Here is a 55358-nt window from a genome sequence, read left to right as displayed (position 1 = left end):
TCGGTCTTGCGCGCGCCCCAGCGCATGCGCTTGGGAATCGGCAGCTCGTTCAGCGAGGCTTCGACGATGCCGGCCAGCAGGCTGACGGCGGGTTGGCCGACAATCGACTGGCTGAATTTCAGTTTCGGTCCGCTGGTGTCGATCTGGCTCAGCTCGACGCCGCACTTCTTGGCGAAGCCCAGCGCGGCCTGGGTCGGGTTGCCGTCCTTGTCGAAGGCGGCCTGCACGGGCGGGCCGTCGAGGTTGACGGTGCGATCCGGCTGCTGCGCGGCGAGTTGCTCGACCAGCACAGCCAGGCGACGCGGGGCGGCATAGACACGCGCCTTGGCGTAGCCCAGGCCGGCGGCCTTGAGGCCTTTCTCGACACCGGCGAGGAAGGCGTCGCCGAGGCTCTTCAGGGCCTTCGGTGGCAGCTCTTCGGTGCCCAGCTCAACCAGAAAATCCTGAGCACTCATTATTCGGCCTCCTTCAGCTGAGCCAGCACTTCATCACGCAGTTCCGGGGTGGCCATCGGGAAGCCGAGCTTGGCGCGGGCCAGCAGGTAGCTCTGGGCGATGTTCCGCGCCAGGGTGCGCACGCGCAGGATGTATTGCTGGCGCGCGGTCACCGAGATGGCGCGGCGGGCGTCGAGCAGGTTGAAGCTGTGCGACGCCTTGATCACCATTTCATAGGCCGGCAGCGGCAGCTGCAGTTCCATCAGGCGGTTGGCCTCGGACTCGTAGAAGTCGAACAGGTCGAACAGCTTGTCGACGTTGGCGTGCTCGAAGTTGAAGGTGGACTGCTCCACTTCGTTCTGGTGGAACACGTCGCCGTAGGTGACCTTGCCGAACGGGCCGTCGGAGTAGACCAGGTCATACACCGAGTCGACGCCCTGCAGGTACATGGCCAGGCGCTCGAGGCCGTAGGTGATTTCGCCGGTGACCGGGTAGCACTCGACGCCGCCGACCTGCTGGAAGTAGGTGAACTGGGTGACTTCCATGCCGTTTAGCCAGACTTCCCAGCCCAGGCCCCAGGCGCCGAGGGTCGGCGATTCCCAGTTGTCTTCGACGAAGCGGATGTCGTGCACCAGGGTGTCGACGCCGATGCGGCGCAGCGATTCCAGGTACAGGTCCTGGATGTTCTCCGGGTTCGGCTTGAGCACCACCTGGAACTGGTAGTAGTGCTGTAGGCGGTTGGGGTTCTCGCCGTAGCGGCCGTCGGCCGGGCGGCGCGAGGGTTGCACGTAGGCGGCGTTCCAGGTCTCCGGACCGATGGCGCGCAGGAAGGTGGCGGTGTGGAAGGTACCGGCACCCATCTCCATGTCGTAGGGTTGCAGGATCACGCAGCCTTGCTCGGCCCAATAGCTTTGCAGGGCGAGGATCAGGCCTTGGAAGGTGCTCACGTCGGGCGTTGTCTGGCTCACGAATTCCACCGGTGTCGAGGCGTTTGCATAAAGCCGCGCAGTATACCCGATCAGGCGCGCCCTTGAGGGCAGCGGCCCACAGCGCAGGCATGGGGCGTGCTAACTGTTTTTTCATACAGTATTTTGGCTATAGTCAGGCTTCCTCCATTTCCTGGTTCGACTGCCATGCCGCGCTGCTTCTGGTGCAACGACGATCCGCTGTACATCGCCTATCACGACCAAGAATGGGGCGTGCCCCAGCGCGACCCGCAGTGGCTGTTCGAGATGCTGCTGCTGGAAGGCTTCCAGGCCGGCCTGTCGTGGATCACCGTGCTGAAGAAGCGCGAGCGCTACCGGCAGGTGCTGTTCGGCTTCGATGCCGCGCGGCTGGCGGTGATGAGCGACGCGGAGATCGAGGAGCGTATGCAGGACCCCGGCATCATCCGCAACCGCGCCAAACTCAGGGCGGCGCGGCAGAACGCCCAGGCCTGGCTCAAGCTGGAGGATCCGGTGACGCTGCTCTGGTCCTTCGTCGGTGGCGCGCCGAAGATCAATCACTTCAGCGGTCGTGGCGAGGTGCCGGCGGTGACGCCTGAGGCCGAGGCGATGAGCAAGGCGCTGAAGAAGCTCGGCTTCACCTTTGTCGGCCCGACCATCTGCTACGCCTACATGCAGGCGGCGGGCATGGTGATGGACCATACGACCGACTGCGATCGCTATCACGCACTGCGAGGCTGAACCCGGCGGTCACAGCCGTTACAATGCTGGCCTTTTGCGTATTCGGAGTTGCTCGTGGAGAAATTCAAAGGCGCCCTGGTGGTCGGTTTCCTGCGCCTGTTCGCCCTGCTGCCCTGGGGCGCCGTGCAGGCGGTCGGCGCGGCCATCGGCTGGTTGATGTGGAAGCTGCCGAACAGCTCGCGCGAAGTGGTGCGCATCAACCTGGCCAAGTGCTTCCCCGAGCTGGGTGAGGCCGAACGCGAGCAACTGGTCGGCGCTACCCTGCGCGATATCGGCAAGATCTTCACCGAGAGTGCCTGTGCCTGGATCTGGCCGGTCGAGCGTACGCTCAAGCTGGTGCGCGAGGTGGAGGGCCTGGACGTGCTGCATGCGGCCCTGGCCTCCGGCAAGGGCGTGGTCGGCGTGGCCAGCCATCTGGGCAACTGGGAGGTGCTCAACCACTACTTCTGCTCCCAGTGCAAACCCGTGATCTTCTATCGCCCGCCCAAGCTCAAGGCGGTCGACGAGTTGCTGCAGAAGCAGCGCGCGCAGATGGGCAACCGGGTGGCGGCCTCGACCAAGGAAGGCATCCTCAGCGTGATCAAGGAAGTACGCCGTGGCGGCGTGGTGGGCATTCCCGCCGACCCGGAGCCGAGCCGCTCCAGTGGCCTGTTCGTGCCCTTCTGCGCGATCCAGGCGCTGACCAGCAAGTTCGTCCCCGGCATGCTCGCCGGCGGCAAGGCACTGGGCGTATTCCTCACCGCCGTGCGCCTGCCGGACAACAGCGGTTTCAAGGTGATCTTCGAGGCGGTGCCCGAAGACATGTACAGCGAGGACCCACAGGTATCGGCCGCGGCCATGAGCCGCGAGCTGGAGCGCTACGTGCGCGCCTACCCGAGCCAGTACCTGTGGAGCATGAAGCGCTTCAAGAAGCGCCCCGAGGGCGAGAAGAAGTGGTATTGATACGGCCGGCGTAAGCCAGTACCGTCACAGCAGTTTCCCGCCCATAACAACAGGACAGGCATGGACAACAAGCGCGATCACAAGCGTACCCCGCTGAAGGTCCAGCTGCGCATCGATCATCCGCTGCACGGTCAGATGCTGGTGACCACCCGCGATATCTCCGAGAGTGGTGTGTTCGTGGTGATCGACGATGCGCAGAAGCTGCTGCAGATCGGCGAAGTGGTCAGCGGCCAGGTCCAGGGCCTGCCGATTCCCGCGCCGGTGGTGCAGATGCAGGTGGTGCGCTTCGAGCCCAGCGGCGTGGCGCTGATCTTCCAGCGCGAAGACTAGGCGCCCTCTCCCGTCACCTTCTCCAGGCGGCGCAGAAACACCATCATTTCCTTCTCGGTCTGCTTGTCGCCACGCTTGCGCGCCACTTCCAGGCCGTTGTGCCAGGCCTGGCGCGCCTCTTCCAGCATGCCGCGCTTCTGGCAGGCCTGGCCCAGCAGCTTCCATGCCGCCGAGTAATTCGGGTCGAAACCCAGGCACTTCTGCAGGTGCTCGGCAGCCGCCTCGGGCTGGTTGTCGTCCAGGTAGGCCTTGCCCAGGCCGAAGCGCAGCAGGGCGTTGTCCACCCCGCGGGCCAGCAGTTTTTCCAGGGATTCCGGCGTGGTCATGCCAAGGGCGCCTCGTGGCTCAGAAGAAGGTCAGACCGACCTGGAACAGGCGCTCCACGTCGCGGATGTACTTCTTGTCGACGAGGAACAGTATCACGTGGTCGCCGGATGCGATCACCGTGTCGTCGTGGGCGATCAGCACTTCCTCGTCGCGGATCACCGCGCCGATGGTGGTGCCCGGCGGCAGGGCGATCTCCTCGATCATCTTGCCGACCACCTTGCTCGAGCGGGCGTCACCGTGGGCGATGGCTTCGATGGCTTCGGCCGCGCCACGGCGCAGACTGTGCACGCTCTCGATGTCGCCGCGACGCACGTGGGTCAGCAGGGTGCCGATGGTGGCCAGCTGCGGGCTGATGGCGATATCGATGTCGCCGCCCTGGACCAGGTCGACATAGGCTGGGTTGTTGATGATGGTCATCACCTTGCGCGCGCCCAGGCGCTTGGCCAGCAGCGAGGACATGATGTTGGCCTCGTCGTCGTTGGTCAGGGCGAGGAAGATGTCGGCCTCGTTGATGTTCTCCTCCACCAGCAGGTCGCGGTCGGAGGCGCTGCCCTGCAGCACGATGGTGCTTTCCAGGTGGTCGGAGAGGTAGCGGCAGCGCGCCGGGCTCATCTCGATGATCTTCACCTGGTAGCGGCTCTCGATGGCCTCGGCCAGGCGCTCGCCGATATGCCCGCCGCCGGCGATGACGATGCGCTTGTAGCTGTCTTCCAGGCGGCGCAGTTCGCTCATCACTGCGCGGATGTGCGCCTTGGCGGCGATGAAGAACACCTCGTCGTCGGCTTCGATCACCGTGTCGCCCTGCGGCATGATCGGCCGGTTGCGCCGGAAGATGGCAGCGACGCGGGTGTCGACGTTGGGCATGTGCTCGCGCAGCTGGCGCAGCTGCTGGCCGACCAGCGGGCCGCCGTAGTAGGCCTTGACCGCCACCAGTTGGGCCTTGCCTTCGGCGAAGTCGATCACCTGCAACGCGCCGGGATACTCGATCAGGCGCTTGATGTAGTTGGTCACCACCTGCTCGGGGCTGATTAGCACGTCGACCGGAATGGCCTCGTTGTCGAACAGCGCCTCGCGGGTCAGGTAGGCCGACTCGCGCACCCGGGCGATCTTGGTCGGGGTGTGGAACAGGGTATAGGCCACCTGGCAGGCGACCATGTTGGTCTCGTCGCTGTTGGTCACCGCCACCAGCATGTCGGCGTCGTCGGCACCGGCCTGGCGCAGCACGGTGGGGAACGAGCCGCGACCGACCACCGTGCGGATGTCCAGGCGGTCGCCGAGATCGCGCAGACGGTCGGCGTCGGTGTCGACCACGGTGATGTCGTTGGCTTCGCTGGCCAGGTGCTCCGCCAGGGTGCCGCCAACCTGCCCTGCGCCGAGAATGATGATCTTCATCGAGTAGCTCCGTTGGACCCTGTCTACGATATCGCGAGCTAGAGCCAGGCAAGGCGAAAGCGGGCGAGGAAGCGCAGTTTACAGGTGGTAAATGAGCATTCCGAGCCCGCTTTCAACGCAGTCTGGCCGACGCGCAGCAGATCGTAGATGGGTCTAGCCGCGCGGTGCGGCGGCGATTTTTATCAGCTTGGCATAGTAGAAACCGTCGTGGCCGTCGACCTGCGGCAGCAGCTGGCGGCCATGGGCCTGCTTGAGGCCGAACGCGCCGGCGATATCCAGCTCGCGCGCGCCGGGCGTGCGGGCGAGGAAGGCGGCGATGTTGTCGCTGTTCTCCTCCGGCAGCACCGAGCAGGTGGCGTAGAGCAGTACGCCGCCGACCTCCAGGGTCGGCCACAGGGCGTCGAGCAGCTCGCCTTGGAGTTTGGCCAGGGCGGTGATGTCGTCAGCCTGACGCGTCAGCTTGATGTCCGGATGGCGACGAATCACGCCGGTGGCCGAGCAGGGGGCGTCGAGCAGGATGCGCTGGAACGGCTTGCCGTCCCACCAAGCGGCCACGTCGCGGCCGTCGGCGGCGATCAAGGTGGCCTTGAGCTGCAGGCGGTCGAGGTTCTCCTGCACCCGCGCCAGGCGTGCCGGCTCCAGGTCCAGGGCGATGGCTTCCTTCAACCCAGGCTCGGCTTCGAGCAGGTGGCAGGTCTTGCCGCCGGGCGCCGCACAGGCGTCCAACACGCGCTGGCCGGGCGCCAGGTCGAGCAGGTCGGCGGCCAGCTGGGCGGCCTCATCCTGCACACTGACGCGGCCCTCGGCGAAGCCCGGCAGGGTCTTCACGTCGCAGGGCTGCAGCAGACGGATGCCGTCACGGCTGAAGCTGCAGGGCTCGGCCTCGATGCCGGCGCTGCATAGTTCGGCGAGATAGGCATCGCGGCTGCCATGGCGGCGGTTGGCGCGCAGGATCAGCGGCGGATGTTTATTGTTGGCGGCGCAGATCGCCTGCCAGTGCTCCGGCCAGTCGGCCTTCAGGCGCTTCTGCAGCCAGCGCGGGTGGGCGGTGTGCAGCACCGGGTCGCGGTCCAGTTCGGCGAACAGCGCCTCATGGTCACGCTGGGCATTGCGCAGCACGCCGTTGAGCAGGCCCTTGAGCGAGGTCTTCTTCAGCTTGTCGACGCAGGCCACCGTCTCGCCGATGGCGGCGTGGGCCGGGATGCGGGTGTGCAGCAGCTGGTACAGGCCGACCAGCAGCAGCGCCTCGACGTCACGGTCGGCGGCCTTGAACGGCTTCTGCAGCAGTTTGTCGGCGAGCAGCTGCAGGCGCGGCTGCCAGCGTGCGGTGCCGAAGGCCAGATCCTGGGCCAGGCCGCGATCACGCGCATCGACCCTGTCCAGCAGCGGCGGCAGGCTGCTGCCCAGCGACGCCTTGCCGTTGAGTACGGCGGCCAGGGCACGGGCGGCGGCCAGGCGTGGATTCATTGACCGAGCACCAGGCCGACGGCGAACTGCTCGCGGCGGCTGTTGTACAGATCGGCGAAGGCCAGCGGCTTGCCGCCGGGCAGCTGCAGACGGGTCAGGCGCAGGGCGCCTTCGCCGCAGGCCACAGTCAGGCCGGCCTTGTCGGCGGCGAGGATGGTGCCGGGCGCGCCTTTGCCTTCGCCCAGCTGCGCGGCCAGCACCTTGAGCGCCTCGCCATTCAGCGTGCTGTGGCAGATCGGCCAGGGATTGAAGGCGCGCACCAGGCGCTCCAGTTCATCGGCCGGGCGGCTCCAGTCGAGGCGGGCCTCGTCCTTGTTCAGCTTGTGCGCGTAGGTGGCCAGGCTGTCGTCCTGTACTTCACCATGCAGTTCGCCAGCGGCCAGCTTGCCTACGGCCTCGACCACGGCGGCCGAGCCTAGCTGGGCCAGGCGATCATGCAGGCTGCCGCCGGTGTCGTCGGCGGTGATGGTGGTGCTGACCTTGAGCAGCATGGGGCCGGTGTCCAGGCCCGCCTCCATCTGCATCACGGTAACCCCGCTGCTGGCGTCGCCTGCCTGCACGGCGCGCTGGATCGGCGCCGCGCCGCGCCAGCGCGGTAGCAGTGAGGCATGGCTGTTGATGCAGCCCAGGCGTGGGGTGTCCAGCACCACCTGGGGCAGGATCAGGCCGTAGGCCACCACCACCATCAGGTCTGCATTCAGCGTGGCCAGCTCGGCCTGGGCCGCCGGGTCGCGCAGGGTCTGCGGCTGGTACGCGGCGATGCCGTGCTGCAGCGCGAGCTGCTTTACCGGGCTGGGCATCAGTTTTTGCCCGCGGCCGGCCGGGCGATCCGGCTGGGTGTAGACGGCGACGATCTCACGACCCGCATCGAGCAGGGCCTGCAGATGGCTGGCGGCGAATTCCGGGGTGCCGGCAAAGACGATGCGCATGATTCACTCACATGAAAAGAAAAAGGCTTGCCAGAGCAAGCCTTTGGGGTTCGGGTTCAAGCCTGCTGGCGGTGCTGTTTTTCCAGCTTCTTCTTGATCCGGTCGCGCTTGAGATTGGACAGGTAGTCGACGAACAGTTTGCCGTTGAGGTGATCGCACTCGTGCTGGATGCACACGGCGAGCAGGCCTTCGGCGATCAGCTCGTAGTGGCTGCCGTCGCGGTCCTGGGCCTTGATCTTGACCTTTTGCGGGCGGTCAACGTTCTCGTAGAAACCGGGGACCGACAGGCAGCCTTCCTGGTACTGGTCCATCTGCTCGGTCAGCGACTCGAACTCGGGGTTGATGAACACCCGCGGCTCGGACTTGTCCTCGGACAGATCCATCACCACCACACGCTTGTGCACGTTGATCTGCGTGGCCGCCAGGCCGATGCCGGGCGCGGCATACATGGTCTCGAACATATCGTCGATCAGTTGGGAAAGAGCTGCGTCGAAGACGGTCACCGGCTTGGCGATGGTGCGCAGGCGCGGATCGGGGAATTCGAGGATGTTGAGTATCGCCATGGCTGTTTGTGATGCACTTGTGGAATAAAGTAAAAAACCGCTGCTAAGATGATGAACAGCTTTGAAAAACGGCTCAAAAGCCGCGGCTTCTGCGGCTTACAGGCGCCAGCCACATAATAAAGGGATTCACCGCATGAGGAAATCACTACTCGCCCTGCTGCTGGTCGCTGCGGGCGGTCTGGTACAGAGTGGCCTGGTCCAGGCAGCCGTCCAGCTCAAGGAAGGTCATCCGGACCGCTACACCGTGGTTAAGGGTGACACCCTGTGGGATATCTCCGGCAAGTTCCTCAGCCAGCCGTGGAAGTGGCCCGAGCTGTGGCACGCCAACCCGCAGATCGAGAATCCTCATCTGATTTACCCGGGCGACACTCTTAGCCTGGTGTACATAGACGGCCAGCCTCGTCTGATGCTTAACCGAGGTGAGTCCCGCGGCACCATCAAGCTGTCGCCGAAGGTGCGCAGCACACCAATGGCGGAAGCGATTCCGACCATTCCGCTGGAGGCGATCAATAGCTTCCTGCTGACCAACCGAATTGTCGATAGCGCGGAAGAGTTTGAAGCTAAGCCTTATATCGTTGCGGGTCAGAATGAGCGTGTAGTCAGTGGTGCGAGCGATCGTATTTATGCCCGTGGCGCTTTCGAAGATGAGCAGCCCATTTATGGCATTTTCCGCCAGGGTAAGGTTTATATCGACCCGGAAACTAAAGAGTTCCTCGGCATCAATGCTGATGATATTGGCACTGGAGAAGTTGTCGCCGAGGAAGGAGAGATCGCAACTCTCAATTTGACCCGCTCCACTCAGGAAGTACGACTGGGCGACCGTCTGTTCCCGACTGAAGAGCGCGCGGTCAACTCGATCTTTACGCCCAGCGAACCTGCTACCGATATTGATGGTGTGATTCTCGATGTACCGCGTGGTGTGGTTAAAGTAGGCCAGTACGATGTGGTTACCCTCAATAAGGGCAAAGTTGATGGCCTGAGCGAAGGCAATGTTTTGGCCATCTATAAGACTGGCGAAACCGTTCGAGATCGCGTCACAGATGAATGGGTAAAAATTCCGGACGAGCGTTCCGGCCTGCTGATGGTATTCCGCTCCTACGAGAAACTCAGCTACGGCCTTGTGCTCTACGCCACCCGTGACCTGGCGGTGATGGACAAGGTGAAGAACCCGTAATCAACAGAACCCCCGCTCTCGCGGGGGTTCTGCTTTCTGCGTCACCGATCAAGGATGATCGATATGCACACTATCTCCCCTGCCGAGCTGGAAGCGCGCCTGCGGCTGCACCGTTTGCCTGAGCTCGGTCCACGCCGCTTCCGCCGCTTGCTCGAAGCCTTTGGCAGTGCCTCCGCTGCTCTCAGCGCCCCAGCTACCGCCTGGCGCTCGCTCGGCCTGCCCACCGCCTGTGCCGAACCCAGGCGCAGCGCGGAGATCCGCGAGCAGGCCACGGCGGCGTTGCGTTGGTTGGAACAACCGGGACAGTCGCTGCTGATGTGGGACGACCCTGCATACCCTGGCCTACTGGCTGAGTTGAGCGATGCTCCGCCGCTGTTGTTCGTGGCTGGCGATCCGGCACTGCTGGAGCGACCGCAGCTGGCCATGGTGGGCAGTCGCAAGGCCTCGCGCCCAGGGCTGGATACCGCCGCCGCGTTCGCCCGCAGCCTTGCCGGCGGAGGCTTTGTGATCACCAGCGGCCTTGCTCTGGGCATCGATGGTGCGGCGCATCAGGGTGCGCTGGATGTCGATGGCGCGACGGTCGCGGTGCTCGGCACCGGGCTGCAGCACATCTATCCGCAACGCCATGTGGGACTGGCCGCGCGCATCGTTGAACAGGGCGGCGCGCTGGTATCCGAGTTGCCGCTGGATTGCCCGCCCCAGGCCAGCAACTTCCCGCGGCGCAATCGCATCATCAGCGGCCTGTCGGTGGGAGTGCTGGTGGTCGAGGCCAGCCCGTCCAGCGGCTCGCTGATCACCGCGCGCCTGGCCGCCGAGCAGGGGCGCGAGGTCTATGCGATTCCCGGCTCCATCCATCATCCCGGTGCACGTGGCTGTCATCAGTTGATCCGCGAAGGAGCGACCCTGGTGGAGAGTGTCGAGGATATCCTCCAGGCCCTGCGTGGCTGGCAACGTGTTACCCCGGCGAACGAAGCCTCTGCCCAGGTCGACCATCCGCTGCTGGCGCAGCTGCGCGCCGCGCCGCAAACCAGCGAGGGGTTGGCCCTGGCCTGCGACCTGCCAATCGGCGAGGTGCTGGTGGCCCTGACCGACCTGGAACTGGAAGGTCTGGTGGCCTGCGAGGCCGGGCGCTGGGTACACCGCGTGCGCTGAGCTGGGTACACTCGCCGCCAGAGAAACCAGGGGGTGAGCATGAGTGGTTGGCAGATACAGCAGGTGGCACGCGTGGTACGCGAGGGTGGGGTGATCGCCTATCCCACCGAGGCCGTCTGGGGCCTGGGGTGCGATCCGTGGAACGAAGCCGCGGTGGACCGTCTTCTTGCCCTCAAGGACCGCCCGGTACACAAGGGCGTGATCCTGGTGGCGGACAGCATCGAGCAGTTCGACTTCCTCCTGGGCGACCTGCCCGAGCGCTGGATCGACCGCCTGGCCAGCACCTGGCCGGGGCCCAACACCTGGCTGGTGCCACACCAGGATCGCTTACCGCGCTGGATCACCGGCCAGCATGACACCGTCGCCCTGCGCGTCAGCGACCACCCGTTGGTGCGCGATCTCTGTGCCCTTACCGGCCCGCTGGTGTCCACCTCGGCCAATCCGGCCGGCCGGCCCTCGGCGCGCTCGCGCCTGCGCGTCGAGCAGTATTTCCCCCGCCAACTCGATGCGGTGCTCGGCGGCGCCTTGGGCGGGCGCAAGAACCCCAGCCTGATCCGCGATCTGCGCACGGGCGATGTGATCCGCCCGTCCTGACTCCCTACGGAATCAGAATCGTCGAGCCGGTGGTCTGCCGGCTGCTCAGTGCGTCCTGGGCTGCGGCAGCCTCGGCCAGCGCATAGCGGCGGCCGATCTCGACCCTGATCGCGCCACTGGCGATCAGGCCGAACAACTCGTCGGCCATCGCCTGCAGGTTTTCCGCGTTACTGGCGTAGTGGCCCAGGGTCGGTCGGGTCAGGTAGAGCGAGCCCTTCTGTGCCAGCACGCCGAGATTGACTCCCGTGACCGCGCCCGAGGCATTGCCGAAGCTTACCAGCAGGCCGCGCGGCGCCACGCAGTCCAGCGAGCGCTCCCAGGTGTCCTTGCCCACCGAGTCGTAGACCACCGAGCACTTGGCCCCGCCGGTCAGCTCCAGCACGCGTTGCACCACGTCTTCGTGGCTGTAGTCGATGGTCGCCCAGGCGCCGTTGACCTTGGCCAGCGCCGCCTTCTCCGGCGACGACACGGTGCCGATCAGCTGCACGCCCAGGGCGCGCGCCCACTGGCAGGCGATCAGTCCGACACCGCCAGCCGCGGCATGCCAGAGGATGGTCTGTCCGGTCTCGACCTGGTAGGTCTGGCGCAGCAGGTACTGCACGGTGAGGCCCTTGAGCATCACCGCCGCCGCCTGCTCGAAGGAGATCGAGTCCGGCAGCTTGACCAGATGCTGCGCCGGCAATACATGCAGCTCGCCATAGGCGCCGAGCGGGCCGGTGGCATAGGCCACGCGGTCGCCGACCTTCAGATGGCTGACTGCGCTCCCCACCGCTTCCACTTCGCCGGCGCCCTCGCCGCCCAGGCCGGACGGCAGGCTCGGCGGCTGGTACAGGCCGCTGCGGTAGTAGGTGTCGATGAAGTTCAGGCCGATGGCGCGGTTGCGTACCCGCACTTCGTGGTGGCCGGGCTCGGCCGCCGGCTGGTCGACCAGTTCGAGCACTTCGCTGCCGCCGTGGCGGGAGAATTGGATGCGTTTGGCCATGTCGCGCACTCCTCTGCAAAGGGCACCATCCAAGCGCCGGGGCTGACCCCCGTCAAGCCCGGCAGGATACGACGATGGTATGCTGGCGCCCTCTTCCGAACTGCCCGGACCCATAGCCGTGAGTGAACGTACCCAGGCCGTGAAGGCCTATCTGCTCGATCTGCAGGATCGCATCTGCGCCGCCCTGGCCGCCGAGGACGGTGGCACCTTCTTCGAGGACAGCTGGCAGCGTCCCGCCGGCGGTGGCGGCCGTACCCGGGTGATCGAGAACGGCGCGCTGATCGAGAAAGGCGGGGTCAACTTCTCCCATGTGTTCGGTGACAGCCTGCCGCCGTCGGCCAGTGCCCACCGCCCGGAGCTGGCCGGGCGCGGGTTCGAGGCCTTGGGCGTGTCCCTGGTGATCCACCCTGAGAACCCCCACGTGCCCACCTCCCACGCCAACGTGCGCTTCTTCAGTGCAGAGAAGGAAGGCGAGGAAGCGGTCTGGTGGTTCGGCGGTGGCTTCGACCTGACGCCCTACTACGCCAACGAGGAAGACTGTGTGCACTGGCACCAGGTCGCCCGTGACGCCTGCGCGCCGTTCGGCGCCGAGGTCTATCCGAAGTTCAAGGAGTGGTGCGACCGCTACTTCCACCTCAAGCACCGTGGCGAGCCGCGCGGCATCGGCGGGCTGTTCTTCGATGACCTCAACCAGTGGGACTTCGACACCAGCTTCGCCTTCCTGCGCGCTATTGGCGACGCCTATATCCAGGCCTACCTGCCTATCGTCCAGCGCCGCCGGAATACCCCCTTCACCGAGGCGCAGCGCGAGTTCCAGGCCTTCCGCCGTGGCCGCTATGTCGAGTTCAACCTGGTGTTCGACCGCGGCACCCTGTTCGGCCTGCAGTCCGGCGGACGTACCGAATCCATCCTCATGTCGCTGCCGCCGCATGTGCGCTGGGGCTATGACTGGAAGCCGGAACCTGGCAGCGAGGAAGCGCGCCTGACCGAGTACTTCCTGACCGATCGAGACTGGCTGGGCGAGGCCGCGAAGTGACTGACCGTTACGGCGTTTTCGGAAACCCCATCGGCCACAGCAAGTCGCCGTTGATCCACGGCATGTTTGCCGCGCAGACCGGCGAGCAGCTGTCCTACGAGGCGCTGCTGGCGCCGCTGGATGATTTTGCCGGTTTCGCCCGCGCTTTCTTCGCCGAGGGCCGGGGCGGCAACGTCACCGTGCCGTTCAAGGAGGAAGCCTATCGCTTGGCCGATGGGTTGAGCGAGCGCGCCCGCCGCGCCGGCGCGGTGAACACTCTGAAGAAACTCGATGACGGCCGCCTGCTTGGTGACAACACCGACGGCGCCGGCCTGGTTCGCGACCTGACGGTGAATGCCGGCCTCGACCTGGCCGACAAGCGCATTCTCCTGCTCGGCGCCGGCGGCGCCGTGCGCGGTGTGCTGGAGCCGCTGCTGGCCGAGCGCCCACAGAGCTTGACCATCGCCAACCGCACGGTGGAGAAGGCCGAGCAACTGGCCCGCGAGTTCGCCGACCTGGGCCCGGTGGCCGCGGCCGGCTTCGACTGGCTCAGCGAGCCGGTCGACCTGATCATCAACGGCACCTCGGCCTCGCTGGCCGGCGAGTTGCCGCCGCTCGACCCGAGCCTGATCCAGCCCGGTCACACGGTCTGCTACGACATGATGTACGCCAAGGCGCCGACCGCCTTCAATCGCTGGGCCGGTGAGCAGGGCGCGGCGCGCTGCATCGACGGCTTGGGCATGCTGGTCGAGCAGGCCGCCGAGGCCTTCTTCGTCTGGCGCGGCGTGCGTCCGCAGAGTGCGGCGGTACTGGCGGAACTGCGCAGCCAGCTGAGCTGACATGCCCTACCTGCTGATCGTCACCGCTCTCTGGGCGTTCTCCTTCAGCCTGATTGGCGAGTACCTGGCCGGCCGCGTCGACAGCGACTTCGCCGTGCTGGCGCGGGTGTTGATCGCCGCCCTGGTGTTCCTGCCCTTCACCCTCTGGCGCGGTTTGCCGTGGCGCCTGCTGGCCGGCTTCTGGCTGGCTGGGGCGCTGCAGTTTGGCGTCACCTACCTGTGCCTGTACCGCAGCTTCCAGGTGCTCACGGTACCGGAAGTGCTGCTGTTCACCGTGCTCACGCCGATCTACGTCACCCTGCTCGACGATGCCCTGGCCCGGCGCTTCAGCCCCTGGGCGCTGCTTGCCGCGCTGGTGGCGGTGGGCGGCGGAGTGATCATCCGCTTCGACAAGCTGGAGGGCGACTACCTGCTCGGCTTCATCCTGCTGCAGATCGCCAACGCCACCTTCGCCGGCGGCCAGGTGCTCTGTCGTCGCCTGCTGCTGCACTACCAGCCGACGCAGCCGCTGCACCGCTTCTTCGGCCATTTCTTCCTCGGTGCGCTGGTGCTGGTGCTGCCGTCGTTCCTGCTGTTCGGTGATCCGCAGAAGCTGCCGCAGACCACCGTGCAATGGGGCGTGCTGATCTGGATGGGCCTGTTCGCCACGGCGCTGGGGCTGTACTGGTGGGTCAAGGGCAGCACCCGAGTGGACGCCGGCACCCTGGCGATCATGAACGAGCTGCACGTGCCGGCCGGGCTGCTGGTCAACCTGCTGATCTGGAACCGCGATTTCGACCTGCCGCGCCTGGTCGCCGGTGGCGCGGTGATTCTGGTGGCCATGGCTCTGCTGCGCCTGGGCCGCCGTAGAGCGCCCGCGCTCGCCTGAGACCGCGCTCACACTTATACTCACGCCATTCGCCGGCAAGGACCGCTCAGGCACCCGTTCATCTGTGCGGACCCGAAACGTGAAAAAAGCCTTTTCCCTCGCCGGCCTGCTGCTGGCCTGCCTGACCCTCGTCGCCCCCCTCGCCCAGGCGGCGCCGCAGACCCAGGAACTCGCCTCCGGCAGCGCCCTGCTGGTCGACCTCAACAGCAACCAGATCCTCTACTCCAGCAACCCGGACCTGCAGGTACCGATCGCCTCGGTGACCAAGCTGATGACCGCCATGGTGGTGCTGGATGCCAAGCCCTCGCTCGACGAGCAGCTGAGCATCGTGATCAAGGATGTGCCCGAGATGCGCGGCGTGTATTCGCGCGTGCGCATCGGCAGCCAGCTGAGCCGTCGCGACATGCTGCTGCTAACCCTGATGAGTTCGGAGAACCGTGCCGCCGCCAGCCTCGCCCACCACTACCCGGGCGGCGTGCCGGCGTTCGTCGCGGCGATGAACGCCAAGGCCACGGCGCTGGGCATGAGCAACACCCGCTACCGCGAGCCGACCGGCCTGTCGGAGAAGAACATCTCCACCGCCAACGACTTGGTCAAGCTGGTCAAGGCCGCCGGCCAGTACCCGCTGATCGGCCAGTTCAGCAGCACCCGCGAGCACGTCCAGGTATTCGCCAAGCCGCGTTATAGCCTCGGTTTCCGCAACACCAACAGCCTGGTGCACAAGGACAACTGGAGCATCCAGCTGACCAAGACCGGCTTCACCAACGCCGCCGGCCACTGCCTGGTGATGCGCACGCAGATGGCCGGCAAGCCGGTGGCCTTTGTGGTGCTGGATGCCTTCGGCAAATACACCCACATGGCCGACGCCAACCGCCTCAAGCGCTGGCTGGAAACCGGCCAGGTGACCAAGGTGGCGCCGGCGGCGCTGGCCTACAAGAAGCACAAGCAGGCCGAGCGCGCCCGGACCATGCAGGCGGCGCAGTAAGCTCCTTCCACTCACCCCAAAGCCCAGCCTCGGTGCTGGGCTTTTTGTTATCGGCGATGCGGCGGGATGTGATTGGGAGCAGCGTACTGCCGGCTCCAGGCGTCTAGATTTGCGCCGGCGCCAGGAAGGCGCCCCTAGACACGGTCTTCAAGGAAGAACAGCACTCATGTCTAAACCTTCCCTGCTGCTGCGTAGCAGCCTCACCGGGCTTCTTGCTCTGGCCGTCAGCCTGCCAGCCAATGCCTATATTCCGGACAGAATGTTCGGCTACGACACCGACATTCCGCTGACGGCGCAAACCTCCATAGAGAGCTCGTTGCAACCAGGGGGTAGCGAGCCAATGGCAACTTTCCTGCTCCCTGTGGGCACGGCGTTGGATATCGTGCTGACCAGCTTCATCTGCGTCCATCTGAGCAGCGATCTGACCTCAAGAGCCTTCGAGGGCGCGGAGGAAAAGATCGTCGCCGCCCGGGACGATGCCGCTATGTACCTGGCCACCGATGGCGATCACCTGGCGGTGCACCTGCAGGCCGCGCTCGAGCACCTGCGCCGGTTCCGCGAGTTCGATGGCTACACCACGCGCGATCTGGCGGAGCTGATACTGGTGGTGACCACGTCGGCCGCCGGCGCTGACGGCGTCTAGACCGGTACGGCGAGTCAGCTGGCAAGCACACGCAAACAAAAAGGCCTGCATCACTGCAGGCCCTTTGATTGGTGCCGGAGACAGGAATCGAACCTGCGACCTTCGCGTTACGAGTGCGCTGCTCTACCGACTGAGCTACACCGGCGTGGACGGCAAATTAGCAGTTGGCTGCGAGCCGGGCAATTGCGCCTTGCTCGCTAGAGGAACCAGCGATACTCCCGCGCGCTGATGTCGTGCATGAACTGCAGGTGATCCTGGCGCTTGTTCTCGCAGTAGACGAAGACGAACTCGCTGCCCAGCTTGTCCTTCACCACCTCGTGGGACTCCATGGCCGCCACCGCGGTGAGCATGTCCTTGGGGAAGGTGATGCCGCTGCTGCGGTCCTCGTTGAGCGAAGGGATCGGCTCGCGGGCCTGGTCCAGGCCGTGTTCCATGCCGCTGAGGATGGCCGCCAGCACCAGGTAGGGGTTGGCGTCGGCGCCGGCCAGGCGGTGTTCGATGCGCAGGTTCTTGCCGTCCGACTCGGGGATGCGGATGCATGCATCGCGATCCTCGAAGCCCCAGCTGGCCTTGCTCGCCGAGTTGACCATGGCGCCGTAGCGGCGGAAGGCGTTGTGGTTGGCGGAGAAGATCGGCATGCAGTGCGGCAGCAGTTCCAGGCAGCCGGCCACGGCGTGGCGCAGCGGGCGTTGCTGGTCGCCGTCGAGCAGGTTGTTGCCGTCGCGGTCATACAGGCTGACGTGCACGTGCATGCCGCTGCCCGGTGCGTCCAGGTAGGGCTTGCTCATAAAGCTGGCCCTGTACCCATGTTTCATTGCCACACCGCGGGTGCTGCGGGTAAACAGTGCGGCCTGGTCGGCGGCGTGCAGGCCGTCGTCGCAGTGGGCGAAGTTGATCTCGAACTGGCCGGGGCCCAGTTCGGCGGTGATCACGTTGGCTTCCACGCCCTGCTCCTGGGCGGCCTCGACCATCTCGTGCAGCACGTTGGAGAAGCGCGACAGGCGCTCGATATGCATGTTCGGCTGGTCGTCCTCGTCGTCGGTCAGCGGGTCGCGCGGGAAGCGCGGCAGGCCGGAGTCCAGCTTGCGGTCGAACAGGTAGAACTCCAGCTCGAAGGCCACCACCGGGCGGATGCCACGGGCCTCCAGGCGCTTCAATACACGGGCCAGCACCTCGCGCGGCTCGAACTCGATGGGCGCCTCGGTGCCGTCGGAGCTGATCAGCATCTGCCCCAGCGGCTGGTTCTCCCAGCGCACCGGCTTGAGGCTGCCGGGGATCAGGCGGCGCGGGGCATCCGGATCGCCGTCGTTGAAGCAGTAGTCGCCGATCGGGTGCAGGCCGCCCTGGGCGCCGAGCAGCACGCAGTTCTGCGGCACCTTGAGCGGGCCGCCGGCGGCGACCTTCTCCAGCATGTCGAGGGGGTAACGCTTGCCGTAGAAGTGCCCGGGAATGTCCAGGCAGATCAGTTCGACGTAGCGCACGTCCGGGTGGGCGGCGCGGAAGGCGCGGACTTCGCTGAGCAGGTCGGGGAATTTCGTTGTTGTTGTCATGGTGGTATCTGCGCGGTCAGGTGAAGACCCAGAGCACTCGGGTGGGAAAGTCGGTGAGGTTGGCGTAGCGGAACTTGGCGTGGGGCGGCAGCTGGAAGCTGTCGCGCGGGCCGAGGGTGACCGGCTCGGCGTCGTCGCCGTACCAGACGGTCAGCTCGCCCTCCAGGACGAAGCCGCCCTGTTCGGAGCTGTCGTCGAGGTGGCCGTCGCCGCTGCTGGCGCCGGGCTCGAGGAAGCTTTCGAGCATGGCGAAGCCGCCGGCCATGCCGGGCGAGGCCAGTACGTCGGTGATGCCACCGGCGTAATAGAGCGTGCGGCGCTCGTCCGGGCGGGTTACCCAGCGCACCGCGCGTGGGTGGCCCGGGTTGTAGAAGTAGGTGGTCGGCACGCCCAGCGCTTCGCTGATGGCGGTGAGGTCGGCCACCGTCGGGCGCGACAGGCCGCGTTCGACCTGGGACAGGAAGCCCACCGAGCGGCCGATGCGTTCGGCCAGCTCGTTGAGGGTCAGGTTCTTGTGCTTGCGCAGGTCGCGCACCAGGATCGCCAGGCCTTCGATTTCTTCCTGCTTGTCCATGTTGAGAGCTTGCTCCGAATGGCTTCCTCTCCCTTTGGGAGAGGGTTGGGGTGAGGGTGTTTCGAGTCGCATGCTGTCCCCACCCCTAGCCCCTCTCCCAAGGGGAGAGGGGGATTAAATGACGTCACGCAGGCGGTACCAGGCCTTGCCCACGGCCTCGATCGGCGCACGCAGCAGGTCGCCGCCGGGGAAGCCGGGGTTGCTCAGGCCCTGGTACAGGCCGAGCAGCTGCTCGTCGCCGAGAATGGCGTCGCTCACCGCGCGGGCGGCGGCCAGGGTCGGCAGGATGCCGTGGCCGGAGAAACCCTGCAGCCAGAACTTGTGGCCCTGGCGGCCGACGTCCGGGGTGCGGTGCATGGTGCAGTCGATATGGCCGCCCCAGCCGTAGTCGATCTGCACGCCGCGCAGCTGCGGGAAGACCCGCTCCAGGTAAGGCCGGGTGGCCGCCGGCACGTCCGCGGGGATGCCGCCCAGGTAGGTGCAGCCGCCACCGAACAGCAGGCGGTTATCCGGGGTAACGCGGAAGTAGTCGGGGACGAACTGGTTGTCGATGGCGCAGGTGCCGCGCGGGAACAGTGAGCGGGCCACTTCCGGGTCCAGCGGCGCGGTGGCCACCTGGTAGGAGCCGACCGGCAGCAGGCGCTTGGACAGCGCCGGGTCGAGGCGGTCGATATAGGCGTTGCAGGCCAGCACCAGCACAGCGCCGCGCACTTCGCCATGTTCGGTACGGGCGACGAAGCCGGCGTCGGTCTCGCGGTAGTCGAGCACCTTGCTCTGCTCGAAGATGCGCCCGCCGGCCGCTTCGATGGCGCCGGCCAGGCCCTGGGCCAGCTTCAGCGGGTTGAGGTGGGCGGCGCCGGAATCATGCAGTGCGGCCTGGTAGCGCGGGCTGGCGATCCACTCGGGCAGCTGTTCCTTGGGGATGAAGCTGAGCTGCTGGTAGCCATACTTCTCGCTGGCTTCTTCGAGGTTCTCCTGCAGCAGGCGCACCCGGCGCGGCAGCACGGCGGTGTAGATGGCGCCGGTGCGGTAGTCGATGTCGAAGCGATGGCGCTCGGGCAGTTCGCGCATCTCCTCGGCGGCCCACACCATGCTGTCCCACAACTGTTTGGCGCGTTCGGTGCCCAGGGCCTTTTCCAGTGGCGGCATATCGCAGGACCAGCCCGGCAGCGCCTGGCCGCCATTGCGCCCGGAGGCAGCCCAGGCCAGGCGGCTGGCTTCGAGAATCACCACCTTCTTGCCGGCCAGGGCCAGGCGCAGGCCGGTGTGTAAGCCGCTAAAGCCGCCACCGATGATCAGCACGTCGCAGTCGGTGTGTTCTTCCAGGCGCGGGCGCAGCGGAATCGGGCCATAGGTACCGGCGTAGTAGGTGCCTATGTGCTGCGCGGATTGCTTGAACATGACGGCCTCGTGAAATTGTTTCTTGTTAATTTCATGAAAAAATACACAAGAAAATTCATGAGGCCAAGAGCGTTCGGTCAGTTTCTCGCCCAGGCTCGTCCCGCCAGACGCTCCCCGAGGTAGTCGAGAAAGCAGGTGATACGCGCCGCCAGCGCGGTGTTGCGGTAGTACACGGCGTTGATCGGCTGGTGGCTGTCGACATGCTGCTCGGCCAGCACCTCGACCAGCGCACCGGACTGCCGATCTTCGGCGGTCATAAAGTCCGACAGGCAGACCAGCCCCGCGCCGCCCAGGGCCAGCTGGCGCAGGGTCTCGCCGCTGGAGGCGCGCAGGCTCGGGCAGATGCTGAGGCCCTCGCCGAGGGCATGGCGCAGCGGCCAGACGTTGAGGCTTTCCGGTTGGGTGAAGCCGAGCAGGTCATGGCCTTCCAGCTCGGCGACGTTGCGCGGAGTGCCGCGACTCTTCAGATAGGCCGGGCTGGCCAGCACGCGGATGCGGCTGCAGCCCAGTGGCCGCGCATGCAGGCTGGAGTCGCGCAGGGGGCCGATGCGAATGGCCAGGTCGGTACGCTGCTCCAGCAGGTCGATGATCAGGTCGTTGCTGTTCAGCTCCAGCTCGATCTGCGGGTAGCGCTCGCGGAACCCGCTCACCAACGGCACCAGCACATGCAGCATGAATGGCGAGGCGGCATTGACCCGCAAACGCCCGGCCGGCACCTGGCGGCGCAGGGCCATCTGCTCCTCGGCCTCCTCGACGGCGGCGAGAATGCGCCGGGCCTGGGCGAGGAACGCCGCGCCCTCCTCGGTCAGCTCCAGGCGCCGGGTGGTGCGGCGTAGCAGGGTGACTTCGAGCTTCTCCTCCAGGCGACCGAGGGCGCGACTGATGCCCGAAGCGGTCTGCCCCAGCTGCTCGGCCGCAGCGGTGATGGAGCCGCCGTCCACCACCTGGGTGAACGCCTGCAGCTCGTCCAGGGTCGTCTTCATTGGTGATTCTCTGGCAAGAATGTGCGGGGTATTGGCCGAGTCTGGCCTGGCCCGCTTACCTCGGCAACCGATGCGCAGCCGACTTGCAGGGATGCGACATGACCTGCCGCTGGGCATGCATAGCCGGGCCGGCGCGGCTATCCTGCGGGCTTCTCGCAATCAGGACCCGGCCATGCAGATTCGCAGCGATTTCGACAGCGGCAACATCGAGGTGATCAACGCCGGCGACCCTAGCCAGGTGCGCCTGGCCATCCGCAAGGACTTCGCCAGCGACCACTTCCAGTGGTTCCACTTCCTCGCCGAGGGCCTGAGCGTCGGCCAGCGCCACGGCTTCAGCCTGACCAACGCCGCCCAGTCCAGCTACAAGAGCGCCTGGAGCGGCTACCAGGCGGTGGCCAGCTATGACGGCGAGGACTGGTTCCGCGTGCCGACCACGTTCGACGCGGACGGCCTGCACTTCGAGCTGCTGGCCGAGCACAGTTCCGCCCGCTTCGCCTACTTCGAGCCTTACTCCCGCGCTCGCCATGCGCGCTTGTTGGTCAAGGCGCTGGCGCTGCCCAATGTCGAGCTGCTGGCCTGCGGCAGCAGCCTGCAGGGCCGCGAGCTGCCGCTGCTGCATGTGCGCGGCACGGCCAGCGCGCCGCGCAAGATCTGGCTGATCGCCCAGCAACACCCCGGCGAGCATATGGCCGAGTGGTACATGGAGGGGCTGATCGAGCGCCTCTACCAGGATGACGCGGAGCTGCAGCAACTGCTCGGCCAGGCCGACCTGTACCTGGTGCCGCATATGAACCCGGACGGCGCCTTCCTCGGCAACCTGCGCACCAATGCCGCCGGCAAGGACCTCAACCGCGCCTGGCAGGCGCCTTCGGCCAGCGAGAGCCCGGAAGTGCTGTTCGTCCAGCAGCAGATGGCCGCCCAGGGCGTCGACTGCTTCCTGGATATCCACGGCGACGAGGAAATCCCCTTCGTGTTCACCGCCGGCTGCGAGGGCAACCCCGGCTTCACCCCACGCCTGGACGCGCTGGAGCAGGAGTTCCGCCAGCGCCTGATGGCCGTCGGCGAATTCCAAGTGGAGCACGGCTACCCGCGCGACGAACCGGGCCAGGCCAACTTGGCGCTGGCCTGCAACTGGGTCGGGCAGGTCTACGACTGCCTGGCCTATACGGTGGAGATGCCGTTCAAGGACCACAACCTGTCGCCCGACCCGCGCACCGGCTGGAACGGCGTACGCTCCAAGCGCCTGGCGCGCGATGTGCTGAGCGTGCTGGCGGCGATGGTCGGTAAGCTGCGCTAAGTGGCGTTGGCGGAAACGCAGTGCATTGAGTCGTCTTCGACGCCTGCAATGCGCCGCGGCTGATGCTGCAATCGGGGCGACTTCAATCACGAGCGTCCCGCCATGTCCGAGACCCGCACCCGTATCGCCGATATCCTCAGCCGCGAGGAGATCAGGGCCCTGACCCAACGCTCCGACTGGCGCGGCGCCTGGGCCGTGTTCTCTACCTGGGGCGTGCTGGCGCTGACTTTCGCCGGGCTGGCCCGGGCTCAGGCGCATTTGCCGACGTGGGCCTTCGTCCTCGCCCTGCTCGGCGGCCTGGCGATCATCGGCGGGCGCCAGCTGTGCCTGGCCATCCTGCAGCACGATGGCGCCCACGGCACCCTGTTCAAGAGCAAGTGGGGCAACGACGTGCTGACCGACTGGCTATGCGCGCGGCCGGTGTGGAACGAGCTGCACAAGTACCGCCCTTATCATCTGGTGCACCACGGCAAGACCTCGACCGTGGATGATCCAGATCTGTCCCTGGTGGCCGGCTTCCCCACCACCCGCGTCTCGCTGCTACGCAAGCTGTTGCGCGACGCCTGCGGCGTCACCGGGCTGAAGTTCATGCTCGGCCGCGTGCTGATGGATGCCGGGGTGCTCAAGTGGACGGTGGCCAACGACGTGCAGGTGCTGCCGCAGGAAGGGCGCCGCTGGTGGGACTATCCGTTGACGTTCCTCAGCAACGCCGCCGGCATGCTGATCACCAATGGCCTGCTACTGGCCGCGTGCTGGGCCAGCGGCCACGCCTGGCTGTATGGCGTCTGGGCGCTGGCCTATGTCACGCCCTTCCCGCTGTTCATCCGCATCCGCTCGATGGCCGAGCACGCCTGCCTGGAACCGAGCCGCGACACCCTGCGCAACACCCGTACCACCCGCGCCGGCTGGCTGGCCCGCGCCTTCGTCGCGCCGATCCGGGTCAACTACCACATCGAGCATCACCTGATGGCCTCGGTGCCCTACTTCCGCCTGCCGCAGCTGCACGCCCTGCTGCGCGAGCGCGGCTTGACCCCAGAGCCACCGAGCTACTGGCAGGTGCTGCGTATCGTCAGCAGCCGCTGAAACGAAAAAGCCGCCCTCGGGCGGCTTTTTTCATAGGGGGCGAACTCAGCGCCGAGCGCCGCGTACACCTTCGGCCAGTTGCGCGCACAGGTTCAGCACGCCCTCGACGGCCTGCTGCGGGCTGGCGGCCTTGGCGATCTGGTCGACCAGCGCCGAACCCACCACCACGCCTTCGGCACGGCGCGCCACGTCGGCGGCGTGTTCCGGGGTGCGGATGCCGAAGCCGATGCACACCGGCAGGTCGGTGTGGCGGCGCAGGCGGGCGTGGGCCTCTTCCACATGCTCCAGGGTGGCGGCACCGGCACCGGTCACGCCGGCCACGGACACGTAGTAGACGAAGCCGGAGCTGCCGTTGAGTACGGTCGGCAGGCGCTTGTCGTCAGTCGTAGGCGTCGTGAGGCGGATAAAGTCGATGCCCGCGGCCTGGGCCGGGAAGCACAGGTCGGCGTTATGTTCCGGCGGCAGGTCGACCACGATCAGGCCGTCCACGCCGGCTTCCTTGGCGTCGGCGATGAACTTGTCCACGCCGTAGTAGTGGATGGGGTTGAAGTAGCCCATCAGCACCAGCGGGGTGTTCTGCTCGCCTGCGCGGAATTCGCGAACCATCTGCAGGGTCTTGGCCAGGGTCTGCTTGGCGCCCAGGGCGCGGATGTTGGCCAGCTGGATCGACGGGCCGTCGGCCATCGGATCGGTGAAGGGCATGCCCAGCTCGATCACGTCGGCGCCGGCGGCCGGCAGGCCCTTGAGGATCTGCAAGGAAGTCTCGTAGTCCGGGTCGCCGCCGGTGACGAAGGTCACCAGGGCGGCGCGGTTCTGCTGTTTCAGCTCGGCAAATCGGCTCTGCAGACGGCTCATCAGTTGTTCTCCGATTTGGACAGGTCGAGGTGGTGCATCACGGTCTGCATGTCCTTGTCGCCACGGCCGGACAGGTTGACCACCATGATGTGGTCCTTGGGCAGGTTCGGCGCGCGCTTGAAGACTTCGGCCAGGGCGTGGGAGCTCTCCAGGGCCGGGATGATGCCTTCCAGGCGGCAGCACTGGTGGAAGGCGGCCAGGGCTTCGTCATCGGTGATCGAGCAGTACTCGACGCGGCCGATGTCGTGCAGCCAGGCGTGCTCGGGGCCGATGCCGGGATAGTCGAGGCCGGCGGAGATCGAGTGGGCGTCGATGATCTGGCCGTCGTCGTCCTGCAGCAGGAAGGTGCGGTTGCCGTGCAGCACGCCCGGTACGCCGCCGTTGAGGCTGGCGGCATGCTTGCCGGTCTCGATGCCGTGGCCGGCCGCTTCCACGCCGATGATCTGCACATCCTTGTCATCGAGGAACGGGTGGAACAGGCCCATGGCGTTGGAGCCGCCGCCGATGCAGGCGACCAGCGAATCGGGCAGGCGGCCTTCCTTCTCGGCCAGCTGCTCGCGGGTCTCCTTGCCGATCACGGCCTGGAAGTCGCGGACCATGGCCGGGTACGGGTGCGGGCCGGCGACGGTGCCGATCAGGTAGAAGGTGTTGTGCACGTTGGTCACCCAGTCGCGCAGCGCCTCGTTCATCGCATCCTTCAGGGTGCCGGTGCCGGCGGTAACCGGGATCACGGTGGCGCCCAGCAGCTTCATGCGGAAGACGTTGGCCTGCTGCCGATCGATGTCGGTGGTGCCCATGAAGATCACGCATTCCATGCCGAAACGCGCCGCGACAGTCGCCGTCGCCACGCCATGCATGCCGGCGCCGGTCTCGGCGATGATGCGTTTCTTGCCCATGCGCTTGGCCAGCAGGATCTGGCCGATGCAGTTGTTGATCTTGTGCGCGCCGGTGTGATTGAGCTCTTCGCGCTTGAGATAGATCTTGGCGCCGCCGCAGTGCTCGGTCAGGCGCTCGGCGAAGTACAGCGGGCTCGGGCGGCCGACGTAATCGCGCTGGAAGTAGGCCAGTTCCTTGGCGAATTCCGGGTCGGCCTTGGCCTTCTCGTATTCGGCGGCGAGGTCGTGGATCAGCGGCATCAGGGTCTCGGCGACATATTGCCCGCCGAAGGAGCCGAACAGGCCGGTGGCGTCAGGGCCGGTGCGAAGGGAGTTCTGTGAACCAGACATGGCTGTGATCCGTAGGTTGGTCAGACAATGGCGGCAGTTTAGGACTGGGCGAGGCGGAAAAAAACCGAAAAATCTGCCTGTATATGTGAGAATTTCTGACGTATAAGCACTATGGATGGTGACGATGAACGACCGATGGCTCCTGGTATTTCCTGCTCTTGGCGGCTTTCTGCTGATCGCAGCGCTGATGCTTCAGATTCACAGATGGAATGAAGAGGAGCCTATGCTGCGGACGACCGGCACCGTGGCGGCCGTCAGTGGACGAGGCTGCCCCAGCGTGACGTTCGTTGCGCATCAGGGCGAGCCGGTGACCTTCTCCGGCCAGGTGTGCAGCCAACCGGGCTATGAGATTGGCGAGTCGGTCGAACTGCTCTATGACCCGAGCGAGCCGCGGAAGGTACATATCGATAGCTTCACCCAGAACTGGTTCGTCAGTCTGATTCTGGGCAGCTTCGGCTCGATCTTCCTGTTGGGCAGCTTGGTCTTTGTGGTGCCCGAGGCGCTTGCCGGGCGCAGGCGTTCCCGGTTGGAGACGCGCGGGCAGGCCGTGCAAGCGCGTCTTGTAGAGGTCCGCCGCAATCCGCTGTCCACGCGCAACAATGTGCCCGCCTGGCAGCTGGTCTGCCAGTGGCAAAACCCGAGCAGCGGAGCGGTGCATCTGTTCTACAGCGAAGACCTGTGGTTCGACCCGCAGCCCTTTGTTCAGCGTGAGTCGCTGCAGGTGCGCATCGACCCCAAGAACCTCCGGCGCTACAGCGTCGACACCAGTTTCCTGCCGCGTCTGGCGGAGTGACGAGATGAGCCGCGAACTGCCCCCGCTGAATGCCCTGCGCGCCTTCGAGGCCGCCGCCCGCCTGCAGAGTGTCAGCCAGGCGGCGGCCGAGCTGCATGTGACCCACGGCGCGGTGAGCCGGCAGATCCGTGTGCTGGAGGAGCAGCTCGGGGTCAGCCTTTTCGACAAGGACGGCCGCGGCGTGAAACTCACCGATGCCGGCATGCGCCTGCGCGACGTCGCTTCCGAGACCTTCGAACGTTTGCGCACGACCTGCGCCGAGCTGAAGCAGCGCCAGGGCGATGCGCCCTTCGTCCTCGGTTGCCCCGGCAGCCTGCTGGCGCGCTGGTTTATCCCGCGCCTCGACAGGCTGCAGCGCGAGCTGCCGGAGCTGCGCCTGCAGCTGTCGGCCAGCGAGGGCGAGCAGGACCCGCGCAGGCCTGGCGTTGACGCCACCCTGTGCTTCGCCACGCCGCCCTGGCCGGCGGACATGCAGGTGTACGAACTGGACGTGGAGCGCATCGGCCCGGTGCTGAGTCCGCGTTATGCGCGCTACGCCGAACTGGCCGGCCAGCCCGCCGACGCATTGCTCGGCGAGCCGCTGCTGCACACCGCCTCGCGACCCCAGGCCTGGCCGCAGTGGGTTCAAGCTCAGGGCTTGGAGACGGAGCGGCTGCACCAGGGCCAGGGCTTCGAGCATCTCTATTACCTGCTGGAAGCTGCCGCTGCCGGCCTCGGCGTGGCTATCGCTCCGCAGCAACTGGTGGCCGACGATCTGGCTGCCGGTCGTCTGCTGGCGCCCTGGGGCTTTGTCGAGACCTCCGCACGCCTGGCCCTGTGGGTGCCTAGCCGGGCGCGTGACCCGCGTGCCGAGCGCTTGGCCGAATGGCTGCGGGGCGAACTGCAGGGCGATGGCGGCAGCTAGGATCGTCGTGCTTGTTCCTTTCGCTAAGCAGCTCCGCGGCTCCACAGGGTCAAGCGTGCTCGCTTGGTCGCCCTAGAAGTCGCCGCGCAGGGTGAGCATGTAGCTGCGGGGTGTGCCGTAGGTGGTGCCGCGGGTCCAGTAGCCGGTGGAGTCGAAGTACTTGCGGTCCAGCAGGTTCTCGATATCCACGGCCAGGGTCCAGTGTTGGTCGACCTTGTAGGCCGCACGGGCGTCGAAGATGGCGCGGCCGCTGTTGCTCACGCCGTTGTAGGCGTCGTCGTAGTGCGACTGGGCCGAGACGCCGGCGCCGACGCTGAAGCGATTCCATTCGCCCGGCAGGCTGTAGTGGGTGTTGAGGCGCAGCATGTGCTTCGGCGTTTGCGCGGAGATCGGCTCGCCATCCTCGGCCCGCGTGGTGTTGAAGGTATAGCCGGCGGCCACCTGCAGGCCCGGCAGCACTTCGCCGCTGGCCTCCGCCTCGAAGCCCTTGCTGCGATTGATGCCATCGCTGTTGACGAAGCAGCGGCCGGCGACGTCCTGCGGGCAGTTGCCGTCATTGGCGTAGTCGCGGGCGGCCACGTCTTCCTGTTCGATGTAGAACACCGCGAAGGACAGGTTCAGGCGCTTGTCGAACAGCTCGCCCTTGATCCCGGTTTCGTAGTTGGAGCCGATGGCCGGGTCCAGCGTGACGCCGCCGGCGCTGCGGTAGTTGGCCTGGGGCATGAAGATGTCGGCATAGCTGGCATACAGCGACCAGTTGTCGTCGAGGTCGTAGATGGTGCCGACGAAGGGCGTGAACTCATGCTTCTGTTCGTTGGTGATGACCTGCGGGCCACTCCAGGCCTCGGTCTTGTACCAGCTCAGGCGGCCGCCGAGGACCAGGCTGAGGTCCTCGTTCAGGTGCAGGCGGGTATTCAGGTAGGTGCCGTAGCGGGTGTCGACGGTGTCGTCCTTGTAGTCCCAGTCGGGGCGTGCCGGCTCCGGGAACAGGTGGTGGTTCGGGTCGTAGACGTTGAGCGGAAGCGGGCTGGCCAGGCGGACCGTGGCGTCCTTGTCGTTCATGTCGCGCTTCGACCAGCTGGCCCCCAGCGTCACCTGGTGCGTCAGGCCGAAGGCCTCGAAGTCGCCATCCAGGTGGCCGTCGACGGCGTTGGCGGTGACGTCGAACTTGTGAAAGCTGGTGCCGGTGATGACCGGGCCGGTCGGGCTGCCGTATTCCAGGGTGTCCTCGGCGGTCCACTCGATGGCGCTGCGGTTGTAGCGGCTCTCCGAATGGGATAGCGCCAGCTTGCCGCTCCAGTTTTCATTGAAACGGTGGCTCAGGTCGGCGAATACCTCGTCGGTGCGCGTCTGCAGCTTGGCCCAGTCCTGGCCGAGGAAGGTCGAGCGCTTGAGGTGCGGGTTGCTGCCGTCGGGGTTGTTCGGCAGGCCGAGCACGCTGTAGCCGTCGACGCGCGAGGTCTGCCGGCGCAGGCCCAAGGCCACGGTGGTGGCATCGCTCAGGTCGCCCTCGAGGATGCCGTACAGCAGCGGGCGCTTGGACTCGGTGACGTCGATGAAGGAGCCGCGGTCCTCATAGGAGGCGACCAGGCGCCCGCGCAGGGTGCCTTCGGCGTTGAGCTTGCCGCTGGCGTCCACGTCCTGGCGGTAGTTGTCCCAGGAGCCGGCGCGGGTGGTGAGTGACAGGCGCGGGTCGAATGTCGGGCGCTTGCGTACCAGGTTCACCGCGCCGCCCGGGCCGCCGGCGCCGACCAGCAGGCCGGCGGCGCCACGCAGCACTTCGACGCGGTCGAACACCGCCATGTCCGGGATCATCCAGCCGGTGTAGGCGTAGGCCTGCCCGGATACGCCGTCGACCATGTAGCTGTCGTCGGTCAGGTCGAAGCCGCGGGAGCTGAAGTGGTTGTTGCCGTAGCCGCGGGTGGCGCGGGTGATGCCGGGCGTCTGCGCCATCACCTGGTCCAGGGACACCATGTTCTTGTCGTCCATCAGCTTGCGCGTGACCACGGTGACCGACTGCGGGGTCTCGCGCAGCGACTGCGCGCGCTTGCCGATGGTCACCGCGCCGGTGGTGTAAGAGCCGCTGCCCTCGGTGGTGCTGCCCAGTTCGCTGGCGCTGATCTCGGTCGTGCCCAGTTCCAGCGAGCCGTTGCCTTCAGGAGCGGGTTGCACACTGAAATTGCCGCTGCCGGTCACCTTCAGTTCCAGGCCGCTGCCGGCCAGGGCCTGTTGCAGGGCCTGGGCAGCTGTGAACTCGCCGCTCACGGCTGGGGCCTGTTTGCCTTGCACCAGCGCCGGGTCGAGGGACACCACCTGGCCGCTCTGGCGGGCGATGGTATTGATGGTCTCGGCCAGGCTGGCGGCGGGCAGGTCGAAACGCAGGGTCTGCTGCTGGATCACGTCGGCGCTGTAGGCGTAGCCGATGGGGCCGGTGGCGGCGAGCGCGATGGCGATGGCGATGGCGCGGGGCCAGGGTTGGGACACGGGATGCTCCTGATGGAATGGCTGTTGTCAGGAGATAGGTGGGACGAAAGATGAAAACCGGACACGGATGAGAATATTTTTCATAAATTCTTTAGAGCACCCTGCGGCGCGCGAACTCGCTCGGCGGTCAGTGCTGCGCGTCGATCAGGGTCAGCCATGGCCCGTAGTGGCTGATGCGGATCGGCAGGGTCTCGCCCAGGGCGGTCAGCGCGCGCTCGGGCTGATCCAGCGGGAACACGCCCTGCACGCGCAGCGAGCGTACGGCCGGGGCCACGCGGATCATCCCGGCGCGGTAGGGACGCAGGGCGTCGATCATCGCTTCCAGCGGTTCGTCGAGCACGCTCAGCTGGCCTTGCAGCCAGTCCGCGCGATGCTGCTCGCCCCGGCCCAGCGCTTCGATGTGCCGCGCATGCAGCAGCGCCGCCTCGCCTTCCTGCAGGTCCTGGCTGGCGCCATTCGGCAGGCTGATACGCACCGAGTGTTCCAGCACCAGCACGCGGGTGGCCTGGTCCTCCTGGCGCACCAGGAAGCGCGTGCCGAGGGCGCGTACATCGCCCTGGGCGCTGCGCACGATGAATGGCCGGCTCGGCTCGGCGGCGACTTGCACCACCAGCTCGCCTCGGCGCAGGTGCAGCAGGCGCTGGTTGGTGCTGAAGTCGAGATCGACGGCGCTGCCGGCATTCAGGTTGAGCTGGCTGCCATCGGCCAGGCTGTAGAGCCGGCGTTCGCCGGTGCCGGTGCGCAGGTCGGCGAGCAGCGCCTGGCCCGGCTGGCTGCGCGCGGCCAGCCACAGGCCGCCACCGAATAGGCCCAGGCCGGCCAGGCCGCGCAGCACGTCGCGCCGCGAGGTCGCGGGCTGCAGCAGCACCTCGCGAGCCTGGCCCGGGGCACGGCGCTCGAAGCTGCGCAGGGTCTCGTAATGGCCTCCCAGGCCTTGCTGCAGGTGCTTCCAGGCGGCGGCATGGGCCGGGTCGCTGGCCAGCCAGGCGTCGAAGCCTGCCTGCAACTGTGCGTCAGGCGTGGCGGCGCGCAGGCGCACCATCCACTCGATGGCTTCCTGGCCGGGGCGGTTCAATGGCGTCTGGCTCATGGCTGCATCCCGGTCAGGTAGCACTGCTGCAGGGCCTGGGTCATGTAGCGGCTGACGGTGCGTTCGGACACGTCCAGGCGGCGGGCAATTTCCACGTAGCTGAAGCCGTCGAGCTGGCTGTAGAGGAAGGCCTGCTTCACCGCCTGCGGCAGCCCGGCGAGCATGCGGTCGACGGCGCTGAGGGCCTCGACCAGCAGGGCGATCTCTTCCGGCGACGGCGCCAGCGCTTCGGGCAGGCTGCTCAGGCGTTCGAGATAAGCCAGTTCCAGTTGGCGGCGACGATGACGGTCGAAGATCAGCCGGCGGGCGATGGTCGACAGGTAGGCGCGCGGTTGCTCGATGCTGTCCGGGTCGACGCTGGCGGCGAGCATCTGGCAGAAGGTCTCGGCAGCCGTGTCCTCGGCGTCGGCGCGGTTATGCAGGCGGCGCTGGATATGCTGCAGGAGCCAGCGGTGGTGGTCGCTGAAGAAGAATCCCAGCTTGCTGGTCGTGGGGCTGGGCACGGAGGGAGTGTCCGAGAGTAAATGCTAATTATTCTTATCTTACCGTTGGGACACGATGCCCGACAACCACACCCGCCAAGTGCGACTAATCTGAATTTTAGCGTTCGACGGCAGGACTAAATGCCATCAGGAACCTGTCCACCCTCTGGAGAACAGCAATGTCCGATCACCGTACCTACAAGAAAATCGAAGTCGTTGGCACGTCCAAGATGAGCATCGAGGATGCCATCGCCAACGCCCTGGCCGAGTGCGCCAAGTCCGTGCGCAACATGGACTGGTTCGAGGTCGTCGACACCCGCGGCCATATCGTCGACGGCAAGGTGGCGCACTATCAGGTCGAGCTCAAAGTCGGTTTCCGTATCAGCAACAGCTGATTGCTGCACGGTTTCGCCCGCCCGTGTCGGCTAGTCTTGGCCGGTCCGGGGCGGGCTGCCCCCGCGAGTCCACCAACGAAGGAGCGTTATCCATGAAGCAAATGATGCTGGGCCTGGCCCTGTTCACCCTGGCCGGTTCCGCCCTGGCTGCCGGCAAACCTTGCGACGAGCTGAAGGCGGAAATCGACGCCAAGCTCAAGGACAAGGGCGTTGCCGCCTACACCTTGGAAGTGGTCGACAAGGGTGGCGCCGGCGACAAGCAGGTGGTCGGTACCTGCGAGGCCGGCACCAAGGAAATCGTCTACCAGCGCGGCTGATTCTTTCGCCGCTGCATCGGGCCGGGGCTCCGCGAGGAGCCTCGGCCTTTTTCATGGCGCGGCCAAATCGCGGCTTGCCTTTCGCCGGGACGACCCCATAAAGCTGGGATGACCCGAGGAGGCCTTATGAGCAAGCTGTCCACCACGCCATTCTCCGTACTCGACCTGGCGCCCATGCGCGACGACGACAGCGGCGCCGCGCCCGCCCTGCAGCGTTCCCTCGATCTGGCCCGGCATGTGGAGCGCCTGGGCTTCTCGCGCATGTGGGTGGCCGAGCACCACAACATGGAGGGCATTGCCAGTTCCGCCACCGCCGTGCTGCTCGGCTACCTGGCGGCCAACACGTCCACCCTGCGCCTCGGCTCCGGCGGCATCATGCTGCCCAACCACGCGCCGCTGGTGGTGGCCGAGCAGTTCGGCACCCTCGCCGCGCTCTACCCGAATCGCATCGAGCTGGGCCTGGGCCGCGCCCCGGGCGCCGACCAGGCCACCGCCCGCGCCCTGCGCCGCGACCGTCTGGGCAGCGCGGAGGACTTCCCGCAGGACGTCGAGGAGCTGGAAACCCTGCTCGGCCCGCGTCAGCCCGGGCAGTCGGTGCTGGCCGTGCCGGGCGTGGACACTAACGTGCCGATCTGGCTGCTCGGCTCCAGTCTGTTCAGCGCCCAGCTGGCGGCGCAGAAGGGCCTGCCCTACGCCTTCGCCTCGCACTTCGCGCCGCGTTACCTGCACCAGGCGCTGCGCATCTATCGCGAGAACTTCCAGCCGTCCGCCATGCTGGCCAAGCCCTACGCCATGATCGGCGTGCCGCTGATCGCCGCGCCCAGCGACGAGGAAGCCGAGTTCCTCGCCACCACCGCCTATCAGCGGGTACTGGCGCTGATGCGCGGGCAGAGCCTGGTGCTGCGCCCGCCGGTGGAGAGCATGGTTGGCCGCTGGCAGCCCCACGAGCAGCAGGCGGTCGGCGACTTCCTCGGCCTGGCGGCGATCGGCGGGCCGGAGAAGGTGCGCGCGCGCCTGGAGATTCTGCTGGAGCAGAGCGGCGCCGACGAGCTGATCTTCACCTGCGACCTGTACCAGCCCGAGCACCGTCTGCGCAGCTTCGAGATAGTCGCCGGGCTGCGATAGGACGAACTTTGCCGCAGCGACGTTCCTCTCAACTGGGTACCCACCCCACACGAGAGGAGCAGCACATGACCATCAAGAAGACGGCTTCGGCCCATTGGCAGGGCGGCATCAAGGACGGCAAGGGCCGCATCTCCACCCAGAGCGGCGCGCTGAAGGACCAGCCCTACGGCTTCAACACCCGTTTCGAGGACCAGCCCGGCACCAATCCCGAGGAGCTGATCGGCGCCGCCCACGCCGGCTGCTTCTCCATGGCCCTTTCCAAGGAGCTGGAGGAGCGCGGCATGCTCGCCGAGAGCATCGACACCCAGGCCGAGGTCTGGCTGGAGAAGGAGGCCGGCGGCTTTCGCATCAGCGCCGTGCACCTGAGCCTGCGCGCCAGGATTCCCGGCGCCGACCGCGACAAGTTCGAGGAGGCGGTGGAGACGGCCAAGACCGGCTGCCCGGTGTCCAAGCTGCTCAACGCCGAGATCAGCCTGCAGGTGACCCTGGACGCCTGAGCGGCGCTCAGAAGGTGCTGCAGCGCAGTACGTCGGCGCGCGCCAGCACCTGGCGGCCCTCGCCGTATAGCCAGCCCTGGGCCTTGTATTGCAGCGGCCGGGCCTCGATGCGGTAGCGTTGGCCGGCGGCGAAGCCGTCGTAGCGGAAGCGCAGGTGGCAGGTCATCTCGACCGGCTCGCTGCTGAATTCGCCGCCGCCGCCCGCCACCTCGAACTGAAAGCGCACCTGCAGTTCGTGGGCGCCGGGCGTCACCTGGAAGTAGCGGCCGTCGCGGGTTTGCTTGTCGTCCAGCTTGTGCGCCATCAGGGTGTTACCGGGGCTGGCATACAGCTCGACCCAGGCCTGCTGCGGGTCCGCCGGCGGCAGCGGGCTGGCACAGGCGCCGAGGGCGAGCAGGGACAGCAACAGGGGCAGGCGCATGGCGGAGTCCTCGACGATGGAGACGGCCAGCATAGCGCCGATCAGACGGCGCCGCAGCGGCCCTCGCGGGCTCGAGCCAAGTCTTCGCCACGCTCGTCCTGCAATTGCGCCCAGGGGCGGAAGCCGCGGCTGCCGGCCTTGAGTCGATAGCGCTGGCCGGCGGCGAAGTCGGCGTAGTCCAGGGTCAACAGGCAGGTGCGCGGCAGGCTCTGCTCGGTGCCGGTGTTAGCGGGTTCCACCTCGAAGCGCAGGCGCACCTGCAGTTCGTGGCGGCCCGGTGGAATCTGGAAATAGCGGCCGTCGTCCAGCGTCTTGCCATCTACCTGCACCGCCTCCAGGCGGCCGTCGTGGCGCTCGTGCAGTTCGATCCAGGCCTGCGCGGGGTCGTGAAAAGGCATCAGCAGGGAACAGCCGCCGAGCAGAACGGGCAGGCAGAGGATTAGAGGTGTGCGCATGGCGGGCTTCCTAGGCAGAGGGGCAATGCAATAGGCTCGCGAAATGCCTATCGCCCTACTCGACCGCCGCGCGCGGTGCCTGGTTCCGCTGTGGCTTGGCGTTCTGCTGAGCGGTTGCGCCAGCCTCGACTACTACGCCCAAGTCAGCCGCGGCCAGCTCGACCTGCTCGCCGCACGCCAGCCGGTGGCCGAGCTGATCGCCGATCCCCAGACCGATCCTGCGCTGCAGCGGCGCCTGGCGCTGGCCCAGCAGGCCCGCGAATTCGCCAGCGCGCGCCTGGCGCTGCCGGACAACCGCAGCTATCGCCTGTACGCCGACCTGCGGCGGCCCTATGTGGTGTGGAACGTGTTCGCCACCCCGGAGCTGTCGCTGGCGCCACTGACCCACTGCTTCCCCATCGCCGGCTGCGTGGCCTATCGCGGCTTCTACCAGCAGGGTCGCGCCCGTGGCGCCGCCGCCCTGCTGCAGGCCGAGGGCATGGACACCTATGTGGCCGGCATCGAGGCCTATTCGACCCTGGGCTGGTTCGACGACCCCATCCTCAACACCATGCTGCGCTGGGACGACGAGCGCCTGGCCGCGGTGATCTTCCACGAGCTGGCGCACCAGCAGCTGTACGTGGCCGACGACACGGCGTTCAACGAGTCCTTCGCCAGCTTCGTCGAGCAGGAGGGCCTGCGTCAGTGGCGCGCCGCCCGTGGCCTGGCGCCCGGCGATGCGCACGAAGAGCGCATGCGTCGCCAGTTCACCGAGCTGATCCTGGCCAGCCGCGAGCGCCTGCAGACGCTCTACGTCAGCCCGCTGGACGAGGCGCAGAAGCGCACCGGCAAGGCCGCCGAATTCGCGCGCCTGCGTGCCGAATACCGCGCCCTGCGTGACGGCGAGTGGGGCGGCGATCGGCGCTACGACGCCTGGATCGCCCAGCCGCTGAACAACGCCCGGCTGCTGCCGTTCGGCCTCTACGACCAGTGGGTGGAATCCTTCGCCGCCTTGTTCCGCCAGGCCGGCGGCGACTGGGCGGAGTTCCACCGCCGCGCCGCCGCGCTGGGTGAACTCCCGGCTGAACAACGCGAGCGAACCCTGGCGGCGCTGGCCGATCAGAACTAGAACTGCCTGATCCATCCCGAGGAGCATGCGATGAAGCGCTGGTTTGCGGCCGTCATGGCCACCCTGCTGTGTGGCGGCGCCCTCGCCGCACCCAAGCCCTGCGAAGAGCTGAAGCGCGAGATCGAGGTGAAGATCCAGGCGGCCAAGGTCACCAGCTACACCCTGGAGATAGTGGCGGCCGCCGAAGTGGAAGACCCCAACATGGTGGTCGGCAGCTGCGAGGGTGGCAGCCGCAAGATCATCTACCAGAAGAACGACTGACGGCGTCCCCCAAGCTTGCGCAGGGGCGAGCTTTCGGTGGAGAATTAATGATATCAATTATCATTTAGTATTCTTCGACCCTTGCGCTCTCCCGACCAAGCCGCCGACCTCGCCACCCAGCAAGCCGTGCATTCGCTCTACCGCGAGCATCACGACTGGCTACGGCATTGGCTGCGCAAGCGTCTGCCCTGTGCGGAGAACGCCGCCGACCTGGCCCAGGACACCTTCGTGCGGGTCCTCGCCAGCCGCCAGGCCTTCGACCTGCGCGAGCCGCGCGCCTACCTCAGCAGCATCGCCCGCAGCCTGATGATCGACGGCTTCCGCCGCCGCGCCCTCGAACAGTCCTACCTGGAGGCCCTGGCCGCGCTGCCCGAGCCGCTGGATATCTCCCCGGAAGAGCGGGCGCTGATCCTCGAAACCCTGCTGGAAATCGACCGCATGCTCGACGGCCTCGGCGCGCGCTGCCGGGAGATCTTCCTGCTGGCCCAGCTCGATGGCCTCAGCCATGTGGAGATCGGCCGGCGCCTGGGCCTGTCGACCAACACCGTGCGCAAGTACGTGGTGCGCGGTTTGACCCAGTGCCTGCTACTGATCGAGGACTGACCGTGAGCCTCACCGCCAAGCCGCCCATTGCCGCCCTGCGCGCCGCCGCCAACTGGCATCTGGACCTGCTCGCCGCGCCGGATTGCGCGCAGACCGGCGCGGCGCATCGCCAATGGCTGGAGGCCGATGCCAGTCATCGCCAAGCCTGGAGCAGGCTGGAGAAGCTGCAAGGCAAGCTGGCCGGGCTGCCCGTCGCGGTGGCGCCGTCGGCCCTGCGCGGGGTCAACGGTCGGCGCCGCGAGAGCCTCAAGCTGCTCGGCCTGTTGCTGCTCGGTGGTGGCATGGCCGGTCTTGGCTGGCAGTCCGAGCCCATGCGCAGCCTGCGTGCCGACCAGCGCACCGCCGTCGGCGAACGGCGCAGCCTGCGCCTGCCTGATGGCGGCCGGCTGCAGCTGAACAGCGACAGCGCCCTCGACCTGGCCTACGGCGCACAGCTGCGCGAGGTCCATCTGCGGCGTGGCGAAATCCATGTGCAGACCGCGGCGGACCCGCGGCCCTTCGTGGTACACACCGCGCAGGGCAGCATCCGCGCCCTCGGCACCCGTTTCCTGGTGCGCCAGGAGGGCGAACGCACTCAGGTGCGGGTGCTGCAGCACGCCGTGGAAGTGCGCCCGCTGGATGTGCCAGACCAGCCGCTGCGGATCGAAGCCGGCCAGCAGCTGTGGTACAGCACCGCCGCCTGCGGTGCGGTCGAGCCGCTGGAGGCTCACGGCGACGCCTGGCTGCGCGGCATGCTGGTGGTCAGCGACTGGCCGCTGCCGCGTTTTATCGACGAGCTGGCACGCTATCGACCGGGCCTGCTCTCGTGCGATCCGGCGTTGGCCGGGCTGCGCATTTCCGGTGCCTTCCAGCTGGCCGACAGCGATGCGGTGCTGGACAACCTGCGCAGCACCCTGCCGCTGCGGGTGAACCGTCTCACCCGTTACTGGGTGCGCATCGAGCCGGCCTGAGAACCTGGTTCTGAGCCGAGTGAAATATTTTTGCCTGGGGTGTTGTTGATTTCGCTTCTCATTCGACTTGGTTAGGAAAGCGCCCGTAGTGCGCTCCTTGCCAACCATCCCCAGGAACCCCTCCATGTCGCGCCAGACCGCCCCGCGCAGTACCTCGCTGCTCCGTAGTTCCCCTCTCCTCAGCCCGCTGAGTGTGGCCATCAACCGTGCCCTGCTCGGCGCGGTGCTGGCGCTACCGGTGCTTGGCGCGCTGCAGGTGCAGCCGGCCTGGGCGGAAAGCGTGGTGGCGGAGCAGGACTTCGCGATTGCCGCGGGTTCGCTGGAGTCGGCGCTGAACAGCTTCGCCGCCACCAGCGGGGTCAGCGTGTCGTTCAGCCCGGAGACCGTACGCGGTCTGCAGTCCCCCGGCGTGCAGGGGCGCTTCGTGCCGGACCAGGCACTGGAGCGTCTGCTGGCCGGCAGCGGCCTGCAGGTGTCGCGCCAGGCCAGCGGCAACTACTCGCTGCTGCCGCCGCCGGAAGCCGGCTCGCCGCTGCAGCTGGATAGCACCAGCATCACTGGCGTCGGCCTGGGTGAGACCACCGAGGGCACCGGTTCCTACACCACCGCCTCGACCAGCACGGCCACCGGCCTGCCCCTGTCGATCCGCGAGACGCCGCAGTCGATCTCGGTGATCACCAGCCAGCGCATGCAGGACCAGGGGCTGACCCAGCTCACCGACGTGGTGCGCCAGACCCCCGGCCTGACCCTCAGCCAGAGTGGCGGCAACGGCGGCGACAACAGCGGCATCTACTCGCGTGGCTTCAAGGTCGAGAACTACCAGATCGACGGCCTGCAGCTGCTCGACAGCAACTACGAGAGCCCCGCGCAGAGCAACGACATGGTCCTGTACGACCGTGTCGAGGTCATCCGCGGCGCCACCGGCCTGACCAACGGCGTGGGCACTCCCGGCGCCACCCTGAACATGATCCGCAAGCGCCCGACCCAGGAATTCAAGAGCAGCATCAACGTGACCGGCGGCTCCTGGAATTACGGGCGCACCGAGGCGGATATCGGCGGCCCGCTGACCGAGAGCGGCAACGTGCGCGGGCGCTTTGTCGCCGCGTACCAGGAGAACGACTCCTATGTCGACCGCCTCAGCGAGCGCAAGCAGGTGTTCTACGGCGTCATCGAGGCCGACCTGACCCCCGACACCCTGCTGACCTTCGGCATGGACTCGCAGTCCGACGATTACGACGGCCACGCCCGCAGCGGCCTGCCGCTGTTCAACAACGATGGTACCAAGGCCGATCATGACGATTCCGATTCCGCCGCCGCCAAATGGGCCTATTCCGATCGCAGCGCCGTTTCCGCTTTCGCCATCCTCGAGCACAACCTGACCGAGCGCTGGAAGACCAAGCTGACCCTCAACCAGCGCCGCAGCGAATACGACGAGCTCAGTGGCTATGCCGGCGGCAACAACTACGCCCCTGGAGCCGACCCGGCCTCGATCGTGTTCTATGCCAACCGCTGGAAAGCCAAGCCGGTACAGAACAGCTTCGACCTGAACCTGGCGGGCAACTTCGACCTGTTCGGCCTGGAACACGATGCGATCATCGGCTACAGCCAGCAGAAGACCGATTACAACACGCCGGCATACTCCTGGTGGCGACCGTTCCCGGTGATAGACAACATCTACACCTGGGATGGCAAGACCCCGGCCAAGCCCGATCTGCAGCCTTATGGCCGTATGGACTTCAGCGAGGAACAGGGCGCGCTTTATGGCAGCACCCGCCTGCGTGCCAGCGACGATCTGTCGTTCATTCTCGGTGCCCGGGTGATCGACTGGCAGAACAAGGTCGAGTACGACTACGACGACGCCACCCCCAGCGACATCAGCGACCGCAGCGAAACCGGCGTGGTGACCCCCTTCGCCGGCGTGGTGTACGACCTCAACGACATCTGGTCGGTGTATGGCAGCTACACCAGCATCTTCAAGCCGCAGAACAACAAGACCCTGGACGGCGCCTATATCGATCCGCTGGAGGGTGTCGGTTATGAAGTCGGTAGCAAGGCGGCCTTCTTCGAGGGGCGCCTGAACTTCGGCCTGGCGCTGTACCAGATCGAGCAGGACAACCTGGCCGTGTCGTTGGGTGACGGCCAGCTGGCGCCGGACGGCAGCCAGGCCTACCGCGCCGAGTCCGGCACCGAAACCCGTGGCTTCGAGGTGGAAGTCACTGGTGAGCTGGCCACCGACTGGCAGGCCAGCGCCAGCTTCAGCCGCAATATCGTGCAGGACAGCGAAGGGCAGAAGCTCAACACCGATATCGCGCAGAACACCGTGAAGATGTTCACCAGCTACACCCTGCGTAGCCTCGGCAACGGCCTGACCTTCGGTGGCGGCGTCAACTGGCAGAGCGAGATCTACAGCGATGGCGTCGGACCGCTGGGCGTACGCTTCACCCAGGACGACTACGCCGTGGTCGACGCCTTCGCGCGCTACCCGCTGACCCAGCAGCTGACCGCCACCTTCAACCTCAACAACCTGCTCGACGAGGAGTACTACACCAGCTCCAGCTCCAGCTATTACGGCGCGCCGCGCAACGCCACCGTCGGCCTGCGCATGGACTTCTGAGGTCGCGCTCGACCGGCCTGGCGGCGCCGTCTGGCGCCGCCGGACACATCCGGTCACAGCTTGCGGGCGGTGAGCGTGCGGGTTTTTCCGACCTCATCCGTCCTGTAGTCAGGGGTGATCCGTTTGCTCGATCACCCCTCCCATATGCCGCCGGCCATCCGGCGGCCTTTGTTTTTCCGGCCCCATGGTTTGTACGCCGATGAAATCGATGTCTCCTCGCTCCCTCGCGCTGCTCTCGCGCACGGCCGCCGCCCTGCTCGGAGGCTATGCGCTGACCTGTGCCAGCGTGATCTTCCTCGGCGCAGTGCTGCCGCTGCCCAAGAGCCAGGCGGTCCTCGCCTCCTCGCTGACCAGTTTCGCGGTGTACACCGCAGTGATCGTCTGGGCGTTCGCCACGCCGAACCTGAAGCGCATCTGGCTGGTGCTGCTGATCGCCTCGCTGGTGCTGACCGGCGCCGGCCTGCTGCTTGGAGGTGAAGCATGAGCAAGGTACAGAGTGGCGCCGCCGAGGGTGGTTTCCGCCAGGCCATGGCCTGGCTGCACACCTGGGGCGGCCTGTGGGCATGCTGGGTGCTGTTCGTGATCTTCCTTACCGGCAGCCTGGGCGTGTTCGACGGACCGATCACCCGCTGGATGCAACCGCACCTGCCGCAGGCCGCCGAGGCCAGTAGCGACACCGGCCTGGACGATGGCTTCGACCGGCCGCAGGCGGTGCGCCTGGCCCAGGCCTGGTTCAGCGAGAACCAGCCGGGGGCGCATTTCTGGGGCATCGGCCTGCCCTCGGACGAAGACCCGTCGATCCGCCTGTTCTGGCAGGACCCGCAGGAGAACTTCCACAACGAGCGCATCGATGCCCAGACCGGCAAGCCGGTGGACGGCTCGCACGAGCGTGACAGCGAAGGCGGTCACCACTTCGTGCACATGCACTTCGAGTTCCACGGCGGCACGGCCGGCATCTGGTTCGTCGGCGCCTTCACCATGGCCATGCTGGTGGCGCTGGTCAGCGGCATCGTCATCCACAAACGCATCTTCAAGGACTTCTTCACCTTCCGTCCGGGCAAGGGCCAGCGCAGCTGGCTGGACGCCCACAACGCGCTGTCGGTGCTGAGCCTGCCGTTCCAGCTGATGATCGCCTACACCGGCCTGGCCACCTTCTACTTCCTCTACATGCCGGCCGGCATCGTCGCTCACTACGACAGCGAGGAGGCCTACTTCGCCGAGCTGTTGGCCCAACCGGCACCGCAGGAGCTGACCGGCGTGGCCAGCCCGCTGGTGGCCCTGGACGGCCTGCTGCCGCGTGCCGAACAGCAGCTGCAGCGCCCGGCCAGTTTCATCAGCATCGAGCACCCCAACGACAGCAGCGCCTCGGTGCTGCTGTTCGGGCGTTTCGTCGAACAGCCCGGCCAGTACCGCCTGCTCGGCGATGGCGGCGGTCAGGTGTTCTTCAACGGCGTGACGGGCGAGCAGACCGATATCCAGATGCCCGGCGAGCTGCGTGGCGGCGCCGCCCAGGATGTGCAGTCGGTGATGCGCAACCTGCACTTCGCCGCCTTCGGCGGTCACCTGGTGCGCTGGCTGTACTTCTTCAGCGGCCTGGCCGGTGCGGCCATGCTGGCCACCGGCGCCCTGCTGTTCATGGTCAAGCGCCGGCAGCGTTCGCTGCACGAGTTCGGCGCTTCCACCGCGCGGGTCTACCGGGTGATCGAGGTGCTCAACGTCGGCACCCTTACCGGCCTGTCCATCGCCTGCGTGGCGTTCTTCTGGGGCAACCGCCTGTTGCCGGTAGGCATCGCCGACCGTCCGGAATGGGAGATCGCGGTGTTCTTCGCCGTCTGGCTGCTGAGCTTCATCCACGCCGGCCTGCGTCCGGCGGCGCGCGCCTGGGTCGAGCAGCTGCTGGCGCTGGCCGCGCTGTGCCTGCTGCTGCCGCTGCTCAACTGGCTGAGCGTCGGCGAGCACGTGCTGATGTATCTGCAGCGCGGTGACGGTGAGCGCGCTGGCGTCGAGCTGGTCGCGCTGGGCTTCGGTGCCCTGTCGCTGTGGGGCGCCTGGCGCATCACCCGGCCGAAGGTAGCGCCGGCGCGTGCGCGCCAGCGTGCCGCCGTGGCGGAGGCGCAATCATGACCCTGTCGCTCGCCGTGATGCTCTCCGCCGCGCTCTGCTACGCCGGCATGGCCGGCCTGTGCCTGGCCATGGACCGCCACCACGCCCAGGTGTGGAAGGCCAAGGCGCCCAATCGCCAGCGCCTGCTGCGCCTGGCCGGCTGGCTGCTGCTGGCCGCCGCCGCATGGCCCTGCGTACAGATCTGGGGCGGCGCCGTCGGCCCCGTGGTCTGGTGCGGCATGCTCAGCGTCGGCGCCTTCAGCCTAGTCCTGCTGTTGCCCTATCGCCCGCGTATCGCTGCGCTGCTGGCCGCCATCGCGGCCGGCGCAGGCCTGCCGGTGTTGTTGATGACCGCCGGCTGAGCCGGCACCGTTCAAGGAAGAAGTAGTCGATGACCTCGCGTTTCCCCCCGCTCCTGCGTCGTGGCCTGGCCGCCGCCGTGATCCTTGGTGTGCCGGCGCTGATCTGGCTGTCCTGGGATGACGCGGTGGCTTACGACACCGTGGCCATCGGCCGGGGCGACGTCGAGGCCAGCGTCACCGCCATCGCCACCCTGCAGCCGCGCGAGTCGGTGGACGTCGGCGCCCAGGTGTCCGGCCAGGTCACCCGCCTGCACGTGCAGCCCGGCGACCGGGTGGAGAAGGGCCAGCTGCTCGCCGAGATCGACGCCAGCCTGCACCAGGCCTCGGTCGAGGCCGACCGCGCGGCCCTCGACGGCCTGCGCGCGCAGCTGGCCGAGCAGCAGGCGCAGCTCGACCTGGCGCGCCAGCAGCACCAGCGCCAGCAGCGCCTGGCCGTCGACGAGGCGACCCGCGAGGAGGACGTGCAGATCGCCGTCGCCACCCTGCGCTCCGCCGAGGCGCGCCTGCGCCAGCTGCGCGCGCAGATCGCCGAAGCCAGCGCACGTCTGCGCGGCAACGAGGCGCAGCTGAGCTACACGCGCATTTACGCGCCCATCGCCGGCACGGTGATCGGCGTCGACGTCAAACAGGGCCAGACTCTCAACGCCACCTACCAGACGCCGACCGTGCTGCGCCTGGCCGACCTCGGCGCGATGACTGCCTGGACCAAGGTCTCCGAGGCCGACATCCGCCGCGTGCGGGTCGACATGCCGCTGTACTTCACCACCCTCGGCGGTGACGGCCGGCGCTGGCACGGCAAGGTGCGCCAGGTGTTGCCGGCGCCGCCGGTGACGCCGAGCGCCTCCGGCGAGTCCGCCGCGGTGCCGCAGACGGTCAAGGCGGTGCAGTACACCGTGCTGTTCGACGTGAGCAACGACGACGGCGAGCTGATGCCGCAGATGACCGCCCAGGTCACCTTCGTCACCGCCGCCGCCCATGACGTGCTGACCGCGCCGCTGGCCGCGCTGCAGCCGGTGGCAGGCCAGGCCGGACTGTTCAACGCCCGCGTGCTGGAGGCCTCCGGGCGTACCGCCGCGCGCGAGGTGCGGGTCGGCGCGCGCAGCCGGCAAGTCGTCGAGGTGGTCAGTGGCTTGGACGAGGGCGAACTGCTGGTCACCGGCGAGCGCGAGCCCGCGCCGTCGAGGTTCCAGTGGTGAGCGACACGCCGCTGATCGAACTGCGCGGCATCCGCCGCCGCTACGGAGGGGAAAACGGCGCGCCGGAAGTCGAGGTGTTGCATGGCATCGACCTGCGCATCGCCGCCGGCGAATTCGTCGCCATCGTCGGCAGCTCCGGCTCCGGCAAGTCGACCCTGATGAACCTGCTCGGCTGCCTCGACCGCCCCAGCGCCGGCAGCTACCACTTCGCCGGCCACGACGTCGCCGCGCTGGACGCAGACCAGCTGGCCTGGCTGCGCCGCGAGGCCTTCGGCTTCGTGTTCCAGGGCTACCACCTGATCGCCACCGAATCGGCCTGCGAGAACGTCGAGGTGCCCGCGCTGTACGCCGGCATGTCCGCCGAGCAGCGCCGCGAGCGCGCCAGCGCCCTGCTCACCCGCCTGGGCCTGGGCGAGCGCCTGGACTATCGCCCCGGCCAGCTCTCCGGCGGCCAGCAGCAGCGCGTGTCCATCGCCCGCGCGCTGATGAACGGCGGACGCATCATCCTCGCCGACGAACCCACCGGCGCCCTCGATTCGCACAGCGGGCGCGAGGTCATGGCGCTGCTGCGCGAGCTGGCCGAGGCTGGGCACACGGTGATCCTGATCACCCACGACCGCGAGGTGGCGGCCCAGGCCCAGCGGGTCATCGAGATTCGCGACGGTGCGATCATCGGCGACAGCGGCGCGCAGCCGAATCCTGCCGCCCTGCCGGCTCCGCGCTTCGATGGCATGAGCGTGCACGGCGCCGGCTGGAGCGCCCTCGGCGAGGTGCTGCGCTCGGCCTGGCGGGTGATGCTGCTGAACCGCTTCCGCACCGCGCTGACCCTGCTCGGCATCGTTATCGGTGTGGCCTCGGTGATCGTCATGCTGGCCATCGGCCTGGGCACCAAGCAGAAGGTCCTGGCGCAGATGGCCTCGATGGGCGCCACCACGCTCTACCTGTACGCCGCGCAACCGCCGGAAGGCGGCCCCTGGGGCACCCTCAGCGAGGGCGATCTGCAGGCGCTCGGGGAGCTGCCGGAGGTCGACCTGTTCACCCCGGTGATCGGCAACCCGCGCATGGTCCAGTACGGCAACGCCTCGCGCGACATCTACGTGTTCGCCAGCAACGAGCAGCTGCCCGCCATCCAGCACTGGCCGGTGGCCGCGGGGCGCTTCTTCACCGCCGGCGAGGACCAGAACCTGGCGCCGGTGGTAGTGCTCGGGCACAAGGCGCGCGAGTTCTTCTTCCGCGACGAGCCCAACCCGCTGGGCAAGCAGCTGTTGATCGGCGACGCGCCGTTCGAGGTGATCGGGGTGATGGCCGAGAAGGGCCGCGAGTCCGGTGCCGACTACTACGACGAGATGGTCTTCATCCCCTACGCCGCCGGGCGCGCGCGGGTCTACCAGGACATCGCCGAGCCGGAGTACGCCGCCCTCACCGCCGCCTCCACCGATCAGGTGTTGGCCGCCGAGGCGGCCGCCCGCGAGCTGTTGCTGGCGCGCCACGGTCGCGAGGACTTCCAGGTCGACAACGCCGCGGCCAAGGTCCAGGCCGAGGCCGAGACCCAGGACAGCATGACTCGCATGCTCGGCCTGATCGCTGCCGTATCGCTGCTGGTCGGCGGCATCGGCGTGATGAACGTGATGCTGATGACGGTGCGCGAACGCACCCGCGAGATCGGCGTGCGCATGGCCACCGGCGCACGTCAGCACGACATCCTTCGCCAGTTCCTCGGCGAGGCAGTGCTGGTCACCCTGGTCGGCGGCAGCATCGGCGTGCTGGTCGGCCTGATCGGCGGCGCCGCGCTGCTGGTGGCCGGCGTGCCGCTGATCTTCTCCCTGTCGGCGATGCTGCTGGCCTTCGCCTGCGCGGTGGGCACCGGCTTGCTGTTCGGCTACCTGCCGGCGAAGACCGCCGCGGCCCTCGACCCGGTCGCCGCCCTGGCCAGCGAATGAACGAGTTCTCCATGTCCCGACACCCGCTGACCCTGCTCGCCGCGCTGCTCCTCGCCGGCTGCTCCGCCACCCCCGAGGCACCGGACGCCCTGCCCGACGCGCCCGCCGAGTGGAGCCACGCCGTTGCCGCCGCGGCGGCGCCGGATGCGCTGTGGTGGCACGCCTTCGCCAGCGCCGAACTGGATGCCCTGGTCGAGCGCGGCCTGACTGACAACTTCGATCTGGCCGCCGCCGCCGCGCGCCTGCGCCAGGCCGAGGCCAGCGCCCGTGCCGCCGGTGCACCGCTGCTGCCGCGTCTGGACGGTAACCTCGGCGCCAGTCGTGAGGGGCGTCTCGGTGGCGACGCCGACACCGCCGGCAACCTGTACAGCGGCGGCTTGGCCGCCAGCTACGAGGTCGACCTGTGGGGCCGGCTATCCGCCGACCGCGAGTCCGCCGAGGCCGAGCTGGCTGCCAGCCGCTTCGACCGCGACGCCCTGCGCCTGACCCTCAGCGCCAGCCTGACCGAGTCCTGGCTGCGCCAGGTGGCCCTGGCCGAACGCCTGCGCCTGGCCGAACTCAACCTGGCCAACGCCGAGCGGGTGCTGGCCACCGTGCAGGCGCGCCAGGCGGCGGGCTCCGCCACGCAACTGGAATTGGCCCAGCAGCGCGGCCTGGTCGCCGAGCAGCGGCGTTCCCGCGAGGAGCTGCGCCAGCAGGCCGACGACATCCGCAGCGCCCTGGCCGTGCTGCTCGGCCAGGCGGCGCCGGCCGAGCCATCGAGCGCCGCGCTGACCGCGCTGGTCGCGCCTTCGGTGAGCGCTGGTCTGCCCAGCGAACTGCTGCTGCGCCGCCCCGACCTGGCCCGTGCCGAGGCGCAGCTGAGCGCCGCCGATGCTGACCTGCGTGCGGCGCGGGCGGCCATGCTGCCACGGCTGAACCTGTCGGCTGGCGCCAGTGGCGCCAACGGCGGCCTCAACCGGGTGTTCGCCGATCCGCTCTATTCCCTGGCTGCCGCGCTGACCGCGCCGATCTTCGATGGCGGCGCCCTGGCTGCCGAGCGTGATCGCAGCGCGGCACGCCGCGAGGAGCTGCTCGCCGCCTACCGGCAGAGCATCGTCGCGGCCTTCGCCGATGTGCAGGTGGCGCTCAACGCCGGCGCCGGCGTCGAGGCCCAGTGGCAGGCCCAGCAGGAGGTGCAGGCCCAGGCCGAACGCGCCCTGCAGCTGGCCGAGCGGCGCTACCGCGCCGGTGCCGAGGATCTGCTCAACCTGCTCGACGCCCAGCGCACCCTGTACGCCGCCGAGGACCAGAGCGCGCAGCTGCGCCTGGCCCGCCTGCAGGCCAGCGTGGCCCTGGCGCGGGCGCTGGGTGGTGGCTGGCGCAGCGAGGCGCAGTGAGCCGTCAGGCCGCCGCCTCGGCGCGGTAGATCCAGCGCAGGCCCAGCAGGGTCAGCGGCCATAACAGGCCGAGCAGGCCGACGCCCATGATCAGCAGCAGAACGGGGTGGAAAACCTCGCTGCCGCGATCGGCCAGCGCGTAGATCACCAGCAGACCGGCGACCAGCAGCTGGGCCAGCATCCACACGACGAAGATCGCCAGGGCGGTCAGCAGCAGCTGCCCCGCCCTGAGCCGCTGCAGGCGCGCCGGTAGCGCGCTCCAGCTGCTGGCGAACACCAGCGCGGCGCCGAGCAGCGGAGTCAGGCAGGCCAGGGCCAGCGGCAGGGCCGCGTTGTAACCCGGCATCACCTGCTTGATGAGGATGTCCACCGTCTTCAGGCTCAACAGCAGCACGCACAGCGCCAGCAGCGCTGCGACTGCCGTGTGCCCCACCGGCGCCGGCGCACAGGTCTTCTGCGCGCTCAGGCGTAGGCCGAGCCACAGCGGCAGCAGGTTGGTCAGGGCGAAGGCCAGCAGGCCCAGGGGCTCGAACACCAGCGGCTGGTACAACCCCATCAGGCTGCGATGCTCGCTGAGCCAGCCATACAGGCCGGCGAGCAGGAAGCCGGACAGCGCGCCATAGAGCAGGCCGGTCAGCACGATGGCGGCGGCAACTGCCAGCAGCACCTTGCCGGGGTTGACCAGGACCGCAGCATGGCGCTCCTGATGGCTGGCGACCAGCAGGGTGGCGGCCAGCCCGCCGAGTAGGAGGCTGCACAGCCAGCCCGGTAGCAGGTTCATCAGGTTGCCGAGCAGGTAGTCGCTGAACTCGGCGTGGTTGAGCGCGGCCAGCAGATTGCCGACCACCAGGCTCTGCAGCATCACCAGTGCGCCCATGGCGCCGAAGGCGTAGGGCTGCTGCGAGGCCGGGTACTCGGCGGCTGGCTGAGGCACGGCGGTATCGAAGGGGTTGGTCATCGGCAAAATCCTTTTCGAGGGCGCCCAGAGTAGGTCCAGGGCCGGCTCAGGCCCAGCGTGCTAGGCGGAGGGCGTGAAGCGGTTCACCGGTCGTAGCCCTCGGCCAGGTGCAGGTCCTTGAGCTTCACGTAGTTGGCGGCGCTGTAGGCGAAGAACGCGCGCTCCTTGTCAGTCAGGGCGCGGGCTTGTTTCACCGGGCTGCCGACATACAGGTAGCCGCTCTGCAGCACCTTGCCCGGCGGAACCAGGGAGCCTGCGCCGATCACCACTTCGTCCTCGACCACCGCGCCGTCCATCATGATCGAACCCATGCCGACCAGGATGCGATTGCCCAGGGTGCAGCCGTGCAGGGTGACGTTGTGGCCGATGGTCACTTCGTCGCCGATCAGCAGCGGGTAGCCGTCCGGGTTGAAGGGCCCGGCGTGGGTGATGTGCAGCACGCTGCCGTCCTGCACGCTGGTGCGCTTGCCAATCCTAATCCGGTGCATATCGCCACGGACCACGGCCATCGGCCAGACCGAGGCGTCTTCGCCCAGCACCACGTCGCCGAGTACCACTGCGGAAGCGTCGACAAAAGCGCGCGGGCCCAGCTGCGGGGCCGTGCCCTGGTAAGTTCGAATCGCCACGATAGTCTCCTTCAGGCTGCGGTTGCCGCCGATTGTAATTAACATGCCAGGCACTGCGGTTGTGAAAGGTCGTCCAAGACCCCATAACCAGTATCTGCATTCGCGCATTCAAAGGTGCCTCGCCGTGACCGCTGCCAATCCCCTGCTGCAAGACTTCGACCTGCCGCCCTACTCCCTGATCAAGCCCGAGCACGTCGAGCCGGCCGTGGACCAGATCCTCGCCGACAGCCGCGCGGCCATCGCCGAACTGCTCAAGACCCAGCAGAGCAACCCGAGCTGGGACGGTCTGGTGCTGGCGCTGGACGAACTCAACGCGCGCCTGGGTGGTGCGTGGAGCCCGGTCAGCCACCTGAATGCGGTGTGCAACAACGCCGAGCTGCGCACTGCGTACGAGGCCTGCCTGCCTAAGCTGTCGGAATACTGGACCGAGATGGGCCAGAACAAGCCGCTGTTCGAGGCCTACGCCGCCCTGGCCAAGAGCCCGGCGGCAGAAGGCCTCGATGTGGCGCAGAAGACCATCCTCGAACACGCCCTGCGTGACTTCCGCCTCAGCGGCATCGACCTGCCGGCCGAGCAGCAGAAGCGCTACGGCGAGATTCAGATGAAGCTGTCCGAGCTGGGTAGCAAGTTCTCCAACCAGCTGCTCGACGCCACCCAGGCCTGGACCAAGCACATTACCGACGAGGCGGCCCTGGCCGGCCTGACCGATTCGGCCAAGGCGCAGATGGCCCAGGCCGCGCAGGCCAAGGAGCTGGACGGCTGGCTGATCACCCTGGAATTCCCCAGCTACTACGCGGTGATGACCTACGCCGACGACCGCGCACTGCGCGAAGAGGTCTACACCGCCTACTGCACCCGCGCCTCCGACCAGGGCCCGAACGCCGGGCAGAACGACAACGGCCCGGTGATGGCCGAACTGCTCGACCTGCGCCAGGAACTGGCGCGCCTGCTCGGCTTCGCCCACTACAGCGAACTGAGCCTGGCCAGCAAGATGGCCGACAATACCGACCAGGTTCTGCACTTCCTGCGCGACCTGGCCTTGCGCAGCAAGCCCTTCGCCGCCCAGGACCTGGAAGAACTGAAAGCCTTCGCCACCGAACAGGGCGTCAGCGACCTGCAGAGCTGGGACGTCGGCTACTTCAGCGAGAAGCTGCGCCAGCAGCGCTACAGCATCTCCCAGGAGGAAGTGCGCGCCTGGTTCCCGATCGACAAGGTGCTCTCCGGCCTGTTCGCCATCGTGCAGAAGCTCTACGGCATCGAGATCAATGAGCTGAAGGAGTTCGATAGCTGGCACCCGGACGTGCGCCTGTTCGAGATTCGCGAGAACGGCCAGCACGTCGGCCGCTTCTTCTTCGACCTCTACGCCCGCGCCAACAAGCGCGGCGGCGCCTGGATGGACGGCGCCCGCGACAAGCGCCGCTCGGCTAAGGGCGAGCTGATCAGCCCGGTGGCCAACCTGGTGTGCAACTTCACCCCAGCCGTCGGCGGCAAGCCGGCGCTGCTGACCCACGACGAAGTCACCACCCTGTTCCACGAGTTCGGTCACGGCCTGCACCACCTGCTGACCCGCGTCGAGCACGCCGGTGCCTCCGGCATCAACGGCGTGGCCTGGGACGCGGTGGAGCTGCCCAGCCAGTTCATGGAGAATTGGTGCTGGGAGCCTGAGGGCCTGGCGCTGATCTCCGGCCACTACGAGTCCGGCGAGGCGTTGCCCCAGGCGCTGCTGGACAAGATGCTGGCGGCGAAGAACTTCCAGTCCGGCCTGATGATGGTGCGCCAGCTGGAGTTCTCGCTGTTCGACTTCGAGCTGCACGCCACCCACGGCGACGGCCGCAGCGTGCTGCAGGTGCTCGAAGGCATCCGCGATGAGGTGGCCGTGGTACGTCCGCCGGCCTTCAACCGCTTCGCCAACAGCTTCGCGCATATCTTTGCCGGCGGATACGCGGCCGGTTACTACAGCTACAAGTGGGCGGAGGTGCTGTCCGCCGACGCCTTCTCCAAGTTCGAGGAAGACGGCGTGCTCAACCCGGCCACCGGCCGCGCCTTCCGCGAGGCGATCCTGGCCCGTGGCGGCTCCCAGGCGCCGATGGTGCTGTTCGTCGACTTCCGCGGCCGCGAACCGAGCATCGACGCCCTGCTGCGCCACCTCGGCCTGAGCCAGGAGGCGGCATGACTCAGCTCCCACCCAAGCGCTTTATCGCCGGCGCCGTATGCCCGGCCTGCAGCGCCCAGGACACCATCAAGATGTGGGACGAGAACGGCACCCCGCACCGCGAGTGCGTGGCCTGCGGCTACGCCGACACCCTCAACGCCCAGGGCCAGTCGGTGCCCAAGGAAGTCGGCACGCGGGTCAACCAGGCCACGGCCAAACCAGCGGCGAGCAAGGGGCAGACGGTGCAGTTCTTCCCCAATCCCAAGCTTAAGAAACCAGAGTAGGGCCAAGGCGCGGCGGATCGTGCGCCTGCTGCAGCTCGCACCATCGTCATCGACAGGGACGTCAATGAAGAACCACCTCCTCGCGCTCGCCTTGCTGGCGAGTCCCTCATTTGCCGGTACCGTCGAGGACTTCGGCCCCTCGATCTACGCCGGCATGAATGCGCGTTTCGATCCGGCCGCCGAGTCCCGCTACCGCCAGCCCGAGACAGAGCTGCGTCTGCTGCTGGCGCATCAGGGCGCGAACAGCGCCACCAACCATTTCTGCCTGCTGGGCTATCGCTGGGATTACGACCTGGAGTTCGTCTCGGTGCACTGGCGCGAGGGGCAGATGATCCTGCGCTGGCATGGCGATAGGGATTGGGCGGAGGGTTTTCTCTCGGCGGTGATGAGCGATGGCGTTGACCTGCAGACCGGTGTGATCGACGCCGAGGATTCGCGTGGCAGCACCTTCCTGGTCACCCGGCGCAACGCCGAGGGTACGCTTGAGGACTGTCGTCGGCATGGCCGCGAGTATGTGATCAAGCCGTTCACACCGCCGCCGTCGGTCGAGGAGGAGTAGTCGCCGCTGGCGTGTCGGAATAAATCAGAATACTGTTCATGCATACAGTATTTGGAGTATTCCCATGTCCGTCACCTTGCCGCCCCGAGGCCGCGGCACCGCCAGCAACCCGCACAACCGCTTCGCCCCGACCCGCAGCGAGGTCGAGGATGATGGCTGGTTTCAGGACGAGACGCCGCCCTGCCGTGCCACCGAGGTACGCGCCGAGCGGGCCAAGACGGTGATCACCCGCAACAACTCGCCGGATGTCGGCTTCGACCGCTCGGTGAACCCCTACCGCGGCTGCGAGCACGGCTGCATCTACTGCTTCGCCCGCCCCAGCCACGCCTATTGGGACATGTCGCCGGGCATCGACTTCGAGACCCGGCTGATCGCCAAGGCCAACCTGGCCGAGCGTCTGGAGGAGGAGTTGAGTAAGCCGGGCTACACGCCGCAGCCGATTGCCCTGGGCATCAATACCGATGCCTATCAGCCGATCGAGCGCGAGCAGCGTCTGACCCGCCAGGCCCTGGAGATTCTGCTGCGTTTCCGCCACCCGCTGCACATCATCACCAAGAGCTCGCTGATCCTGCGCGACCTCGACCTGTTGCAGGAACTGGCCAGCCGCAACCTGGTCAGCGTGGCCTTCAGCCTGACCACCCTGGACGACGAGCTGAAGCGCATCATGGAGCCACGCACCGCCTCCCCTGGCGCGCGCCTGCGGGCCATGCGCAGCCTGGGCCAGGCCGGGGTGCCGGTGACCGCGCTGGTGGCGCCGATCATCCCGATGATCAACGACATGGAGCTGGAGCGGATTCTCGAGGCAGCCCGCGATGCCGGCGCCCGTTCCGCCGGCTACGTGCTGCTGCGTCTGCCACTGGAGATCGCCGAGCTGTTCGAGGAGTGGCTGCGCAGCCACTTCCCCGAGCGCGCCGAGCATGTGATGAGCCTGATCCGCCAGTCGCGCGGCGGCAAGAACTACGACAGCCGCTTCGGCACCCGCATGCGCGGCGAGGGCGCCTTCGCCGATCTGCTGGCGCAGCGCTTCGGCCTGGCGCGCAAGCGCCTCGGCCTGACCCACCGCGATGGCTTCAATCTCGACTGCAGCCAGTTCGCCCCGCCCGGCCGGCAGCTGGCGCTGCTGTAAACGAATTGTGACTCACCGGGGCTGGCAACTGTCCGCATGCCAGGTCGATAATCCGCACCGCGCGAAAGCGCGACGGTCCAGCACGAGGTGAGACGCCATGCCCTACAAGCACAACGCCATTCCCCTGCAGGCGCGCACAGCGCCGGAGAGCGCCGACGAGGCGCTGAACGCCATCGTCGGCGGCTTCAAGCGCTTCCGCAACGAGGTCTTCCCGCAACAGGAAGAGCTGTTCAAGGCGCTGGCCAGCGCGCAGAACCCGCGCGCCATGTTCATCACCTGCGCCGACTCGCGCATCGTTCCCGAGCTGATCACCCAGAGTGCGCCAGGCGACCTGTTCGTCACCCGCAACGTCGGCAACGTGGTGCCGGCCTACGGGCAGATGATGGGCGGTGTCTCCACCGCCATCGAGTACGCGGTGCTGGCCCTGGGCGTGCAGCACATCATCGTCTGCGGCCACTCCGACTGCGGCGCGATGAAGGCGGTGCTGGCCCCCGAGAGCCTGGAGAGCATGCCGACGGTAAAGGCCTGGCTGCGCCACAGCGAGGTGGCGCTCAAAGTGGTCGAGGCCAACTGCGGCTGCGACGGGCACGACACTCTGGGCGTCCTCACCGAGGAGAACGTGGTGGCCCAGCTCAACCACCTGTGCACCCACCCGTCGGTGGCGGCGCGCGTGGCCAGCGGCCAGCTGTTCATCCATGGCTGGGTCTACGACATCGAGACCAGCGCGATCCGCGCCTACGACGCCGAGAGCGGGAGCTTCCTGCCGCTGGACGGCGAGGTGGTGCCCATGGCCACGCCCAGGGCGCGCTACCAGCCGCGCTGAAACGAACAAGGCCCGCGAATGCGGGCCTTGTTGCATCCGGGGCAGGCTCAGGCCGGCAGACCCAGCTCCACGCCCAGCTGGCGCGACAGGCACGGCCAGTTCTGCCAGGCCGCCACCGTCTGCGGGTTGCTCAGGCGGGTGCGGTATTCCTGCACCGAGTTCTGCTGGAACACCTGCTCGTCCAGCAGCCCTTCCACCGCATGGTGCACGGCTTCGTCCAGCTGGTTGGCAAAGGGCTCGCCGATCAGCTGGTGGGCGATCACGTTGGCCACCGTGGTGTCCAGCGGTATCAGCGGCTGGCCCAGGTGGGCGATATAGCGATCGTTCACTTCCTCGACCAGGCGATGGGCCAGGTACGCCTCGTCGAGCAGGGCATCCAGGCCCTGGTGGCCGTCCATGATGCTCGGCGGGCTGAGGAAGAACTGTTCGGCCAGCTTGAGCACCGGTTTCACCTGCGCCTCGATGCCGGCGTCGCGGGCCACGGCGTTGGCGGCGTCGAGCACATCCGGCACCTGTTCCACATAGGCGGCGACGAAGCGTTCGAGCACGCCTCGCGCATCGCTGGCGGGCAGCTGGATGGTCGGGTGCAGGCGGTCGAGCTGGCTATCGAGCTGGCGGGCCAGATCGCCGGTGGAGATTTCGTGGGCAAGGGCGCGCTGGATCAGGTCGCGCAGGGCGAGGGTATTCATGACGACTCCGGGCAGGGACATGAGGCAAGCAAACGAGAATTCACGTTAGCTGGCGAAAGGCGACGGCTAAGACCTGATTGTCATAATTATTTAATTTTTATTCGGCGTCGCTATATCCGGGCCGCCGCTCTGCGGCGCATCCCGCGTCGCTCTAAGCCTGTGCGGCGGGCGCAGAAACCGGGCGTTATTTTTCTGACTGCGTTGTGCTGACGCGGTCGCTGGCTATACTCGAAATCGCAAGGCGTGTACCTGATGGAACCGGACGGGCTTCGGCACGGAGAGGTTTCGACAAGTAGTAGCCAGCCGTTTTGGCAGTCGATCCCTTTGCCGCAGGCTTAGCCGGCGGGATAACAAGAACAACGAGGGGAACCCGCAATGATGCGACATCCACGAGTCTGGATGGGCCTCCTGCTGTGGTCGACATTTGGCTCGGCACACGCCGAGTGGGCAGTGAACATGCTGCCAGGTGTCACCGAGGTCAGCCGTTCAGTCTTCGACCTGCACATGATCATTTTCTGGATCTGCGTCGTGATCGGCGTGGTGGTCTTCGGCGTGATGTTCTGGTCGATGCTGATTCACCGCCGCTCCACCGGCCAGCAGCCGGCGCACTTCCACGAGAGCACCACGGTAGAAATCCTCTGGACCGTCGTGCCCTTCGTCATCCTGGTGGCGATGGCCGTTCCGGCTACCAAGACCCTGATCGACATCTACGACACTTCCGAATCGGAACTGGATATCCAGGTCACCGGTTACCAATGGAAGTGGCACTACAAGTACCTGGGCCAGGACGTCGAGTTCTTCAGCAACCTGGCCACGCCTTCCGACCAGATCTACAACAAGGCCGAGAAGGACGAGCACTACCTGCTGGAAGTCGACCAGCCGCTGGTGGTGCCCGTGGGCACCAAGGTGCGCTTCCTGATCACCGCCGCCGACGTGATCCACTCCTGGTGGGTGCCGGCCCTGGCCGTGAAGAAGGACGCCATCCCCGGCTTCGTCAACGAATCCTGGACCCGCATCGAGGAGCCCGGTCTCTACCGTGGCCAGTGCACCGAGCTGTGCGGCAAGGACCATGGCTTCATGCCCGTGGTGGTCGAGGCAAAGAGCAAGGAAGACTTCGCCAAGTGGCTGGCCGAGCGCAAGGAAGAGGCCGCCAAGATCAAGGAGCTGACCAGCAAGGAGTGGACTCGCGAGGAGCTGATGGCCCGCGGCGAGAAGGCCTACCAGACCAACTGCGCCTCCTGCCACCAGCCGAACGGCGAGGGTCTGCCACCGATGTTCCCGGCGCTCAAGGGCTCGAAGATCGCCACCGGTGCGGTCGCCGACCACATCCACATCGTGGTCGAGGGCAAGCCGGGCACCGCCATGGCCGCAT

The 55358-nt window shown here is 67.2% G+C and carries 58 protein-coding genes and 1 tRNA gene (2 of these 59 running past the window's edge); 36 read left to right on the top strand and 23 right to left on the bottom strand.

Translation table 11 applies throughout. The features are described 5' to 3' along the window. Together glyS and glyQ are read right to left on the bottom strand one after the other, a co-directional pair. Positions 1-455: the 5' portion of a glycine--tRNA ligase subunit beta gene (gene glyS / locus N7607_RS11855; protein WP_279865809.1), read on the bottom strand. It extends 1600 nt beyond the left edge of the window; 455 of the gene's 2055 nt are visible here — the first part of the coding sequence; the start codon lies at positions 453-455; its stop codon lies off the left edge, out of view. Then, a complete protein-coding gene (gene glyQ / locus N7607_RS11850; RefSeq protein ID WP_279865810.1) occupies positions 455-1402 on the bottom strand; it encodes a glycine--tRNA ligase subunit alpha in 948 nt (315 codons plus the stop codon). The genes glyS and glyQ overlap by 1 nt, the downstream gene beginning before the upstream one ends. A 165-nt stretch (positions 1403-1567) precedes the next feature. Here glyQ and N7607_RS11845 point away from each other — a divergent pair, with 165 nt between their 5' ends. From N7607_RS11845 to N7607_RS11835, 3 genes are read left to right on the top strand one after another with little or no spacing between them, the layout of a single operon-like run. Beyond that, a complete protein-coding gene (locus tag N7607_RS11845; protein ID WP_279865811.1) occupies positions 1568-2119 on the top strand; it encodes a DNA-3-methyladenine glycosylase I in 552 nt (183 codons plus the stop codon). Positions 2120-2173: 54 nt separating this feature from the next. Then, positions 2174-3061: a lysophospholipid acyltransferase gene (locus N7607_RS11840; protein WP_279865812.1), complete on the top strand. Its 888-nt coding sequence runs from the start codon at positions 2174-2176 to the stop codon at positions 3059-3061. Positions 3062-3121: 60 nt separating this feature from the next. Then, positions 3122-3391 (top strand): PilZ domain-containing protein, encoded by a 270-nt coding sequence (locus N7607_RS11835; RefSeq protein ID WP_137973905.1) that lies wholly within the window; start codon positions 3122-3124, stop codon positions 3389-3391. Here the strand turns inward: N7607_RS11835 and N7607_RS11830 are convergent. The 5 genes from N7607_RS11830 to def all read right to left on the bottom strand — a co-directional run bounded on the left by N7607_RS11830 (position 3388) and on the right by def (position 8069). Next, positions 3388-3717 (bottom strand): tetratricopeptide repeat protein, encoded by a 330-nt coding sequence (locus N7607_RS11830; RefSeq protein ID WP_279865813.1) that lies wholly within the window; start codon positions 3715-3717, stop codon positions 3388-3390. The two genes, N7607_RS11835 and N7607_RS11830, sit on opposite strands and share 4 nt — an antisense overlap. A 19-nt stretch (positions 3718-3736) precedes the next feature. Next, positions 3737-5110 carry a Trk system potassium transporter TrkA gene (gene trkA / locus N7607_RS11825; protein ID WP_279865814.1) on the bottom strand — a complete coding sequence of 458 codons (1374 nt, stop codon included), beginning with the start codon at positions 5108-5110 and terminating at the stop codon, positions 3737-3739. Positions 5111-5263: 153 nt separating this feature from the next. Next, positions 5264-6577 carry a 16S rRNA (cytosine(967)-C(5))-methyltransferase RsmB gene (gene rsmB, locus N7607_RS11820; RefSeq protein WP_279865815.1) on the bottom strand — a complete coding sequence of 438 codons (1314 nt, stop codon included), beginning with the start codon at positions 6575-6577 and terminating at the stop codon, positions 5264-5266. Beyond that, positions 6574-7506, bottom strand: coding sequence for a methionyl-tRNA formyltransferase (gene fmt, locus N7607_RS11815; RefSeq protein ID WP_279865817.1), 933 nt, complete (start codon positions 7504-7506; stop codon positions 6574-6576). Before fmt ends, rsmB begins: the two co-directional genes overlap by 4 nt. A gap of 56 nt (positions 7507-7562) precedes the next feature. Beyond that, positions 7563-8069 (bottom strand): peptide deformylase, encoded by a 507-nt coding sequence (gene def / locus N7607_RS11810; protein ID WP_043311936.1) that lies wholly within the window; start codon positions 8067-8069, stop codon positions 7563-7565. A 133-nt stretch (positions 8070-8202) separates the two neighbouring features. On the opposite strand from def, the gene N7607_RS11805 reads away from it, so the two are divergent. The 3 genes from N7607_RS11805 to N7607_RS11795 all read left to right on the top strand — a co-directional run bounded on the left by N7607_RS11805 (position 8203) and on the right by N7607_RS11795 (position 10989). Then, on the top strand, positions 8203-9243 hold the full coding sequence (locus N7607_RS11805; RefSeq protein WP_279865818.1) for a LysM peptidoglycan-binding domain-containing protein: 1041 nt from the start codon (positions 8203-8205) through the stop codon (positions 9241-9243). Between the two features lie 63 nt (positions 9244-9306). Beyond that, a complete protein-coding gene (gene dprA / locus N7607_RS11800) occupies positions 9307-10395 on the top strand; it encodes a DNA-processing protein DprA (RefSeq protein WP_279865819.1) in 1089 nt (362 codons plus the stop codon). A 39-nt stretch (positions 10396-10434) separates the two neighbouring features. After that, positions 10435-10989, top strand: coding sequence for an L-threonylcarbamoyladenylate synthase (locus N7607_RS11795; RefSeq protein ID WP_279865820.1), 555 nt, complete (start codon positions 10435-10437; stop codon positions 10987-10989). Positions 10990-10993: 4 nt separating this feature from the next. On the opposite strand, the gene N7607_RS11790 is transcribed toward N7607_RS11795, so the two are convergent. Continuing rightward, positions 10994-11971 carry an NADPH:quinone reductase gene (locus N7607_RS11790; protein WP_279865821.1) on the bottom strand — a complete coding sequence of 326 codons (978 nt, stop codon included), beginning with the start codon at positions 11969-11971 and terminating at the stop codon, positions 10994-10996. Positions 11972-12089: 118 nt separating this feature from the next. Between N7607_RS11790 and hemF the strand changes: the two genes are divergently transcribed. The 5 genes from hemF to N7607_RS11765 all read left to right on the top strand — a co-directional run bounded on the left by hemF (position 12090) and on the right by N7607_RS11765 (position 16321). Beyond that, positions 12090-13007, top strand: a complete 918-nt coding sequence (hemF, locus tag N7607_RS11785; protein ID WP_279865822.1) for an oxygen-dependent coproporphyrinogen oxidase — start codon at positions 12090-12092, stop codon at positions 13005-13007. Further along, a complete protein-coding gene (gene aroE / locus N7607_RS11780; protein ID WP_279865823.1) occupies positions 13004-13825 on the top strand; it encodes a shikimate dehydrogenase in 822 nt (273 codons plus the stop codon). Before hemF ends, aroE begins: the two co-directional genes overlap by 4 nt. Before the next feature lies 1 nt (position 13826). Further along, positions 13827-14693, top strand: a complete 867-nt coding sequence (locus N7607_RS11775) for a carboxylate/amino acid/amine transporter (RefSeq protein ID WP_279865825.1) — start codon at positions 13827-13829, stop codon at positions 14691-14693. Between the two features lie 79 nt (positions 14694-14772). Then, positions 14773-15678, top strand: coding sequence for a D-alanyl-D-alanine endopeptidase (pbpG, locus tag N7607_RS11770; RefSeq protein ID WP_279865827.1), 906 nt, complete (start codon positions 14773-14775; stop codon positions 15676-15678). A gap of 166 nt (positions 15679-15844) precedes the next feature. Continuing rightward, the gene (locus tag N7607_RS11765) at positions 15845-16321 is read left to right on the top strand and encodes a DUF2388 domain-containing protein (RefSeq protein WP_279865829.1); all 477 of its coding nucleotides are present in this window, start codon (positions 15845-15847) and stop codon (positions 16319-16321) included. 69 nt (positions 16322-16390) lie between these two features. Here N7607_RS11765 and N7607_RS11760 read toward each other — a convergent pair. The 5 genes from N7607_RS11760 to N7607_RS11740 form a co-directional block, all read right to left on the bottom strand. Then, a tRNA-Thr gene (locus tag N7607_RS11760) sits at positions 16391-16466 on the bottom strand. 52 nt (positions 16467-16518) lie between these two features. Beyond that, on the bottom strand, positions 16519-17871 hold the full coding sequence (locus N7607_RS11755) for a glutamine synthetase family protein (RefSeq protein WP_279865831.1): 1353 nt from the start codon (positions 17869-17871) through the stop codon (positions 16519-16521). A gap of 16 nt (positions 17872-17887) precedes the next feature. Further along, on the bottom strand, positions 17888-18445 hold the full coding sequence (locus N7607_RS11750) for an XRE family transcriptional regulator (protein WP_279865833.1): 558 nt from the start codon (positions 18443-18445) through the stop codon (positions 17888-17890). Between the two features lie 114 nt (positions 18446-18559). After that, a complete protein-coding gene (locus tag N7607_RS11745) occupies positions 18560-19846 on the bottom strand; it encodes an FAD-binding oxidoreductase (RefSeq protein WP_279865834.1) in 1287 nt (428 codons plus the stop codon). Between the two features lie 77 nt (positions 19847-19923). Next, positions 19924-20829 (bottom strand): LysR family transcriptional regulator, encoded by a 906-nt coding sequence (locus N7607_RS11740; protein ID WP_279865835.1) that lies wholly within the window; start codon positions 20827-20829, stop codon positions 19924-19926. A 172-nt stretch (positions 20830-21001) separates the two neighbouring features. On the opposite strand from N7607_RS11740, the gene N7607_RS11735 reads away from it, so the two are divergent. Next, complete coding sequence (locus N7607_RS11735) at positions 21002-22126, top strand: M14-type cytosolic carboxypeptidase (RefSeq protein ID WP_279865837.1); 1125 nt, start codon at positions 21002-21004, stop codon at positions 22124-22126. 102 nt (positions 22127-22228) lie between these two features. Further along, on the top strand, positions 22229-23209 hold the full coding sequence (locus tag N7607_RS11730) for a fatty acid desaturase family protein (RefSeq protein ID WP_279865839.1): 981 nt from the start codon (positions 22229-22231) through the stop codon (positions 23207-23209). 45 nt (positions 23210-23254) lie between these two features. Here the strand turns inward: N7607_RS11730 and trpA are convergent, their stop codons facing one another. Further along, positions 23255-24064: a tryptophan synthase subunit alpha gene (gene trpA, locus N7607_RS11725; protein ID WP_279865840.1), complete on the bottom strand. Its 810-nt coding sequence runs from the start codon at positions 24062-24064 to the stop codon at positions 23255-23257. Then, on the bottom strand, positions 24064-25290 hold the full coding sequence (gene trpB, locus N7607_RS11720; RefSeq protein ID WP_279865842.1) for a tryptophan synthase subunit beta: 1227 nt from the start codon (positions 25288-25290) through the stop codon (positions 24064-24066). The genes trpA and trpB overlap by 1 nt, the downstream gene beginning before the upstream one ends. Positions 25291-25414: 124 nt before the next feature. Between trpB and N7607_RS11715 the strand changes: the two genes are divergently transcribed. Beyond that, positions 25415-26083, top strand: a complete 669-nt coding sequence (locus N7607_RS11715; protein ID WP_279865843.1) for a DUF3592 domain-containing protein — start codon at positions 25415-25417, stop codon at positions 26081-26083. Between the two features lie 4 nt (positions 26084-26087). After that, the gene (locus N7607_RS11710; RefSeq protein ID WP_279865844.1) at positions 26088-26987 is read left to right on the top strand and encodes a LysR family transcriptional regulator; all 900 of its coding nucleotides are present in this window, start codon (positions 26088-26090) and stop codon (positions 26985-26987) included. A gap of 72 nt (positions 26988-27059) precedes the next feature. Here the strand turns inward: N7607_RS11710 and N7607_RS11705 are convergent, their stop codons facing one another. The 3 genes from N7607_RS11705 to N7607_RS11695 all read right to left on the bottom strand — a co-directional run bounded on the left by N7607_RS11705 (position 27060) and on the right by N7607_RS11695 (position 31064). Then, positions 27060-29471: a TonB-dependent siderophore receptor gene (locus tag N7607_RS11705; protein WP_279865845.1), complete on the bottom strand. Its 2412-nt coding sequence runs from the start codon at positions 29469-29471 to the stop codon at positions 27060-27062. A 127-nt stretch (positions 29472-29598) separates the two neighbouring features. Further along, the gene (locus tag N7607_RS11700; RefSeq protein ID WP_279865846.1) at positions 29599-30561 is read right to left on the bottom strand and encodes a FecR family protein; all 963 of its coding nucleotides are present in this window, start codon (positions 30559-30561) and stop codon (positions 29599-29601) included. Continuing rightward, positions 30558-31064 carry a sigma-70 family RNA polymerase sigma factor gene (locus N7607_RS11695; RefSeq protein WP_279865847.1) on the bottom strand — a complete coding sequence of 169 codons (507 nt, stop codon included), beginning with the start codon at positions 31062-31064 and terminating at the stop codon, positions 30558-30560. Before N7607_RS11695 ends, N7607_RS11700 begins: the two co-directional genes overlap by 4 nt. A gap of 158 nt (positions 31065-31222) precedes the next feature. Here N7607_RS11695 and N7607_RS11690 point away from each other — a divergent pair, with 158 nt between their 5' ends. The 4 genes from N7607_RS11690 (at position 31223) to N7607_RS11675 (ending at position 33377) form a co-directional block, all read left to right on the top strand. Then, positions 31223-31438: a dodecin gene (locus tag N7607_RS11690; RefSeq protein ID WP_279865848.1), complete on the top strand. Its 216-nt coding sequence runs from the start codon at positions 31223-31225 to the stop codon at positions 31436-31438. 92 nt (positions 31439-31530) lie between these two features. Beyond that, positions 31531-31755 carry a DUF1161 domain-containing protein gene (locus N7607_RS11685; RefSeq protein WP_279865849.1) on the top strand — a complete coding sequence of 75 codons (225 nt, stop codon included), beginning with the start codon at positions 31531-31533 and terminating at the stop codon, positions 31753-31755. 126 nt (positions 31756-31881) lie between these two features. Then, complete coding sequence (locus N7607_RS11680; protein WP_279865850.1) at positions 31882-32880, top strand: LLM class flavin-dependent oxidoreductase; 999 nt, start codon at positions 31882-31884, stop codon at positions 32878-32880. A gap of 71 nt (positions 32881-32951) precedes the next feature. Continuing rightward, the gene (locus N7607_RS11675) at positions 32952-33377 is read left to right on the top strand and encodes an OsmC family protein (RefSeq protein ID WP_279865937.1); all 426 of its coding nucleotides are present in this window, start codon (positions 32952-32954) and stop codon (positions 33375-33377) included. Between the two features lie 7 nt (positions 33378-33384). On the opposite strand, the gene N7607_RS11670 is transcribed toward N7607_RS11675, so the two are convergent. Both N7607_RS11670 and N7607_RS11665 read right to left on the bottom strand, forming a co-directional pair. Next, entirely contained in the window at positions 33385-33798 is a 414-nt protein-coding gene (locus N7607_RS11670; RefSeq protein WP_279865851.1) for a hypothetical protein, read from the bottom strand. A 41-nt stretch (positions 33799-33839) separates the two neighbouring features. After that, complete coding sequence (locus tag N7607_RS11665; RefSeq protein ID WP_279865852.1) at positions 33840-34253, bottom strand: hypothetical protein; 414 nt, start codon at positions 34251-34253, stop codon at positions 33840-33842. A gap of 43 nt (positions 34254-34296) precedes the next feature. Here N7607_RS11665 and N7607_RS11660 point away from each other — a divergent pair, with 43 nt between their 5' ends. The 11 genes from N7607_RS11660 (at position 34297) to N7607_RS11610 (ending at position 46769) form a co-directional block, all read left to right on the top strand. Next, the gene (locus tag N7607_RS11660; protein ID WP_279865853.1) at positions 34297-35361 is read left to right on the top strand and encodes an aminopeptidase; all 1065 of its coding nucleotides are present in this window, start codon (positions 34297-34299) and stop codon (positions 35359-35361) included. 30 nt (positions 35362-35391) lie between these two features. Next, entirely contained in the window at positions 35392-35622 is a 231-nt protein-coding gene (locus N7607_RS11655; RefSeq protein ID WP_279865854.1) for a DUF1161 domain-containing protein, read from the top strand. An 81-nt stretch (positions 35623-35703) separates the two neighbouring features. Then, positions 35704-36225 carry a sigma-70 family RNA polymerase sigma factor gene (locus N7607_RS11650; RefSeq protein ID WP_279865855.1) on the top strand — a complete coding sequence of 174 codons (522 nt, stop codon included), beginning with the start codon at positions 35704-35706 and terminating at the stop codon, positions 36223-36225. A 2-nt stretch (positions 36226-36227) separates the two neighbouring features. Next, complete coding sequence (locus tag N7607_RS11645; protein ID WP_279865856.1) at positions 36228-37175, top strand: FecR domain-containing protein; 948 nt, start codon at positions 36228-36230, stop codon at positions 37173-37175. Positions 37176-37299: 124 nt separating this feature from the next. Then, positions 37300-39789, top strand: coding sequence for a TonB-dependent siderophore receptor (locus tag N7607_RS11640; protein WP_279865857.1), 2490 nt, complete (start codon positions 37300-37302; stop codon positions 39787-39789). A gap of 208 nt (positions 39790-39997) precedes the next feature. Further along, on the top strand, positions 39998-40273 hold the full coding sequence (locus tag N7607_RS11635) for a hypothetical protein (RefSeq protein WP_279865858.1): 276 nt from the start codon (positions 39998-40000) through the stop codon (positions 40271-40273). Next, positions 40270-41913: a PepSY-associated TM helix domain-containing protein gene (locus N7607_RS11630; protein ID WP_279865859.1), complete on the top strand. Its 1644-nt coding sequence runs from the start codon at positions 40270-40272 to the stop codon at positions 41911-41913. The genes N7607_RS11635 and N7607_RS11630 overlap by 4 nt, the downstream gene beginning before the upstream one ends. Continuing rightward, positions 41910-42254: a DUF3325 domain-containing protein gene (locus tag N7607_RS11625; RefSeq protein ID WP_279865860.1), complete on the top strand. Its 345-nt coding sequence runs from the start codon at positions 41910-41912 to the stop codon at positions 42252-42254. The genes N7607_RS11630 and N7607_RS11625 overlap by 4 nt, the downstream gene beginning before the upstream one ends. A gap of 29 nt (positions 42255-42283) precedes the next feature. Then, on the top strand, positions 42284-43450 hold the full coding sequence (locus N7607_RS11620) for an efflux RND transporter periplasmic adaptor subunit (RefSeq protein ID WP_279865861.1): 1167 nt from the start codon (positions 42284-42286) through the stop codon (positions 43448-43450). Next, positions 43447-45390 carry an ABC transporter permease gene (locus N7607_RS11615; RefSeq protein ID WP_279865862.1) on the top strand — a complete coding sequence of 648 codons (1944 nt, stop codon included), beginning with the start codon at positions 43447-43449 and terminating at the stop codon, positions 45388-45390. The genes N7607_RS11620 and N7607_RS11615 overlap by 4 nt, the downstream gene beginning before the upstream one ends. Before the next feature lie 11 nt (positions 45391-45401). Then, positions 45402-46769 (top strand): efflux transporter outer membrane subunit, encoded by a 1368-nt coding sequence (locus tag N7607_RS11610; protein WP_279865864.1) that lies wholly within the window; start codon positions 45402-45404, stop codon positions 46767-46769. A 4-nt stretch (positions 46770-46773) separates the two neighbouring features. Here the strand turns inward: N7607_RS11610 and N7607_RS11605 are convergent, their stop codons facing one another. Both N7607_RS11605 and N7607_RS11600 read right to left on the bottom strand, forming a co-directional pair. Continuing rightward, positions 46774-47727: a hypothetical protein gene (locus N7607_RS11605; protein ID WP_279865866.1), complete on the bottom strand. Its 954-nt coding sequence runs from the start codon at positions 47725-47727 to the stop codon at positions 46774-46776. Positions 47728-47810: 83 nt separating this feature from the next. Then, the gene (locus N7607_RS11600; RefSeq protein WP_279865867.1) at positions 47811-48353 is read right to left on the bottom strand and encodes a gamma carbonic anhydrase family protein; all 543 of its coding nucleotides are present in this window, start codon (positions 48351-48353) and stop codon (positions 47811-47813) included. A gap of 124 nt (positions 48354-48477) precedes the next feature. On the opposite strand from N7607_RS11600, the gene prlC reads away from it, so the two are divergent. The 5 genes from prlC to N7607_RS11575 all read left to right on the top strand — a co-directional run bounded on the left by prlC (position 48478) and on the right by N7607_RS11575 (position 53297). Further along, a complete protein-coding gene (gene prlC / locus N7607_RS11595; RefSeq protein ID WP_279865868.1) occupies positions 48478-50526 on the top strand; it encodes an oligopeptidase A in 2049 nt (682 codons plus the stop codon). Then, entirely contained in the window at positions 50523-50789 is a 267-nt protein-coding gene (locus N7607_RS11590; RefSeq protein ID WP_279865870.1) for a YheV family putative zinc ribbon protein, read from the top strand. Before prlC ends, N7607_RS11590 begins: the two co-directional genes overlap by 4 nt. Before the next feature lie 64 nt (positions 50790-50853). Beyond that, on the top strand, positions 50854-51348 hold the full coding sequence (locus tag N7607_RS11585; protein ID WP_279865871.1) for a hypothetical protein: 495 nt from the start codon (positions 50854-50856) through the stop codon (positions 51346-51348). Between the two features lie 64 nt (positions 51349-51412). Then, positions 51413-52474, top strand: a complete 1062-nt coding sequence (locus tag N7607_RS11580; RefSeq protein ID WP_279865872.1) for a PA0069 family radical SAM protein — start codon at positions 51413-51415, stop codon at positions 52472-52474. 97 nt (positions 52475-52571) lie between these two features. Next, positions 52572-53297: a carbonic anhydrase gene (locus N7607_RS11575; protein ID WP_279865873.1), complete on the top strand. Its 726-nt coding sequence runs from the start codon at positions 52572-52574 to the stop codon at positions 53295-53297. Positions 53298-53344: 47 nt separating this feature from the next. Here N7607_RS11575 and N7607_RS11570 read toward each other — a convergent pair whose 3' ends face one another. Beyond that, a complete protein-coding gene (locus N7607_RS11570) occupies positions 53345-53986 on the bottom strand; it encodes a hypothetical protein (protein ID WP_279865875.1) in 642 nt (213 codons plus the stop codon). A 375-nt stretch (positions 53987-54361) separates the two neighbouring features. Between N7607_RS11570 and coxB the strand changes: the two genes are divergently transcribed. After that, positions 54362-55358, top strand: partial view of a cytochrome c oxidase subunit II gene (coxB, locus tag N7607_RS11565; RefSeq protein WP_279865876.1) — the 5' portion only. Its footprint extends 128 nt past the window's final position; only the first 997 of its 1125 coding nucleotides appear in the window; its start codon is at positions 54362-54364; its stop codon lies off the right edge, out of view.

Origin of the sequence: Pseudomonas sp. GD04019, assembly GCF_029837695.1 — a bacterium.
Lineage (GTDB): Bacteria > Pseudomonadota > Gammaproteobacteria > Pseudomonadales > Pseudomonadaceae > Aquipseudomonas.
This window is presented reverse-complemented; position numbering and strand designations above follow the sequence as displayed.

Coding starts and splice junctions, on each gene's coding strand:
- N7607_RS11845 (WP_279865811.1), top strand. CDS start 1,568: ATGCCGCGCTGCTTCTGGTGCAACGACGATCCGCTGTACATCGCCTAT.
- N7607_RS11835 (WP_137973905.1), top strand. CDS start 3,122: ATGGACAACAAGCGCGATCACAAGCGTACCCCGCTGAAGGTCCAGCTG.
- N7607_RS11830 (WP_279865813.1), bottom strand. CDS start 3,717: ATGACCACGCCGGAATCCCTGGAAAAACTGCTGGCCCGCGGGGTGGAC.
- trkA (WP_279865814.1), bottom strand. CDS start 5,110: ATGAAGATCATCATTCTCGGCGCAGGGCAGGTTGGCGGCACCCTGGCG.
- rsmB (WP_279865815.1), bottom strand. CDS start 6,577: ATGAATCCACGCCTGGCCGCCGCCCGTGCCCTGGCCGCCGTACTCAAC.
- fmt (WP_279865817.1), bottom strand. CDS start 7,506: ATGCGCATCGTCTTTGCCGGCACCCCGGAATTCGCCGCCAGCCATCTG.
- def (WP_043311936.1), bottom strand. CDS start 8,069: ATGGCGATACTCAACATCCTCGAATTCCCCGATCCGCGCCTGCGCACC.
- N7607_RS11805 (WP_279865818.1), top strand. CDS start 8,203: ATGAGGAAATCACTACTCGCCCTGCTGCTGGTCGCTGCGGGCGGTCTG.
- dprA (WP_279865819.1), top strand. CDS start 9,307: ATGCACACTATCTCCCCTGCCGAGCTGGAAGCGCGCCTGCGGCTGCAC.
- N7607_RS11795 (WP_279865820.1), top strand. CDS start 10,435: ATGAGTGGTTGGCAGATACAGCAGGTGGCACGCGTGGTACGCGAGGGT.
- N7607_RS11790 (WP_279865821.1), bottom strand. CDS start 11,971: ATGGCCAAACGCATCCAATTCTCCCGCCACGGCGGCAGCGAAGTGCTC.
- N7607_RS11775 (WP_279865825.1), top strand. CDS start 13,827: ATGCCCTACCTGCTGATCGTCACCGCTCTCTGGGCGTTCTCCTTCAGC.
- N7607_RS11765 (WP_279865829.1), top strand. CDS start 15,845: ATGTCTAAACCTTCCCTGCTGCTGCGTAGCAGCCTCACCGGGCTTCTT.
- N7607_RS11755 (WP_279865831.1), bottom strand. CDS start 17,871: ATGACAACAACAACGAAATTCCCCGACCTGCTCAGCGAAGTCCGCGCC.
- N7607_RS11750 (WP_279865833.1), bottom strand. CDS start 18,445: ATGGACAAGCAGGAAGAAATCGAAGGCCTGGCGATCCTGGTGCGCGAC.
- N7607_RS11745 (WP_279865834.1), bottom strand. CDS start 19,846: ATGTTCAAGCAATCCGCGCAGCACATAGGCACCTACTACGCCGGTACC.
- N7607_RS11740 (WP_279865835.1), bottom strand. CDS start 20,829: ATGAAGACGACCCTGGACGAGCTGCAGGCGTTCACCCAGGTGGTGGAC.
- N7607_RS11735 (WP_279865837.1), top strand. CDS start 21,002: ATGCAGATTCGCAGCGATTTCGACAGCGGCAACATCGAGGTGATCAAC.
- N7607_RS11730 (WP_279865839.1), top strand. CDS start 22,229: ATGTCCGAGACCCGCACCCGTATCGCCGATATCCTCAGCCGCGAGGAG.
- trpA (WP_279865840.1), bottom strand. CDS start 24,064: ATGAGCCGTCTGCAGAGCCGATTTGCCGAGCTGAAACAGCAGAACCGC.
- trpB (WP_279865842.1), bottom strand. CDS start 25,290: ATGTCTGGTTCACAGAACTCCCTTCGCACCGGCCCTGACGCCACCGGC.
- N7607_RS11715 (WP_279865843.1), top strand. CDS start 25,415: ATGAACGACCGATGGCTCCTGGTATTTCCTGCTCTTGGCGGCTTTCTG.
- N7607_RS11710 (WP_279865844.1), top strand. CDS start 26,088: ATGAGCCGCGAACTGCCCCCGCTGAATGCCCTGCGCGCCTTCGAGGCC.
- N7607_RS11700 (WP_279865846.1), bottom strand. CDS start 30,561: ATGAGCCAGACGCCATTGAACCGCCCCGGCCAGGAAGCCATCGAGTGG.
- N7607_RS11690 (WP_279865848.1), top strand. CDS start 31,223: ATGTCCGATCACCGTACCTACAAGAAAATCGAAGTCGTTGGCACGTCC.
- N7607_RS11685 (WP_279865849.1), top strand. CDS start 31,531: ATGAAGCAAATGATGCTGGGCCTGGCCCTGTTCACCCTGGCCGGTTCC.
- N7607_RS11680 (WP_279865850.1), top strand. CDS start 31,882: ATGAGCAAGCTGTCCACCACGCCATTCTCCGTACTCGACCTGGCGCCC.
- N7607_RS11670 (WP_279865851.1), bottom strand. CDS start 33,798: ATGCGCCTGCCCCTGTTGCTGTCCCTGCTCGCCCTCGGCGCCTGTGCC.
- N7607_RS11665 (WP_279865852.1), bottom strand. CDS start 34,253: ATGCGCACACCTCTAATCCTCTGCCTGCCCGTTCTGCTCGGCGGCTGT.
- N7607_RS11660 (WP_279865853.1), top strand. CDS start 34,297: ATGCCTATCGCCCTACTCGACCGCCGCGCGCGGTGCCTGGTTCCGCTG.
- N7607_RS11655 (WP_279865854.1), top strand. CDS start 35,392: ATGAAGCGCTGGTTTGCGGCCGTCATGGCCACCCTGCTGTGTGGCGGC.
- N7607_RS11640 (WP_279865857.1), top strand. CDS start 37,300: ATGTCGCGCCAGACCGCCCCGCGCAGTACCTCGCTGCTCCGTAGTTCC.
- N7607_RS11635 (WP_279865858.1), top strand. CDS start 39,998: ATGTCTCCTCGCTCCCTCGCGCTGCTCTCGCGCACGGCCGCCGCCCTG.
- N7607_RS11630 (WP_279865859.1), top strand. CDS start 40,270: ATGAGCAAGGTACAGAGTGGCGCCGCCGAGGGTGGTTTCCGCCAGGCC.
- N7607_RS11625 (WP_279865860.1), top strand. CDS start 41,910: ATGACCCTGTCGCTCGCCGTGATGCTCTCCGCCGCGCTCTGCTACGCC.
- N7607_RS11620 (WP_279865861.1), top strand. CDS start 42,284: ATGACCTCGCGTTTCCCCCCGCTCCTGCGTCGTGGCCTGGCCGCCGCC.
- N7607_RS11610 (WP_279865864.1), top strand. CDS start 45,402: ATGTCCCGACACCCGCTGACCCTGCTCGCCGCGCTGCTCCTCGCCGGC.
- N7607_RS11605 (WP_279865866.1), bottom strand. CDS start 47,727: ATGACCAACCCCTTCGATACCGCCGTGCCTCAGCCAGCCGCCGAGTAC.
- N7607_RS11590 (WP_279865870.1), top strand. CDS start 50,523: ATGACTCAGCTCCCACCCAAGCGCTTTATCGCCGGCGCCGTATGCCCG.
- N7607_RS11585 (WP_279865871.1), top strand. CDS start 50,854: ATGAAGAACCACCTCCTCGCGCTCGCCTTGCTGGCGAGTCCCTCATTT.
- N7607_RS11580 (WP_279865872.1), top strand. CDS start 51,413: ATGTCCGTCACCTTGCCGCCCCGAGGCCGCGGCACCGCCAGCAACCCG.
- N7607_RS11575 (WP_279865873.1), top strand. CDS start 52,572: ATGCCCTACAAGCACAACGCCATTCCCCTGCAGGCGCGCACAGCGCCG.
- N7607_RS11570 (WP_279865875.1), bottom strand. CDS start 53,986: ATGAATACCCTCGCCCTGCGCGACCTGATCCAGCGCGCCCTTGCCCAC.